Source organism: Veillonella sp. ICM51a, from assembly GCF_000524355.1.
In the GTDB taxonomy this organism is placed as follows: domain Bacteria; phylum Bacillota; class Negativicutes; order Veillonellales; family Veillonellaceae; genus Veillonella; species Veillonella atypica.
On sequence record NZ_JAPX01000015.1, the window covers coordinates 1 to 56317 of the forward strand.

A 56317-nucleotide genomic window follows, 5' to 3' on the forward strand; every position below is an offset into this window, starting at 1 on the left:
TTTACCTTGAATTTATAATCTAAGTGCAACTAAAAAAGATTCATGGCTTTCTGATAAAATAGTGTTTGCAAAGACATCTAAAAATCAGGAGGAGCCATGAATCATTATACTCATTTTACACTAAAAGAGCGCGAAATTCTAAAACATTTTATTGATATAGGAAAAAATCAAACAGAAATTTCAATTTTACTTGGGAAAAATAAATCGTCTATATCAAGAGAAATCAAAAGAAATAGTCAAAATGGCGAGTACATACCTTGTGAAGCCCATGACAGATATAAAAATAGACGCTTTAATTGTAAACCAAGAAAAAAGCTAGATAATCCAAGTCTATATGAATGTGTAAAGAATTTATTTTTGAGACATCAATGGTCTCCGGAACAGATCTCCTCTCGATTGAAATTTGAAAATTCAAGCTTCACTATTAGTTACAATACAATTTACAGGGAAATATATAATGGTCGTTTTGATGAAAAAGAATTATCACATGGAAATAGAGGAGTTGTTCGCAAACTACGACATCGTGGTAAAAGTCGTCATACAAAAAATTATGAAGAAAGACGTGGAAAAATTCAAATTAGTAATTTAATTACAGATAGACCAGCTCCTGCAAATAATCGAGAACGATTAGGTGATTGGGAGGCTGATACAGTTATGGGGCAGACTGGTAAGGCTTGCTTAGTAACATTAACTGATCGAAAAAGTAGGTATCTGCTATGTAAAAAAATTGCAAAAAAGAATGCATTTTTAGTCAAACAAGCGATGATTAAGCTTTTAAAAAATCAACCTCTAGAAACAATAACTCCAGATAGAGGGAAAGAGTTTTCTAAACATGCAGAAATTAGTCAGGAGTTGAATTTAGTAGAATTTTATTTTCCATTTCCACATCATCCTTGGCAAAGAGGAACAAACGAAAACACCAATGGATTGCTTAGAGAATATTTCCCGAAAACTGTGGATATTAATCAATCAGATAGCTATGTTGAAGCAAAAATGAAAGAAATAAATCTTAGGCCGCGCAAATGCTTAAATTGGAAAACTCCATACGAGGTTTATCATTCAGTAGAGTTGCATTTGACTTGACAATTCAAGACCATAAAAAAAGATACTGTAAAATGCTTGCAATATGATAAATTTGTGATATGATTTGAACTACATTAGAAAGAACTATTTCTAATCCTGAAATGGAAATAGTAGTATAGCTATACATAGTTGAGCTTAGCTGTAGAGGTTTAGCCTTGTTATAACGAGCTACTTAAGCTATATAGAGAAGGAGAATTACAATGGCAGAACAACTCGTAAATGTTCATGATTTAGTGGGCAGATGCCCCTTTGCAACGAGTCAAAAGTTATTAGCCGGCAAATGGTCTTTATTGATCATGCACGAATTAGCCGAAGGTCCTGTGCGCTTCCGTGAGTTAGAGCGCCGATTGCATCCAATTACGCAGGCTACACTCACTAGAGCATTGCGCCAAATGGAAGATGATGGTTTAGTCCATCGGGAAGTATACGGCACCATTCCACCAAAGGTAGAATATAGCCTTACCGAAGTAGGTGCAGGCTTTAAAACCGTTCTTGCATCTCTTGAAAAATGGGGCAACCAATATATCGACTACATGAAAGCCGCTGGCCGCATATAAGAAATGCCAGCGGCATTTCTTATCCCTGTTTTACCAAAATCGTTTTGTATTCTTTATTATACCTAAATTCGGATAGAGGTTTATGTAGACGAACCTACTCCCTAAAAATCGACTTTTGTCGCTAAACAAAATTCGTATTCTTTATTATACCTAAATGTCTCTAATGTACTGAGTGCAGGAAGGCCCTGTTTTCAAAAAACGACTTCTCTCCTAAAAATCAATTTGTATTCTTTATTATACCTAAATGTTTCTAATATACTGAGTTGAGGTAAAGAGTGCCCTGCCAAAACGACTTCGGGCTCCGCGAAGCGCAGTAGCGTGTCGGCTTTGGCAGAGCACTCTTTACTACATCCTCAACCACGTATATAGAAAAATATGGTATAATAAAGAATACGAATGATATAAATTCTCAGTAATATAGAGGTATTGATAACGATGTTAGATGTAACATTTCTCGCACACAGCGGCTTCCTCGTAGATGATGGCAAGCGCTGCTATGTGTTTGATTATTATAAGGATCCAAACAATATTGTTTGGCAATTGGCAAAGCGTGGCCGTGAATTGTGGTTTTTTATTAGTCACAGCCATGCAGATCATTTTAATCCGTCTATTACGGAATTTGATGGTCCTCAAACGCGTTATATTTGCCATCAAGATGTGCCATTAGAAGGTAAGGTAAGAAAATGTATTACCATGCGACCTGGCCAAGATGCAAATCTCGATGATGTAGGGATTCATATGTACGGTAGCACCGACGAAGGTGGTTCTTTCTATGTAAAAACGGATACTGCAAATATCGACTCTGACTCCATATTCCATGCAGGTGACCTTAATTGGTGGCATTGGATTGGCGATACGCCGGAGAATAATGCGGATGCAAAACGCATGGCTTGGCGTGAATTTAAGGAACTAGAAGGTCTATCCGTAGATGTGGCGATGTTCCCGGTAGATAATCGTTTAGAAGATGCCATGGAATGGGGTGCTATTGAATTCTTACGCCGCGTGCAGGTGAAAAAGGCGTTTATTCCTATGCATCTAAATGGTCCACTATGGACGCCATCCGTGTATTTTAAAGCTCTCTTTGGCGATGTTCCTGTATGGGAGCCTCAAAAAGATGGCGATGAATGCACATTCTAAATATACTTTCACAAGTTGTAGTTCGTGAAAGTTCGTGACTTATGTGGTCACTACGTTGTATGGGGAGAGTCTATATACGTAATTCAGTAAGTTAGGATCAAGTGATGATGAAAACTAAACCAGTGGCAACCACATTGTTGATTGTCATGGCTATCATATTTTTAATTTCATACCCTCATAGGCACGATGCACTTTGGGCGTTTATCATGCACGTTTCGGGGGCCGCGATGATTGGCGGTTTGGCGGATTGGTATGCAGTGACAGCGCTCTTTACAAAGCCTTTAGGTATTCCTTTCAAAACGGCTATCTTGCCGCGTAGTAAAGAACGGTTAATACAGATTGGCCGGACCATGCTCAGCGAAGAATTACTTCGGGTGCCACAAATGTACTATGCCATCAAACGAGAACGCGTTATGGTGCGTATCATCGAATATGGCATGAGTGATGTAGGGCAAAAACAGATGAGAGAACTCTTATACGGCGTTGGCAATCAGGTATTATCCCATATGGATATTGAGCCGATGCGTAAGGAGATTAATAAGGCTGTTTATAAAGGGGTATCCAATTGGAAGGCCACACCTCTCGTTATTCTATTCGGTCGTTGCATGCTGGAACGCCATACGGCTAGCGTGTTTTGGCTTTATTTTAATCGAACTTGTCAGCGTGTTATCGCGTCAAATCAGGTGTATCCATATTTGAATCGCGTCATGCTAGACATTATGAAAACCTATACTAAGGATTCATTCATGCGTGAACTAGCTATTGCCTTTGGTGGTGATGGGCTTTCACCTGAACGATTAGTTGATACGGTACAGAAAAAAGCAGTTCAGTTTTTACAAGACAACGAAGATATCGATTCGCCATTGGGACGCTATATATGGGGGCAGGCCATTAGATTTTTCAATAATTTGGAAACTAATGAGGAATGGCAGGCTTTCATTGAAGAACATAAGGACCAATGGGTTAAAATGGTCCTCGAAGAATGGGAAGGCAAGCTCATCGATGGGGATACGCTCGATTGGGTGCGCCTCATGGATATTGTGCTCGAACGATTTAACGTGCTCGGCAGTGAAATACTTCTAAATCCTGAGAAACAAGCGCCATTTGAACGATTCTTCTTGTTGCGTAGCATTCCATGGCTACAAAAATTGAACCCTCTTATCGATCGTGTGGTGGGCGAAGAACTATCTCGTTATTCACCGGACGAGATTACGCACATTATACGCGGTAAAATGTATTATGATTTACAAATGGTTCGTATCAATGGTTCACTTGTGGGGGCCGTCCTCGGCGGGCTGTTCTACGGCGTTACCCTCCTCATTAAGGGGGTGATCGGATGATACGATATATTAAATCGCTTACCTTGAAACAGCGAGCCAATGGGATCTTTGGCTTAATGGTCGTGCTCTACTGTTTTGTTTTTGTAGGCCAGTTTTTCTTTGATCATGAAAGCTGGTACCAGCCGCTCTATTGGGCGGTACAATCTGCTCTTATCGGTAGTGTGGCGGACTGGTTTGCCGTGACTGCATTATTCCGTAAACCTTTAGGATTTCCGTATCATACGGCTTTGATTCCTCGCAATAAGGAACGCTTGATCAATGGTGTAATTAAGCTGGTGGAAACGAAGATGCTAACGCGAGATCGCTGCCAAGTGCTATTAGGCAAGGTACAATTCGTACCTTTATTTGAAAAATTTCTACTGTCTCCAGAGGGACAGCGGGCCGCACGCCTTGTCATTCATCAGGGATTACATTTGTTATGGAAATCTCAAACAACTGAGGAATGGGCACAGTGGGGGGCTAAGCGCATTCGTGCATTGTTAGAAAAACATTCCCTCGTACCTGTGTTAAAGCATGTATTACTTGATTTATGTGAACACAATCGCTATGAAGGCATGGTTGTACAGGTCTTGAATGTGATTCAAGAGCGTATTAACCATCCTGCTATGGTCACCTGGCTTACGGCCGTAGTTGCAGAGGAAGCACATAAGAAAAAACGAAAGGGATTCCTTTCTGATTTCTTGATTTCCTTGTCCGAGGCCACTGATGTTGTTAATTATCGTGAAATGGCAGAAGCCATTGTAACAGAGGCGTATGCTATGTTGGAAAATTGGAAACGCCCTAATAGCCCTGAGCGGACAGCATGGCTTCGTCAGTGGGTAGATCCGATTCGCCACATAGAGGAAAATCATGTGGTCTGCGATGCTCTCGATGAGGCCTGGGAACGTTGGATACGAGAACAAGATTGGGAATCTATCATCGAGAACCATTTATGTCCATACGTTGAGGAGTTACTTGTTGAAGGCGATGAAAATGGCGAAACGCCAGCTCAAGTTCTTGTAAATATCGCCCTTGAACTTTGGAATGTATATGGTCAATCTGAAGATCTTCGTAATCGCATTGAAACTACCCTCCACGATATTGCACGGTATGTGCTAGAACAAGGGTATGATCTCATCGAAACCATCATACGCCAAGTATTAGGCGGACTTAGCACCGATAAATTTATCTACTTTATCGAGTCTAAGGTAGAGGATGACCTCAGCTGGATTCGTATTAATGGTGCCATTGTAGGTGCCGTAGCTGGCCTTGTGGTATGGAGTTTTCTTGAGTACGTCTATGTACCATTATTAGCTTTACTCGGTTAAATACCTTGTCTAGTTTACAAGTAAATTACAGTATTTACATATACGAAAATAAAACACCCTTCTATATGACGAGTGCTTCTCGTAGTTGAGACTTGTCATATAGAGGGGTGTTTTTATGTACAACGTATTACATTATTCTATTAATGCTTCCGATAGAGGAAGGGTAATGGAGAAGGTAGTAAATACACCTAGCTCACTCTTTGCCGTGATTGTACCGTGATGTAAATGAACAACCTTGTCTACGAAATAGAGGCCTAAGCCTATACCGTGATTAGACTTTTTATTTCGTGATTGCTCTGTTTGATACATACGGTTGAAGATTTGTGATAGATTATCTGCCTCGATGCCAATCCCGTTATCGGTAACCTCAATAATCAAATATAGATTATTGCGCTTGGCCGTGATATTGATGGTCGACTTTGTGAATTTAATAGCATTGTCGATAAGATTCGTTACGGCACGACGTAAGGATACTTCGTGGCCCGTAATGATTAAATCACTATCAATATCAGCATTGATGGTGATATGCTTTTCCGCACAAAGTCGAGTGTAATCATGTATCATGTTTCTTAACATGGTACTTACATCCACAGGGGCTACATTCATTTCATAGTTATTTTCTAACCGTGCTACATCCAATAATTGCGATACGAGGGATGACATGAATTTTGCTTGCTCTAAAATATGGGTCAAGCCTTCTTGCATTTCCTCTGGTGTTCGCGCATATTTGATGGCGTACTCACTTTCAGCTTGGATAACGGCAATAGGGGTGCGCAATTCATGAGATACGTCAGAACTGAATTGCTTTTCCCGATTGGATGAATCTTCGAGGCCGGATAACATGCGGTTGAATGTGGTCGTCAACTCATAGACTTCATCCTTCGCGATTTCCGGCAATTCAATACGACGACTCAAGTCGTTGTTTTTGCCGATAACCTTTGCTGTGTGAGTCAGTTTACGCAACGGTTTTAGGCCTTGTTTTATGAATAGATAACCACCGATAGAAGAGATGAGCAACGCCACCAAATTGACAAGCAATAAGGCGTATAGGATATCTCCGTTTTTATCCGTAATCTTTTGGCTCGTAATAGCCCGTAAGAAACCTCGGTAATTCGGTGCGTTGATAGGAACATCGTAATAGTAAAATGTCATACCATTGGCTTCGATCTCACCAACCTGTCCAAGCGATAAATTCGATTGATTTGGGAATCCATCCGGTAAATAGCCTTTCGTAATTAATCCATCTTGTGTGTAAACGAGATAGAATGTGCCATCTTCATAAGGCTTAAACTTGCGAATGTCCGTAGACATGATGAGCGTTTGTTGTTGTAATCGATCTCTGATTTCCGTGCTGCGTGCCGTGCCCATATAGTTATAGTAGAAAATGGACATGGAAATTAGAAGGGTAATCAGAAACAACGTATACCACAACATGATTTTAAAGGTTAGTGGTATGCGATTCCACAGGTGCTTAAATGCACCGGACATAGAATTAAGGTCGTGACCTTGTTCCTTAGTTTTCTGTTTTGAGGACATATCCTACTCCACGAACGGTTTGAATCAATTTCACATTTTCATCCGTGTCAATCTTTTTACGTAAATCCTTAATATATACATCAATTAGATTAGAGTAGCTTTCATAATCGTATTCCCAAACATGATCTAGAATTTGTTGACGGGACAAAACGATATTTTCGTTGCTTGCTAAATAATACAATAAATCAAATTCTTTAGCTGTCAATGTAATCGCTTCGCCATCACGCTTTACCGTACGTTGCGGAACGTTGATTGTCAAAGGACCAACCTTGATATCATTTTGTGCATGACGTGCGTTACGACGTGCTAACGCATAGATACGAGCTGTTAATTCTTCAAGATCAAAAGGTTTCACAAGGTAATCATCGGCCCCTGTATTGAGACCTGTAACCTTATCTTGTAAGGAATCCTTCGCCGTTAATAATAAAACAGGTGTTGTATTACCTTCGTTACGCATTTGAGCCAATGCGCTAATGCCATCCAATACAGGCATCATGATATCCATAACGATGACATCATAACTAGATGTATTTACATAATCGATAGCTTGTTGACCGTTGAAACATGTATCGACAGTCATATTTTCAGCACGCAAATATTTGGCCGTAATACCATTCAGCATTTCTTCGTCTTCTACAAGTAAAATCTTCATATGTTTGTTCTCCTTATGTATGATTAAATTATATAACTCTCTCTTAATACAACTTAATTACTAATCAGATCCCATTTTGTGAAAGCTGCAACACATTAGTAATTAAATTAATATTAACATATTTAAGTTATATTATATAACTAATTTATCTATTATCATACCTTATACAAACGGAATGAGTGAAAAATGAATGTAATAAATGGTAAAACCTTATATATTCATATATATAGTGTGTGTAAGCACTACTATATAAGTTTTATCTAGTATAATTAGATTTCATAAAATGAAGTATATCGAAGATTGCCGTATATGCATAGATAAGGGTGATTTTACCGATTTTGAAAGATGTAAGGAAAATCACAATAAAAACTTATGATAATGATTATCAAAAGTGAAAAGTATACTAAAATCGAGAGGTTTTAATATACATAAGCTATTTAAATTCCGTGTATTTTTAGTAGGAATTTAAAAATTTTGATAACAATAAATGACCTTATTGGGGTGGTATAGTCGGTAAAACATAGTATTTATTGGTCTCATATGGTTATCTATAAAGTAAAAAATTCGGAACCGAATCAATATAAATGATATACATAAAAATAAATAGAATTTCCATTTAATATAATCAGAATGTTCAAGATTCATCTACAAAAATATGAAATGATATAGAGTATCAATTAAAATCATCGAAATTAATTATGCATAATAAGGTTTAGACATACGGGGCAATGCTCTCTATAATTATAAGTAAAGCTATAAGAAAAATCGCACAAGTGTGAGGCTTTTCTTTAAGGAAAAATGATTAGGTTATCAAAAATTTTTATAAGGTTTTTGAATCTAGATAGTCTAAGAAATTTTCTTTTTATAGGTAGTTATGAGGAGGTCATTATGGAACAGTTTGATGTTCTAGTAGTAGGTAGCGGTGGCGCTGGTCAACGCGCGGCTCTTGAAGTAGGTCGTCGTAAAGGCTTAAATGTAGCACTTATTACTAAAATTTTCCCAACCCGTTCAGCAACAGCAATGGCGCAAGGCGGTGTCAATGCATGTTTGAACAACGTAGCAGCTGAAGATACAGTTGAAACACATACTTTCGATACAGTAAAAGGTTCTGACTATCTTGGTGACCAAGATGCGATCGAATTCTTCTGCTCTCGTTGTCCAGAAGGCGTACTTGAAATGGACCACATGGGTGCTCCTTTCTCTCGTACTCAAGAAAATAAAATTGCGCAACGTAACTTCGGCGGTCAATCTTATCCACGTACTTGCTACTCTGCGGATAAAACTGGTCACGTTATTTTGCACACAACTTACGAACAATGCTTGAAAGAAGGCGTACACTTCTTACAAGAATGGTACCTTTTAGATCTTGTTAAATCTGCAGACGGTCATGTTGGTGGCGCTGTAGTTTGGAACATGAAAGAAGGTCGCGTAGAACAAATTAAAGCGAAAGCTGTCATCTTGTCCACTGGTGGTGCAGGTCGTATTTTCTGGACTCGTACTACAAACCCATTCCTTTCCACAGGCGATGGCATGGCAGCAGCTTTCCGTGCTGGTAACGGCTTGAAAGATATGGAAATGATCCAATTCCATCCAACTGGTCTTGGTCGTACTGGTATCTTGATGTCCGAAGCGGTTCGTGGTGAAGGTGGTTACCTTCTTAACTCTGAAGGCGAACGTTTCATGAAAAAATATGCGCCAAATAAAATGGAATTGGCATCCCGTGACGTTGTAGCGAAAGCAATCGAAGATGAAATCGCTGCAGGTCGTGGTTTCGGTTCTGGTCTTAACGCATATGTAGTAGCTGACCTTCGTCACTTAGGACCTGAAGTTATTCTCGAAAAACTTCATGGTATCCGTGACTTGGCAATGTGCTTCGAACACTGCGATCCATTGACTCAACCAGTACCTATTCGTCCTACATGTCACTATACAATGGGCGGTATCGACGTAGTGGACTACAAAACTTGTGCATGTGAATTGCCTGGTTTGTTCGCTTCTGGCGAAGCTTCTTGTATCTCCATCCATGGTGCTAACCGCTTAGGTGGTAACTCCTTGGCAGACGGCGTAGTATTCGGTAAAGTATCCGGTGCTGGTGCAGCTGACTATGCTGAAACACATGAACAACCTAACGTAGATGCAGAATTAGCTGCAGCTGCAAAAGCTTGGGAAGCTAAATTCACTGAAGTAACAACTCGTGAAGGCGGTCGCCCAGTTGTAGAAATCCGCGATGCATTGGCTGATGCAATGTGGAATAAAGTAGGTATTTTCCGTAATGAAGATGGTATTACTGAAGCATTAAAAGAAATCGATCAATTGATCGAAGATTACAAAACTTGTTATGTAGGTGACCCTGAACGTACTTACAACATGGCATTCGTAAACTATTGTGAAATCGGTTCTATGTTAACAGTAGCAAAAGCTATTGCAATGGGCGCTTTACACCGTCGTGAATCCCGTGGCGCTCATATTCGTGAAGACCATCCAAAACGTAATGATGAAAGATACTTAAAACATTCTTTGATCAAATTAGGCGCAGATGGTCAATACGAATTAACTGAACGCGACGTAGTGTTCACTAAATACGAACCACAAGAAAGGAAGTACTAAGATGAGACAAATCACCTATCATATCCACCGTTACCAACAAGGTCGCGCGTTTGTACAAACTTTCAAATTCGACTATGAAGCTGACCGTACAATTCTTTGGGGCCTTCAAAAAATTAAAGATACTCAAGATCCAACATTAACATTCTTGGCAGCTTGTCGTTCCGCAGTTTGTGGCGCTTGCTCCATTCGCGTAAATGGCGAAGCAATGCTTGGTTGTGAATCTAAAATCGATGAATTGACAGAACGTTATGGTACAGATGAATTAACTATCGCTCCTATCGGCAACTTCCGTGTAATCCGCGACTTAGTTGTTGATTGGGAATCTAAAGTTGATCGTTTGAAAACAGTTGCTCCTTGGATTTTCCTTAAAGCAGAATTCAACGAAGGCGACAAAATCGTTCGTCAAACTCCAGCTGATTTCAAAAAATTCGTTGCTGGTACAGAATGTATCCTTTGCGGTTGCTGCGCATCCGAATGTAACAAATTGACTGCACGTCAAGACGATTTCTTGGAACCATATGTATTCACTAAAGCTAACCGTTTCGTATTGGATAGCCGTGATGATGCACCTATGGCTCACATTCAACCTGCTTATGACAATGGTCTTTGGAAATGCGTTCACTGCATGAACTGTATCTCCCGTTGTCCTAAACACTTAAAACCTGCTCAAGATATTTCCAACATGCGTAAAGAAGCTACAAAAGCTGGCCTTACAAACAACAAAGGCGTTCGCCATGCAGTTGCTTTCAAAGAAGACCTTTACAAAACTGGTCGCTTGAAAGAAGTTTCTATGAGCTTGAAATCTGACGGTGTTGTAGATTCCGCTAAACAAGCATTCTATGCATTACGTTTGTGGAAACACAGCAAAATTAATCCTTTCGAACTTGTAGTACCTCAAAAACCAGTTAATGGTATTGATGGTGTTCGCAGACTTATGAAAGCAGCTGAGGAGGTAAGCAAATAATGAAATACGCATTTTTCCCAGGTTGCGTTCTTGAAAGCGCTGCCAAAGAAGATTACATGGCAACTGTTGCAGTAGCTAAAAAACTCGGCATTGAACTAGAAGAACTTGACGGTTGGACTTGCTGCGGCGCATCCCACGTTCAAGATATCGCTCCAGAAATTACATTAGCTACAAATGCACGTAACATTGCATTGGCAGAAGAAAAAGGTTTGAACCTTTTAACTGTATGTAACACTTGTACTTTGATGCTTCGTGAAGCTAAAAACGAATTAGACAATAACGAAAAAGAAAAAGAAGAAGTGAACAAAAAATTAGCTCAAATCGGTAAACAATACCGCGGTACAACTGATATCACTCATTTCTTATGGGTATTGATCCGCGATTACGGTTTGGATAAATTGAAAGAAAAAGTTGTTAAACCTTTAACAGGTTTACGTGTAGCTGAATACTATGGTTGCCATATTCTTCGTCCTCAAACTGAAATGGGCTTCGAAGACTATCAAATGCCTACATCCTTAGCAGATTTGATCTCCGCTATCGGTGCTACACCAATCGACTTCTCCCGTAAACTTGATTGCTGCGGTTTCCATGCTGTATACCCTGCACACGATTCCGTAATGCAAATGACTGGCTCCATCAACAAAGATGCAGCTACAGAAGGCGCAGATTGCGTAGTAACTCCTTGCCCACTTTGCCAAATGCAACTTGATATGTTCCAAAAAGAAGCAAAAGAAGTTGTTGGCGGTGGCAAAGATATGCCAATCTTGCACATGTCCCAATTAGTAGGTCTTGCTCTTGGCATCACTCCTGAAGAAATGGGCATGCCTAAACGTCACTTAACTGATACTGCAGCAGTGACAAAATTTGTAGGTTAATTCGTTTTAATTTAGAGTGCCTCAGTTGGCTTATAAAATCTAAATTAAACCTATTATCATAATTACCGTAAAGACCCCCTGGCCTTGGCTAGGGGGTCTTTATTTGATACATATATGGTGTTTATTATATAATAAATAGGTAAGCATTGATGACATTAGGAGGTCTCATGAACGAAGCCTTATTAGAATATATAGACCATAAATTGAATAACGAAGATTTGGGGCGCGTATTCCCAGTCACCTTTCAAGGTGATGAGTATTTTGTAAAACGCGCTGTAGGTAATAACCGGTCATCATGGATTAAACCATCCCCTCGTGCATCCTTTGACCATGAGTTTTATATGATGAACTTTGTGCGTACACAATTGCCATTAGCTCCGGAAATTGTAGGCTTTCGAGAAAATTATTTCGTGACACCGAATTATGGTAAGAACTTGACCTACTATGGCCATTTACCGCAGGAGCATCCAGAAGATAGTTCCCTAGAAGATATGGCTGTTCATATTTTTTATGCTTTTGGTAAAGCTCTCGGCATGCTCCACGATTACGGTATCGCTCATGGTCGCCCTGCATTACGAGATATCGTATACAATCCAGATGCGGATAGCGTGATGCTCCTTGATTGGGAAAATGCACGCCGTTGGCCAGAATTCACGCCTGCTGGATGGGATTTACTGATTTTTATTCATAGCTTCATCCGCGAAGGAGATTTACCAAATACCTACCTATATGCAGCTATGAATGGTTATAGCTCTGCACGCTGTGCACGGGATACTGTTCTTCATGTGAAAGAAGTGTTACACAAGCGTGACTATCTATTTAAATTCTGTCGCCTGTTGGAACCGTTCCATTTTGTAGACACAGAAGCAGCCGTAAAATCATTTGATTTTATACAAGGACTAAAAACTGAATAACTGTGTATGACTAGTTGATTCTTGCAAAAACAGAATGCTAAGGATGCCCCGAATGGCCCTCCCATATGGTGAGGGTCATTTTATTATGGTAAAATAGATTGTATATATGGTGATATTTTTACCAGCATTAGTTAGCATTAAAAATCATAAATCCGGTATAGGGGAGTTATGACGAGGTATAACAAGTGGAATATATTATTTCGTTCATGGAAACGTATGGCTATGCAGCCATGTTTATTGCGATGGTTCTAGAGAATGCGAATATACCGATTCCTAGTGAAATTGTGCTTGGATTTGCAGGGTATTTAATTTCTCAAGGTATATTTGATTTGCATACGACAATGGTCGTAGGTACATTGGCTGGTATCGTTGGATCCATTTTGTCATATTGGATGGGGGAATATGGCGGTCGTCCGTTGTTATTGAAATACGGTAAATATGTATTCTTTAATGAGCATAAATTTGAACTCGCTGAAAAGATGTTTAATAAATATGGTGGAGTAGCTATATTCTTTGGCCGTCTTTTACCTGGTGTTCGTACATTTATCTCCTTCCCGGCTGGCATGGCACGCTATCCATTGTGGCACTTTATCGTTTGGACTGTACTCGGTACTATTCCTTGGACGATTTTACTCGTATATTTAGGAAAAGTACTTGGGGAAAACTGGAAAGATCTTATTCAGTATAATCATGAATTTTTGCTAGTTGTGATTGTCATCTTTGCTATTGTGGCTGCAGTGCTCGGATTTAAATACTATAAGAATCGCCGTAAATCATAAGGAGGTCACAATGAAATTGTCTCGTTTGACGCCTGTGTTGTTTGTTGTTTGGCTGGTATTCTTTATGGTAGCTAATAATATACTACCTGTAACCGATCCAGTAGAATCGAATTATGCGTTAACTGCTAAGGAAATGGTGTTGTCTGGCAATTGGTTATCGCCACAGATTTATGGGACATATTGGTATGACAAGCCGATTATGATTTATTGGCTGATTGCATTAGCTTTTAAAATCTTTGGTATCGCTGATTGGGTAGTTCGTTTGCCAAGTGCTATATTTGGTGCTTTGTCAGTGGCTGCCATGTTTCAAACTTTACGGACCTTTAGTCGACGTTGGCTCGTTGGCCTAGTAGGTTCCTCTATCCTTGGTACATCTCTTATGTTCTGGGCTGTTGCTCATGGTGTTATAACCGACATGGTACTGTTATATACGACCTTGATGGTTATGATGTATGCGTACAAAGGCTTGAATGAAAATTCTAGTACGGCAATGGTCGTAGCTTACGTATTTTCCGGATTAGGCGTTTTGACAAAGGGGCCCGTAGCACTTGTTTTACCTGGCCTTATTTTACTCGTTTATGTTGCGCTTTGCCGTTCAAAACAAATGTTATTACGCCTCTTTGACTGGAAGGGGATTTTGGCCTTTCTTGTCGTCGCTATGCCGTGGTATGTTTATATGTATAGCGCCCATGGACAAGCCTTTTTGGATGGATTCTTAGGCCTTAACAATGTAACACGTGCGACTCAGTCTGAACACCCGGAAGATAATGTGTGGTGGTACTATATCGCTATTTTCCTCGGCGCTTCTTTACCATGGACGGGCGCTGTTATTTATGGCATGATAACGGGCTTTAAACAGCACCATAAGTGGTACGTGTATTGCATGTGTTGGGGCGTGGGTACTGTTCTATTCTATTCCTTGATGGCTACTAAGTATCCTCTATATACATTTATTAGTCTTGTACCTTTCAGTATTCTTGGTACATTAGGGGCTATGAAAGCTCTGCGTCCGGGTCGGCCTCGTTATGTCCCATGGATTGTAGTCGGTCCCACACTATTGTTATGGATCGCTTATGTAGGGGCGTCTTTCTTTGCACCTTGGGGCTATTATGGATTGCTCTATGTTTTGGCAGGCGTATCCATATTAGGGCTGTTATGGTTCTGGTGGACTCGCCAACGGTATCGTTTGCTGAGCATTGTCGTGATCGGTACCATGCTCATTTCATCGATTGTAGTACTCGAGGGTTTGGTACCTCTTGTTAAACAACGTAGTTCTATCAATCTTATCCCTGTTGTAGATAAGTATAATGGTGATGTGTATTATTACAATGGATACAGCACATCTCTCGTATATTATACTGGACATGAGGTGGTTCGTATTAAGGGGGACAGCAGTCGTTGGGATGATAAGGATACATTAAAACATCGTAGTGCTGAATGGGATAAGAAATACCTTATGGAACAAGTGACGGAGGACGAGTTTATCAAGCGTTTGGCTGAAGGTAAGCAAATCATGGTCATCGTTCCAAAAGGCGAAATTAACCATTTTAAACAGTCTAGTATTGCACCATATGTTGGTGAGTACAGCGAGGCTGGTAGCTCTGAGATTTATATTTTGAATAAACGACAAGCTTATATTGAAGAATAATATATTGTTAATCGTGTTTGTGAAAGTAGCATCAACCGCTCAATGCGGTTGGTGCTTTTTTGCGTATATAATCAGAATATTTAATGTATATATTATGTCCTAATTACTATTTATATTTTTTTAGAAATAAAACCCATTATAGTTATATGTATTGTTGACATATTAAAAACATATTGGTATAGTGGGTTATATAATTTTTAGAACGAGGTGTTTTGAAACCTTATTTCATCTAGGTTTTAGAAAAGTGCGGAAATGGCATGTGTCAAAATCGCCCCCTTGTTGTGAGGTAGAAAGAGGGGAAGTTATGAAGAAGACATGGTATCTAATCATCGGAGTGATCCTCTTGGTTATTGGCTGCATAGCCTATGGTTATCATGAACACCATAAACCAAAGACGGCTCAAGAATTAAAGACTGTACGCGTAGCCTATTTACCAATTACCCATGCATTGCCAGTATTCGCTACAAAAGAATTAGAAACGGCAGATGGTCCTGTACATGTAGAGCTTGTTAAATATGGATCTTGGCCAGAGTTGATGGATGCATTAAATACAGGTAAGGTAGATGCTGCATCGGTACTCGTTGAACTTGGTGTAAAGGCTCGTGAACAAGGCATTGATGTCCGTGCTGCTGCACTTGGTCATACTGAGGGTAATATTATTATCGTTAATAAGGATATTAACTCCGTTCAAGACTTAAAAGGCAAATCCTTTGCTATCCCTCATAAACAATCAACTCAAAAAGTTCTCGTGGATTGCATGCTTGAAGAAGCGGGTCTTTCTGAAAAAGATGTACAAATCGTAGAAATGAGCCCTCCAGAAATGCCATCTGCTCTATCGGTAGGTCAAATTGCTGGGTATAGTGTAGCCGAACCATTTGGCTCTCTAGCCCTTGAAATGGGAACTGGGAAGGTCTTCGAAGATCCTGACCATCTCTGGCATGATAATATTTGCTGTGCCCTCGTATTTAATGGTCAATTCGTCGATGAACATCATGACTTGGCAAAAGCTTTCACCAAGGCCTATCTCGATGCAGGTAAATACCTAGATGAGCATCCAGAGTCCCAAAAAGAAATTGCCTTAAAATATTTAAAGTTTAAGGACCCTATTATTGAACGTTCCTTACAAGTGATTGGGTTTGGAGATTTAGCCCTTACAGAGGACCGTTATAATGCGCTTGTGCATCATATGACACATATTGATTTAATCAAAAAAGTGCCGACCTATTCAGAGTTTGTAGATACATCATTGTTACCATAGGAGGGGGACCATGAAGAAATATACATATGTGCCAGGTTCATTTATCGCAGCTTGGCTAATTTGGGAGTTGATCGTTCGCCTCGGCGGTTTTAATGAAGCGCTATTTCCAACGCCATATAAGGTATTACTCGGATTTGGAGAACTTATAGGCGACGGTGTTCTTTTTAAAGATATTGCAGATAGTTTAGTGCGTTTCTTTATCGGTTATATTATTTCCGTTGTAGCCGGCGTATTTTTCGGTCTTATCTTAGGTTGGTACAAGGGGATTTGGAACTACATCAATCCAATCGTTCAAGTCATTCGACCAATTTCTCCTGTGGCGTGGTTGCCGTTTATCGTTCTCTTCTTCGGTATCGGTCAAGCACCGGCTATCGTTATCATCTTTATCGCAGCATTCTTCCCGGTGCTATTGTCCACCGTGTCTGCTATTCAAAATATTGACCCTGTGTACATCAAGGTAGCGCGCAACTTTGGTATTAAACAGCCAGAACTGTTATTTAAAATCGTGTTGCCTGCCGTATTCCCTGGTATTGCATCGGGTCTTCACATCGCGCTTGGTACGGCGTGGATCTTCCTTGTAACAGGGGAAATGGTAGGCTCCCAAACAGGCCTTGGCTTCCTCATTATCGATATGAGAAATAACTTGCGTAACGATCTCTTGATGGTAGCCATTTTGACCATCGGTTTCGTTGGGCTTTTACTCGATTGGGGCGTGTCCCTCATCGAAAAATGGATTTACAAACGTTGGGGTATTGAGAAATAGGAGGTGGCCTCATGGGTTACATTTCGGTGCGCAATGCACACAAGGAATTTATGAAAGATGGGGAACCACTCACCATTCTTGAAGATATTAATCTAGATATTGAAAAGGGCGAGTTTATTTGCCTCTTAGGCCCTTCTGGTTCCGGTAAAAGTACGCTATTAAATGCTATGGCAGGCTTTGAGCTCGTTACATCTGGTTCCATTACTATCGACGGTGAAGAGGTGAAAGCGCCTCAACTCAGATATGTAACGGTATTTCAAAACTATGGCTTGTTGCCGTGGCGTACGGTGGAAAGCAATATTGAGCTTGGTCTCGAAAGTAAAAAGGTGCCTAAAGAAGAGCGTCCTGCTATCATCGACAAATACGTTAAAATGGTAGGCCTTGACCATGCCCGTAATCGCTACCCTGCAGAACTATCTGGGGGCATGCAACAACGTGTATCCATCGCTCGTGCATTAGCTGTTGATCCTGATATTATCTTCATGGACGAGCCGTTAGGTGCCCTCGATGCATTAACACGTATCAACTTACAAGACGAAATCTCTCGCATCTGCCGCGAAGAAGGCAAAACTGTTGTATTTGTTACCCACGATATTGAAGAAGCCGTAGTCCTAGCAGACCGCGTTGTGGTACTAGCGGCAAACCCGGGACGTGTACAAACTATCATCCCTGTAAATATCATCGATAGAACCGACCGCACATCGGCATCCTTTGTTAATATTCGAAACCATATTTTTGAACAATTCCAATTGGCAAAAGAAGACAAAATCGAGTTCTATATTTAGTTATATACACCTTAATGAAACACCCAAGGAGTTTTACACTCTTGGGTGTTTTATAATAGACAAAACTCTAAAATAATGTATACTATAAGTAGCTGAAGGATTGTAAGAATTCACTGTAAGCACAAAAAAACTCCCTCAAGAACGGCGAAATACTTGAGGGAGTTTTTATTGCTTTTAATCGTCTAAGCTAACGGGGTTAATCACCATGAAACTTCCTATCTAACTATATATTTCTTATGCAATTCGTGTAATTATCATGTATAGTAGATATATATCGGTAATAACATATAAATTTTAATTGGAGGCTGTATGTCTTTATTTGAGTTAGAGAAGACCTTGTCTTTTGATGAATATATAGCAACCTTTGATGCGGAGCGCGTGGCGAAGGTGCACGGTTTTGTAGACTGGCTCGCTCAGTATCAAGGTGGTCTCGTCCATAATCCTTGGGGTGAGGTAAATCCTGATTTAGAGATTGTTACAGATGGTTTTGATGCGGCCCAAGTGCGTCGAGATAATTTAGTAGCTTATTTATTACCGCGCTTAGGTCGAGCTAAGGTATTTGTAGTGGCTGAGGCAGTAGGATATCAAGGCGGACGTTTTAGTGGCATTGCTATTACTTGTGAAAGAATGCTATTAGATAAGCACAAAACCATTCGTGCGAAGGATGTAACGCCGATTCGGTTGGAACGCACTAGTTCGCCTACTAGCTCTTTATTAAAAGGAACACAGCAGAAGGACGGTTTTAACGAACCTACTGACACTGTGGTGTGGAGTGCTATCGTTGAAAAGGGGATAGATCCATATGATACGTTGTTGTGGAATATATTCCCCTTCCATCCTCATAAGGATGATAATCCATTGACTAACCGTACACCTACGGATAGAGAACAACAACTAGGTTGGGAGTATACAAAACGCTTGTTAGATTTACATATAGAATTAGGCGGCGTAGAACCTCTTGTGCTCGCCGTAGGCCAAAAATCTGCAGATACAATGGGAAAATTTGGATTGTCTGCTATTGGGTTGCGCCACCCTGCAAACGGCGGTGCTAATCTATATCGTCAGGGCTTTGCGGAGGCTATAGATACATACTTAAAATAGTAAACATTTGAGAGTTTTTGGAGAGATACTTATGAAACGTTATTGTGATGCTTGCCATCAATATTGTGATGAGGCGGCTATGTTTTGTCCTACATGTGGGCAGTATACGGTGGCTACAGAGGTGGAGCGCATTGCACCTGAAGGTGATGTAATTTATCCTTTATCCCATTATCAGCTTAGCTATAAGGATACATATCTCTATGTGATGAATAAGTTCATGGATACGGATGGTCGCGCTTCGCGGAGGGAATTCTTACAATTTCTATTGCTGTGGCATGTATGTATGGTTGGTTTGCTCGCTTTTTTCTATGCTATAACCGCTATATTTCAAACGGGACCGTATTTAATCGGTTTAGGTGGGTTCTTAACGGCTATACTATGTTTAGTATCCTTGCTTCCATTAGGGTCGTTATGTGTGCGCCGACTTCATGATACGGGACGAGGCAGTATGAGCTTGTTGCTGTTCCTCCTCCCCTTTGTAGGACCTTTGATTTTGTTCGCCTTGTTATGTCAAAAGGGGCAGCCACAGGACAATCAATATGGTAGTGCATTGCAGCATATCGTCATAGATAAACGGCTAGCTTCAATTATGAAAGTATCCCCTACGAGCAGTTCGTTAACAACGAGAGTTTTAATTGTTGTGCTTGTAAGTATAGTATGTATATTTGGATTTTCTTTACGAACTATGGGACCGGAAAATGAAGTATTCCCTTCAGGGTGGTTTACAAATGCCATTGTTGGTGAAGGCAGTGAAGAGGCCGCTCGTGCATCGGTACAAGGCTATTTTGATGCGGTAAATAATAAGAATTATGATAAGGCTTTCACGTATGTGATGAACCAAGTTAAGACAAATCCGGTAGAAAAACAAAAATGGCTCATAGCTATGCAGCAAGGTACAAAAGTGGATATGGTTACCTTGGATGTGGCACGGCTGAGTCGTTCAGGCAGTTTAAAGCGTATTGTATTTGAAGCAGATTTACAAACTACAAAGGCTGGCGAAGGCATGGTAGAGGCTAAACCGATGAAGCGATATATTTCTCTTATTGAAGAAAATGGTGCGTGGCATATTGAAGGCTTTTACAAACATTTGCCTGATGATGATAACTAAATATGATGTATAAACATGGTTAGATTTTGTGCGATTATCAGCTCAAATTCGTACAGGATTAATGGAATAGCGTTAACGTAAGGGTCCTCTTTTGTTAACGCTATTTTTATGTTACAATAATAGTAACGTATGAAAGTGAGGCTTTCATCAGAACGATCGGATTATAATGAACATTAAACGGTAACGAAGAGAACGTAACGTCGCGGCTGACGCGTTTAATGGTACACTATACTCATTTGCACGAGGCGAATGGACAAAAGGACTTGAACGGTAACAATTGAGTTGCGCTATTTTTGCGCCCATTTGAAAGACGCTGCTGGATAGCGCCTTTTTCGTTTGTCCGTTCCTCTGTAAAGATCAAATTTTAATGATAGGTGAAAATATATGTTAAACAAATTAATGAACAAAATTTTAGGAGGAACTGTGAATACAACAGATAATCAACATACTGCACAAGTGACTGCAGTAGAGACGGCTCCGTCTGCTCAAGGTGAGCAAAAAACAACGCGCCGTCGCACCAATACACGTCGACCTGCGGGAGAACACCGCAATACAGAAGGTCGTCGCACTGGTGAACGCCGTCATACAGGCGAAGCTAGTCAAAATGGCGAAGGCCGCCAACGACGTGCGACACATACAAGAACGAACACACGTCGTCAACGCTCAACGGCTGAGCAAGGCGAACAACAAGGTACAGAACGTAAACCTCGCCAACCTCGTCAAAGTCGTACAACTCGAAGCGGTGAAAATACACATCGTACTGAGCGAAATGGCGAGAATACTCGTAATACAAGAAATACACGTAATACGCGTACACGCAATGCGAATGATAATAATCGCAATGAAAATACTAACAACCGTCGTACGCGCACTAACAACCGTCCGATGGCTCGCAACCACGACCGCAACCAAGAGGTTCAATCCGATTTAATTGGTCGTCAACCAGAGGGCTCCAACAAGGGTAAATTCCAAATTATCCCTCTTGGTGGCCTTGGTGAAATCGGTAAAAATATGACCATCTTCCAATACGAGGATGAAATCATCGTTCTTGACGCAGGTCTTGCGTTCCCTAGTGAAGATATGCTTGGCGTAGATATCGTTATTCCTGATATGAGCTATATCATTGAGAATAAAGATCGCGTGAAAGCAGTCGTTATTACTCATGGTCACGAGGACCATATCGGTTCCTTAGCGTACCTTATGAAGGAAATTAACTGCCCTGTATACGCTACAAATCTTGTTTGTGGCTTAATTGAAGGCAAATTTAAAGAACATAAGGTATCCCCAAAATGCCTTCGCACGATTGCAGCAGGCGATGAAGTGCAAATCGGTCAAGTAAAGGTTGGTTTTATCCAAACTAATCATTCCATTCCTGACTCCGTTGCGGTGTACTTCGATACACCTATCGGTACTGTACTCCATACAGGGGACTTTAAAATCGACCAAACACCAGTTGATGGCAAATTGATGGATATTCATAAATTCGCAGAACTTGGCAACAAGGGCGTACTAGCATTGATGTCCGATTCTACAAATGTAGAAAAACCTGGTTTTACTGGTTCTGAAAGCTCCGTTGGACCTGCTATTAAACAAGCTGTAGGTGCTGCAAAAGGTCGCGTTGTATTGGCTACATTCGCATCTAACGTATCTCGTATCCAACAAGCAATCGATGCGGCGGTTATGTTCAACCGTAAGGTTGTCGTTATGGGTCGCAGCATGGTAAATGTTACAGAAATCGCACAAGAACGCGGTTATTTGAATATTCCACCAAATACGATTATCGACGTAGATGTAATGCACAACTATACAGATGATCAAATCATGATTTTAACAACTGGCTCTCAAGGTGAACCGATGGCGGGCTTATCCCGTATGGCTACAAGCAACCACCGCACTGTAGAATTGGCACCAAATGATACTGTTATTATCTCTGCTACACCAATTCCAGGCAATGAAGGTGCTGTTGGTAGAACTATCGATAACTTACTTCGTCTAGGTTGCCATGTTGTATATGGCAAAGATCGTGGCATCCACGTATCTGGTCATGCGAGCCAAGAAGAGCTTAAAACAATGCTCAACCTTGTGCGTCCAGAATACTTCATCCCGGTTCATGGTGAGTACCGTATGTTACGTCGTCATGGTGAACTTGGTGTGGCTATGGGCGTAGACCCTAAGAAGGTCCTCATCGGCGATAATGGTCAAATCTTTGAATTTGATAAAGACGGTGGCCGTAAAGGTGGCCGTGTACAAGCGGGTGCTATCTTCGTTGATGGCCTTGGTGTTGGCGATGTTGGTAATATCGTTATTCGCGATCGTCAACAATTGGCACAAGAAGGCATGGTTATCGTTGTTATGGCTATGGATACTGCTTCCGGTACCATTATTGCAGGCCCAGATCTCGTATCTCGTGGCTTCGTATATGTACGTGATGCAGAAGAACTTATGCTTGAAGCAGAACGTCGCGTTCATCAAGTATTAGATGATTGTGAAGCACAACGTATCAAGGACTGGGCTACAATTAAACAAAACGTTCGCGATGCATTGGGCAAATTCTTCTATGACAAAACACGTCGTAGACCTATGATTTTACCAATCATCCAAGACGTACACTAAATAAAATATCCCTCTCAAGCAGAATGCCGTGATTACATGGCGAACAGTCTTGAGAGGGATATCTTTATTATTTTGAGACACCATAAGTAGCGTAGTTGCTGTAATTGTCTACTATATAGGGTATTTGAAGTTACTTCTTTAAACTGCTATAATTAAAAGATAACTAGTATCCTTTTAGTGTTGAATGGAGTATTATGAAACAAACAAATACAAGAGCTATGGTGGAAACGGCGTTTTTAGCGGCCATCGTAGTTGTATTAACCGTTATAGGCGCTAGTCTTCCTGTTTTATCCCTGTTAGCTACTATCGTAGCTCCTGCGGCGATTGCTACAGTAGGGATCAGGTGGGGCGTTCGTTATAGCTGCTCTGCGGCTGTAGTAGCCTTTGTCATTGTTTCCATTTTATTGGGACCATTGACAGCTGTAGGAACAATCTTGATGTATGCAGTACCAAGCATTTTTATTGGACTCGGTTTTCGTAAACGTTGGTCCCCTTTAAAATTAATCTTGGTGCCTACGCTAGCATTAGCGGTGACTACTATTATTACGCTCTTAGCATCAATGTCTATTATGTCTGTTGATTTACAGACATCTATTCAAAATATTGGTGATGAAGTACAAAATGCATTTATAGACACCGTGAAACAACAATCGCTGCCACCAGAACAGACAGAGCTTTATATACAACAAATACAAGCGAGCTTAGTACAGATTAAAAGGATGCTTATCACTTATGCGTTTTGTGCGTTTGCTGTTACGTCTTATATCTTGGCACGGTTTACAGCATACATTGCAAAACGTACTAATAATCCTGTACAACCATTGCCTGCTATTTCAACCTGGCAAATACCTGTTTGGACGGCTGGTGTATTGGCTGTAGGTCTTATTATTATTTATGGCTCATCCTTTGTTGGTATCAATAATGAGCTGCTTACAACTGTTGGTATGAACATTGCTTTATTTGGCGCCTTTGCTTGTGGCCTTAACGGTATCGCTTCTTTGCTTGGCGTTTTAGAAGGTTATGGTGTATCAAGGGTATTAAAATTTGTTATTATAGCTCTTTTATATGTCATGATGCCAATATCTCTAGTAACGTTTGGTGTTATGGATATGTTTTTAGATTTACGATCTCGTTTCAATCAACGAGGTTATTAATAGAAAGGAGGTTACTATGAAATCCTTTCAACGAAGATGGGAAGCAATGGAATGGACCATTATTGGTGTCATCGTTCTATTAATCTTAATCATCGCTTATTTAAATTGGTTATTAGCCATATTATCAGTCATCGTGGTGGTTGCTGTATACTTGATTAATTACAATACCATCCACAATCGTCGTCGCTTAGCACGCGAACAATTTGGTGCTATGATGAAGAATGTGACGCAGGCGGCTAACTTTGCATTACAAAACTTACCGACCGCTATTGTACTTGTCAATAAGCAAGGTACATTGGTATGGAATAATAGTGTGTTTGCCGATTGGGTTCCGGTGGACTGGAATAAATTGCAAAAAATGTCCGCTTTGATTCCTGGATTTAGAATTGATAAGATTTGGGGCAAATCGGGGTTCTTGAAAGAGCAATACGGGGATCGCTATTTCCAAGTAGTGTACAAGTTCATCGACCCTCGCGATACAAGACCTGATGCAGATCCTAATGATGAATTAACGGAACATGCTGTTATGGCCTTATATTTCAAGGATATTACAGCCATTGAAAAGGAACGTATTAAGGCGCAAGAAGAACAGCCTGTATGGGGCATGATTCAAATCGATAATATCGAAGAATTGACGAAGGGCCTCAGCGATAGAGAATATACAAATCTATGGGCGGAAATCAACAATATCGTCGTTGATGAAATCGATAAACACGAAGGTTTCATTCGGAACTTCCAAGATGATATGTACACATTTGCCATTTCTCGGGGCGCTTTGCAAGACATGGAAAACAACGGTTTTAGTGTGCTTGAACGTATCCGTAAATTGCCTTCTCCTCGTCAAGTGCCTGCTACGATTAGTATCGGGATTGGCGAAAATGCAGGCTCTGTTAAGGATGTGTCCGAACGTGCTCGCGCAGCCCTCGATATTGCCTTAGGGCGCGGTGGTGATCAGGTTTGCATTATGGATGGTGAAAGCACCCGCTTCTTCGGAGGCAATACAGCAGGTGTTGAAAAAAATACGCGCGTTCGTGCTCGTGTGGTTAGTCAAGCCATTCATGAATTGATGAATGATTCTGACAAAATCCTTGTTATGGGTCATCAACGTGAGGACTATGATGCATTAGGCGGTGCTATTGGCGTCGTATCAATTGCACGTACTCTTGGTAAAGAGGTGCGATTAGTACTTTCAAAAGAAACAAATGCCATTGATAAAATGGTACATGTTCTTGAGGAAGACGAATTTTGGAAAACTCATATCATAACGCCTGCAGAAGCAAAATTGTGGGCTGATGCGAATACATTGGCCATCGTTTGTGACACGCATAGAACACCGATGGTAGCAGCGCCAGAGGCTCTAGAAGTATCTGAGCGACGCATTGTCATCGATCATCATCGTCGAGCAGCAGATTTTATTGAAAATCCATTGCTTACGTATTTGGAACCAGCTGCATCATCTACGAGTGAGCTCGTAACAGAACTTGTACAATATGCAGGCGTTCCTGTAAAGCTTTCAAAAGCGGAAGCCACAGGTATCTATGCGGGCATCGTATTAGATACGAAAAACTTTAATCAACAAACTGGGGCACGTACCTTCGAAGCGGCAGCGTTCTTACGTCGTGCAGGGGCGGATATTGAACGGGTAAAAGAATTATTTATTGAAACCTTCGATTCTATCCAATTGCGTGCTAAAATGGTATTTGAAGCCAATCGTACCGAAGGTATTGCTATTTCTGTGGCACCAGCAGGTATGAAGGATATGATGGCATTGGCCGCACAAAGTGCGGATATGCTCATCAGCAATGAAGATATTGAAGCAGCCTTTGTACTTTACTCACTTAATGATGGCGGTATCGGCGTCAGCGCTCGATCTAAGGGCAAGGTAAATGTACAAGTTGTAATGGAAGCCTTGGGTGGTGGCGGTCACAGAACAGTGGCTGGTGCCCAACTACAAGGTATGACGATAGAGGAAGCGAAGGCGGCTATTCTAGATAAAGCGCTAGAAGCCCTTCATTCCGCTGAAAAAGAGGAGGAATAACAATGAAAGTAGTATTGTTAGAAGATGTAAAAAAAGTTGGTAAAAAAGGCGAAATCGTTGAAGTAAGTGACGCATATGGTCGTAATGTATTGATTAAAAAAGGCCTTGGTCTTGAAGGTACAGCAACTAACGTAAATAATGCGAAACAAAAGCAAGAATCCATCGCTCACAATAAAGCTGTTGCCAATGATGAAGCTAAAATCTTAGCAGCTCAATTGACTAAGGTTGAAGTTACTGTTAAGGTTCGCATGGGTGAAGAAGGCCGCGTATTCGGTTCTGTGACTGCGAAAGATATTTCCGATGCAGCGAAAGCTCAATACAAGGTAGATATCGACAAAAAGAAAATCGAAATTAAAGAACCGTTGAAAACATTAGGTGTTCATGATGTAGTGGTTCGTGTACATCCAGAAATTACGAGCACTATCAAGGTTAACGTAGTCGCTGAATAATCTTCGAATCACCATGCTCACAGAGTGTGGTGATTCTTTTTGTGCATAGAAGAGGCGTGATGCACGCTTTCATAGGGAAGATACTCATATTCTAGTTAAGGGGAGAAGAACATGGACGTACGCATACCACCGCATAATGAGGACGCGGAAAAGGCCGTATTAGGGGCATTGTTAACAGATGGTTCATCATCTGGCGAAGCCGTTGATCTGGTAACAAGTATCGTAGATCGTGATGATTTTTATCGTGATACGCATCGGATCATTTATGATGCTATTTTAAATCTTGTAAAAAGCAACAAGACGGTAGATTTCATTACGTTAAGTGAAGAACTAGAACGACGTAAAAAATTGGATACCGTAGGTGGCATTGCTTATATTACATCTCTTGCGAATGAAGCGACAGGCTATAATATTGAAGAACATGCGCGCATTATTGTAGAAAAAGCACAGATGCGCCGCCTCATTGATGCAGGTAATAAGATTGTCGGTATGACCTATGCTGGTGAGGATGAACCAACCGTTATTATGAATAAGGCGGAACAACTCGTTCTTGATGTAGGTGGTCAAACACAATCTGAATCGACGTTTTCACCAATCAGGGATATAGTCCTTACGAATATTGATAGACTGAACAAACTGCAACAACATAAGGGGTCTATTACAGGTGTACCAACTGGATTTAGAGATTTGGATTTCAAGTTAAATGGGTTACAACGGTCGGACCTTATTCTCGTAGCGGCTCGTCCTGCTATGGGTAAGACTGCTTTCACCTTGAACATTGCTCAAAATGTAGCGATGGGGATTAAGCGGACTGTAGCATTCTTCTCTCTAGAAATGTCCAAGGAACAGTTGGTAGGACGTATTTTGTCCTCCGTGGCCGGTATTGAATCAGACAAGTTGCGCAAGGCTGACATGGACCCTAATGATTGGGGGAAGGTGATGGCTGCGGCGGATGAGATGAGTCAAGCCAGCCTGTTTATCGATGATACGCCAGGACTTACGGTGCAGGATATGCGCGCTAAGTTACGCCGCCTCAAGGTAGAACATGGTCTTGATCTTGTTATCGTCGATTATATTCAGCTTATGCAAGGCCGTAGCTCCGGTAAGGGCAGTGAAAATCGACAACAAGAGGTATCTGAAATCTCTCGTAACCTAAAACTGATTGCTCGTGAATTTAATGTGCCTGTTATTGCTTTGTCTCAGTTGTCTCGTAGTGTTGAAAGCCGCCCAGATAAGCGTCCAGTATTATCTGACCTTCGTGAATCTGGTTCTCTTGAACAAGATGCGGACATCGTTATTTTTTTGTATCGCGATAAATATTACGATGAAAACTCTGAAATGGGGGATGAGGCAGAGGTTCTTATTCGAAAACATCGTAATGGCGCTGTGGGGACGGTAAGTCTCTTATTTAAGGGCGAATTAACACGATTCCTCGATACGGTAGATGATGACAAAGTTGGACCAGAACAATAAATGAATGATCTTGGGGTTATATTTACGTAACACCAAAGAATATAAAGGTATCTATTATTAGAAACTATCTCTAATAGTAGATACCTTTTTTGTTTAAAATTATCTTCATAATGGCAAACATACGTTTGAAAATACTGTAAATTTTTGTTATACTAATGATAGAAATTACGGAGATAATAATTTTTGTGAAAGTTAGTGAATTAGCGTTTTAAGGAGGTGTTGGTATGGGTTCAGCTGATACAGATCGGATGTATATGTGTATTGATTTAAAGAGCTTTTACGCATCTGTAGAATGTGCCGATTTGGGTGTGGATCCCTTTACAACACCGTTAGTGGTGGCCGACAATTCGCGTGGCAAGGGGGCGATTACATTGGCCATCTCTCCAGCGCTTAAAAAGCTAGGCGTTAAAAATCGGTCTCGCTTATTTCAAATTCCTTCACATATTGAATACATCACGGTAAAGCCTCATATGAAACGGTATATGCAGGCGTCGGCGCAGATTTATGGGACGCTACTAAATTACATATCCCCTGAGGATATTCATGTGTATTCTATTGATGAATACTTTATAGACATCACGCCATATACGAATTTGTACAAGAAAACGCCTCGTCAGTTGGCTCAACTCCTGCTTGATGCGGTGCTCGACGCTACTCATATTTACGCTACTGTTGGCATTGGGACTAACTTATTTCTCGCTAAAATTGCCCTCGATATACTGGCTAAGCATGCGCTGGATTTTATCGGGTATCTTGATGAAAACCTTTTTAAGGAGCAAATTTGGTATCATCAGCCGATTACGGATATTTGGCAAATCGGCAGCGGTATTGCCAATCGTTTACGTAAATTTGGCGCCTTTGATTTGCATGGCATCACCCAAGTACCGGAACATAAACTGTATAAGGAATTCGGTGTGAACGCAGAGCTGTTAATCGATCATGCGTGGGGTCGTGAAAGCTGCACTATTGCCGATATTCACGCCTATAGACCGTCTAAACATTCCCTTTCACAAAGCCAAATTCTATTGCGCAATTATACGGCTGATGAGGCGCGATTGCCCATGCGTGAAATGGTAGAGTCCTTAGTCCTTGAACTGTTACAGATTAAGGCAGTTACAAAGTGTATTCATGTTCACATTGGCTATGCAGCAGAGGATGTAAAGTCCACTGGTGGATCTAGGACCTTAGCGCATTATACGGACTCATTTCAAGAGTTATGTCCAGCTGTACTAGCCTTGTTTGATAAATATAAACGGCCTCATGAGTTGATACGACGCATTGCCGTTAGCTTTGAAGATTTAGTTAATAAGGCCGCTGTACCGACTGAAATGGACCTGTTTAGTAATGCATTAACGGATATAGCAGAGCAAGAGGAACATATACAGAAAACCATGCTGAATATTAAAGGACGTTTTGGTAAAAATGCTATCCTTCGTGCATCTAGCTTGCAAGAAGAAGGGACCATGCAGTTTAGAAATACATTGGTAGGCGGTCATAATGGAGAGTAGATTTTACAATAGGAATTGATGTATTGCGTGAGGGAAGGTATACATTCATGAAACATCGGATGTCGCGCTTGCAACGGGCTAAACAATTTATGCCTTTTGCGGCGTTAAAGGGATTTGAAACATTGCTGGCAGCCGTAGCACGGCCTAAGGAGGTTCGTGTAGAGTTATCTGAGGACCAACTAGAGGAACTAAATCGTACAATCCAATCATTGACAGACGGGAATTTTGTGCGAGTCCTATATTACAACGGTCATTGTTATACGGAACTAGTGGGTGCTATAGAGCTGATAAACAAGACGGCTCATACTATGTCTATAGAGGGGATTGTCATTACCTTTAAAGATATAAAAGAAATCAATCTTTATGAATGAAAATAGTAAATACTATAATGTAAGAATATAGAATTAGCCCATGCGTATAGGTGATACGTATGGGCTGTTTTACATCTTATTAATTTTGATAATTTTTCTTGACATATAGTATAAATTCTATTAAAATAATATATGAACGAACATTCATATGTTGCTTTAATTCATATAGGATGAAAGCTTTCTGTGCTTTCAAATATAGATAAAGGAGATATCATGGAAGAAACATTACTTCTAAAGAATTTAAACTGTCCGAACTGTGGAGCGAAAATCGAAGATCGTATCCGTAAAATGGATGTGGTAGAAACAGCTAACTTTACACTTGCTACCCATCAATTAAAATTAACTGGCTCTTGGGAGGACCGTGAGGCTCTTAAGCGTGACATTCAAGATATCTGTGATGCTATCGAAGAGGGCGTAACAGTAGCTGATTACGAACGTAAATCTAAAGCGGCTGTGGATGATGGCCGTGAAAACAATCAGGACAATGACTCTGTAACAATTGCAGTTATCGTAGTAGGTCTATTATTTATGATCTATGATGCATTGACTTCCTTTGTTCCATCCATCGGATTGCCAGAATCTATTGAAACTCCGATTTACTACGTTGCTTATGTACTCCTTGCATTTCCTGTATTGCGTACAGCAGCGCGTAATATCTTAAAGGGTGAAATATTTGATGAAAACTTCTTGATGTCCATCGCTACATTAGGTGCCATCGCTATCGATGCATTGCCTGAAGCGGTTGGTGTTATTTTATTCTACCGTATCGGTGAATTCTTTGAAGAAAAAGCAACAGATCGTAGCCGTACAGAAATCATGAATGCTGTAGATATGCGTCCTCAAGAGGTGCGCGTCATAGATACATGCGGCGGTGGCGAAATTGTAGTTATGTCCCCTGAAAAGGTTGAGGTGGGCTGGACTATTGAAGTTCGTCCTGGCGATTTGATTCCTCTAGACGGTACGATTCTTGAAGGTGAAACTCGCGTCAATACGGCTCCTGTAACCGGCGAACCAGTACCTGTTCGCGCAGAACCAGGTACACAATTGATGTCTGGCTGCATCAATGAAACTGGACGTATTACGATGCGCGTCGATAAGGTTCTAGAAGAATCCATGGTTACTAAAATTCTTGATGCTGTTGAAAATGCAGCTGCATCGAAACCTAAAATCGATAAATTCATTACGCGCTTTGCTCGTGTATATACTCCAATCGTAGTAGCCCTTGCCCTTGCTGTTGCGATTATTCCATCCCTCATTACTGGCGAATGGCATAGATGGATTTATACAGCCTTAACATTCCTTGTTATTTCTTGTCCATGTGCATTGGTGCTAAGCGTGCCACTTGCATTCTTCTCCGGTATTGGTAACGCATCCAAACATGGCATCTTGCTTAAAGGTGGTCGTGTTATCGAAGCATTGGCTAATGTGAAAGCAGTAGCTCTTGATAAAACAGGTACTATTACATCTGGTGAGTTCAAAGTTCACAACGTAGAAACTGTAGGCTCCCATGTAAGTTCTGGTCAATTATTATCCATGGCGGCAGCTATCGAAGCTGTATCTACACATCCAATAGCAACAAGCATTGTTTCTGAAGCAAAAGATCAAGGCCTTACAGTGGAACCTTCCGATTTCGTTCAGGAATTAGCTGGCGAAGGCATGGTAGGTATGGCAGATGGTCAACAAGTACTTGTTGGTAACCGTCGCCTTATGGAACGCTATGATGTACAAGGCTATCCAACAGAACCTGCTGAATACGGTACAGAAGTTCTTGTAGCCGAAGGTAATACATACCTTGGCCGTATTATCATCGCCGATGAAGCTCGTCCAGATTCTGCTGAAGCGATTGCTGATCTTAATCGTCAAGATATTAAAACTGTTATGCTTACTGGTGATGCTGAAGCAAGCGCTAACTATATCGCCAAAGAAACGGGTGTAAGCGCAGTACGTGCTCAACTATTGCCTCAAGATAAATTATCCGTTGTTCAAGATATTCGCTCTGAATATGGTCCTACCATGTTCGTAGGCGATGGCATCAATGATGCGCCAGTTCTTGCTGGTGCTGACGTAGGTGGTGCGATGGGTAGCGGCGCTGATGCGGCTATCGAAGCGGCCGACGTTGTGTTCATGCGTCCATCTTTGACCGCTATTGCACATATTCTTGATTTGTCCAAATCAACATTGCGCGTGGCTTGGCAAAACGTTGTATTCGCCATTGCTGTTAAAATCCTTATCATGTTGCTTGGCATCTTAGGCTATGCATCCATGTGGTGGGCTGTATTTGGCGATACAGGCGTATCCATCCTTTGTATCTTAAACTCTGTCCGCATCTTAAGTAGAAAATAATACTGATAGATAATAAACTGCTCCTACATTGTATTAGGCAATGAGGAGCAGTTTTTCTATGTAAAACTTTCACAAGAGAATTGAATAGTACACCTAAATAGTATATAATTTTAAAGATGAGATACAGTATTTTCGCTCGGAAGGAGGGATAACATGATTACGGTGTACAAGCACATAGAAGAAGAATTAGTAGCCGATTACACGGTATCAGATGCCACAAAAGGTTCATGGGTAAATTTGGTGAACCCAGACCCCGATGAGTTATCCCTTATCAATATTCTGACGGAAATTCCTACAGACGTATTAAAGACCGCCCTCGATATGGAAGAACGTTCTCACGTGGAGTTAGAGGACAATTATATCTTTGTTGTTATCAACATTCCTGTTGTTCGCGGCAATGATATGTACGATACGGTGCCACTTGGTATCTTTTTGACGCCAGATTTCTTTATTACCATCTGTTTAGAAGAATCTGAAGTGCTTTATCCGTTTATTTCTAATCAGATTTCTACGTTCTATACGTATAAAAAGACCCGTTTCTTGTTCCAAATTTTGTATCGCACGGCGACCATGTTCTTGCGTTACTTGCAACAAATCAACCGTCGTACCGACGATATCGAAGTCCAATTGCGTCATACTACAAAGAACAAGGACTTCTTCCAATTGTTGGAATTACAGAAATCCATGACATACTTTACGTCCGCCTTGCGTACGAATGGTACCGTTATGGAACGTTTATTGCGTTTGCGTGGTCACAGTTCCTATAAACACCTTCTCAAGATGTATGAGGAAGATGAGGATCTATTAGAGGACGTTATCATCGAGAATAAACAGGCCATAGAAATGGTTGAAATGTATTCTAATATCTTGATGAACATGATGAACGCCTTTACATCCATCATTTCAAACAACCTTAATATGGTTATGAAAATGTTGGCAGCCTTGACGATTACCCTGGCCGTACCGACCATCATCTTTAGCTTGTGGGGGACCAACGTGCCATTGCCGTTTCAAAACGATGAAAATGGTTTCTTTGAGGTTGTGGGCATCTCCGTGGCCTGTTCCATCGTGGCCATTATTGGCATGTGGAAAAAAGATCTTTTCTAAGATAATAACTATAATAGATATGCTGAAAGCTGGCTTTAGGCCAGCTTTTTTGTCTCTAATATAAGTAGTTCTACATGGGAGATATCTGAGGTTACCTATATTCAATTGTTGCACACTTCAATACAAATCTGCTATAATATATCAATATGGAGAGGTGTCCGAGTGGTTTAAGGAGCTGGTCTTGAAAACCAGTGACTCCGCAAGGGGCCGTGGGTTCGAATCCCACCCTCTCCGCCATTCAATTTTATGAATCTTTAGAGACCGGTTGGGCCATTTGTTGCCTGTTGCTCGTTTCTTTTGATTTAGTACTATACTTGGTAAGGCAATTGGAGCCCGTGCCTTGTATAGTACTATAGAGAACCCTTTATCTAATCGGTAGAGGGTTCTTTTTTTAGTTTGAAAAACTCTTTCTATTTATAGTATGATATCTCTATATGTTATTTTTCTATAGAAAGGAGCTCGTATGAGTAGAATTGGTTTCTCGCGAACTCAGATTTTAATTCTCGTCAGCGTTTGGCTAACATTTTTGATTAGCTTTGTTATGCGTCTATCTTGGGCGTCATTGATGCCGATTGTCAATGAAGCATTGAATTTTACGCCACAAATGGGGACGACCTATTTATCCGCCTTTTACATGGGCTATGCCATCATGGTATTACCTGGTGGTATCTTAGCGGATAGAATCGGTTATCGTTATACTATATTGGTTAGTTTACTCGCCATGGCAGTCATTACCGCATTGATGAGTACCATTGATAATTATACCTATGGATGGGTGTTGCGTTTCTTATTGGGTATCGTATCCGGTCCTGTACAAGCCTCTTGCTTGAGTGCTATAGGGGATTACTTTGGTCCTAATCAACGTGGCGCAGCCGTTGGTATTTTCATGTCTTGTACATCGCTTGGGGTGGCGACTGTAAATTTATATGCCCCTTATGTAGCAACGAATTATGGTTGGCAAAATGCATTCCTCTTAACTGCTATGTTGCCAGTTCTTATCTTTATACTTAGCTACTTTACAGTTCGTAAGCCAAGTGCTGAAATCCTAGCTCAACGTGAAGCGGAGGCTCATATCGAAGCGGTTCCTGTAGGAGAAAAGCCATCCATAAAAGAAAACTTGCTTCACGTATTAAAAAATCGCAATATTCGTTGCCTTGCGTTTGCCGGCTTTTTCGCTACCGGTGCTACATGGGCGGTGGCTCAATGGTCAAACTTGTACATGGTAAAACAACTAGGTGTTAATGCCATCTATGCAGGTCATGTTATGTCCGCTTTTGGCTTGGCTGCACTTATTGCAAAGCCAACCATCGGTATTTTATCCGATATTTTGCCGATTAAGAAAAACCATTTAACAGCACTCGTTATGTTCTTATTTGGTCCGGCCTTAATACTCTTTGCGAGCACCACAAACCCAGATATGCTCTTTATTACAGGTCCAATTCTTGGTATTGGCGCATTCATGCACAGTGCGTTGACGAATGCTCTCGTTGTACAATCAGCAGAACCTCACTTGCGAGGTACTACGGCAGGCTTTGTAAACTTATTCAATCAAATCGGCGTTATGTTGGCGCCTATGATTTTAGGTAGTATGCTAACTGCAACTGGTAGCTATAAATCTGCATTGATGACCCTTGCTATTGCACCAGTTATCGGTGCCGTTGCCTTGTTCTTTGTAAAACTAAAAAAATAAATTTTCCTTGTGAAAGCCATAAAACAAACCCTCATCAATAACGATGAGGGTTTTCGTATTTCTAAATGTTTTTGTAAATAATAATTAATGAGGACCTTGACCACCGCCATGGCCACCATCTCCGCGACCATTGCCATTACGACCGCCGCTGTCACGATTACCATCGTTGCGGTGATTATCGCGATTCTTGTTATCTCTAAAACCTTGAGGGCCAGGAGGTCCTTGTCGATCCAGAAGAGCAATATTTGGATTAGATGGTTGGAATTTACCCGTTTGAAGTGCATTTAAATTTGGTGAGAAGCGCCCACGATCACCTAAGCTATCTGGGTTAGGTCCGCCTATATGACCTGGTTGCAAGCTTGGTTGCATATTAGTTGGAGGTGCTGGAGGTGCTGGTATAACACGATCCATTGGCGTAGAAATAACAGCATCTGTAGGAGGCATGAGACCAAATAATATGGTCCGTGTCTGTTGATCGACTACAGGAGGAAATACTTGAGGTGGAATATATGGATTATCATATGTATAAGTAATCTTTTCCATCTCTTTAGACGTATTATAGATAAATTCCCCAATGCGTTGTGATGGGCTATTTGGCGCCGCCACATGTTGACCGTAATCCTTTGCTAACCGTTGTTGCGGTAATGTATCGATAGGATACCCATTTTCCGCATAGAATGTTGGCTTCGATATTTTCCACGCAGTCATCGTTACCGGTGCATTAGGTTGTTGTCTATAAAATGTGAAGTTTGTATCATAGTCTGCAATTACGTTATTTTTAGTGTATAAGCTCAATAGTCGAGCTTGTACCGTTTTATAATTAGCAGCAGTCTGTTTTGTATGAATTGAGCTAAGGTCGACATACATATGCTCGGTATCACTAGAATACGCTAGCTGATATTGAGTGGGCTTTTGCTCTATTTCATATTGTGATATGGCAAATCCCGATTGCGTGGTACACAATAGGGTTCCCACGAGAGCTAAAAAATATTTCATTATAATTCTCCTCTCCATGTGAAAAAAGTGTACCATATTGTACTTAAAAATACATGAAAATGAGTAACATATTGTACTTTATACATATATATTTTACAATGTAGATGAATTAATGTACAGGGAGGATTTCATGAATATAATATGTTTTGGCGATAGTATCACCCGTGGATATGATGTGAGAGAAGGTCTCGGTTGGGTTGAACTGTGTAGTGCCGCACTACCCGCATATCATATGGAAAATCACGGTATTGATGGATTATCTGTGCAAGGTTTAATCAATTATTTAGAATCCTGGTGTATCGACAAGTCCTATGAAGATGACCGATATATATGCATTATGTGCGGTACGAACGATATTTTGCAAAATCGCGATAGCGACTACGTATATAACAAACTCATTAAAGCCGCTACTATAGCCGGTGAAAAGGGTCATGTTATCATGGGCCTTGAAACACAAATCGATAGTGAAATGGATGGACTTAATCATGTGGTAGTGGATGTAAACCGTCGTTTACAAGAATATGCAAGAGAACATGGTTTACGAACTATCGATTTTTACACCGTTCTTCATGAAGCCGATCAAATCGGTCAAATCGTATTTGCAGGAGAGGTTCATCCAAATGAGCGAGGCTATCGCTTGATGGCTTATAAGGCATTGGAAACATTTACACGATTATAGTAGAAAAGAGCACGTTCCCGTAGGATGTGCTCTTTTCATTATATGTAGTGCTCGACATAAGTCGTACACTGGAGGTCAATTATTTTTGTTTGGATGTTTTGTCAGCTGCAGCGTGTGCAGAAGCTGCAATAGCGTAAGCGGTACCTTTCACAAGCTCATAAGTTTCACCACTGTTACCAGAAACCGTTACAGCTGCTACAGTATCATCAGTGATGGCGAACATAGCTGTTGCATATGGATGTTGTGCACCATTTGGAACTGTTACTGCGCCGGATTTTACAACGATGAAACGACCATTATTGTTGTATACATCGTAGTTAGCAGCTTGTTTTACGCCATCATAGCTTTCATTATAAGCGAACAATGTGGAAACTTCGCCCAATGTTACTTGGCCAGTTTGTTGCATAGCGCGTAATTTGGATGCTGCTACGGATGTAGGTTGTGTCATGTTAACAGTAACGCGTAAGGATGTGTTGTTTACGATTGCTTCTGTAATAACATTTGTTGTAAATACATTAGCGATGCCATTACCAGCACGGTTGTAAGAACTTGCAGTTTTTACTTGGTAACCATTTGTATAAGCTGGTAAATCGAATGTATAAGAACGGCCGTTCAACAATACATCAAATGCGTTCAATTGGTTATTTCTGTATGTGGATACATAACCGCTACCGCTTTTGCTGAAAGTAAGTGTAGCTGGAGCATCTACAGATTGTTGTAGAGGTGCATTAGGGCTTGGAATTGGATCCATGATTTGCATGCCTACAGCTGTTGTTTGTGGAGCCACAAAGATTGGATCGCCTAAGTCTTTAGAAACAGGCATTTGTTGGCTCATATCACCTGCTGTATATGGTACAGCTGGCAATGGTGTATAGTTAGGACGTGGAGGCATTGCCACATAGCTTGCTTGTGCAACAGGGGCACTGTTTGCAGGTGTGTATTGATATTGAGCTTGTTCTGCTGCAGCGCGTTCATAAGCGCGTGCATTAGCATCCATGGATGCCGCGAAAGCAGAGAAAGATACTGTTGTTGCTGCCAATACGGCAAAAGCAGTTGCAATTCGTTTTGTATTCATAATAAAGACTCCTAATCTCACATTTTTACAAATAACACTTCATCTAGGTTTCATTATACATGATAAGTGTCAATATGTAAACAAAATATAAACAAATTTAACTTTTTTAATTTTTGTAAACAGAATAAGGTAAAAATGAGAATTTGTCAAATACAATTTTGATATTCCATGGTGTACAATAGTATATATATTTATATGTCGTATAAATTATCCGTGCTATATATTTTATTTTAGGGATGATGAAATATAAGCAGAATTACTAAATATAAGCATCGTTGTGGGAGGTAGTATGAGTATTACCATGTATTATGGTCGCGCTGGTTCCGGTAAGACCCGTGCCGTATATGAACGTATTCGGCAGGTTATCATCGAATGTCCAGGTGACCCTATTATTTTGCTCGTTCCAGAGCCAGCCACCTATCGCGTGGAACGGGAACTTGCGGAATTTATGCCTCACGGAGGTTTTACGACGGTCCGCGTCGTTGGCTTTGGCCGATTGGCTTATCAGGTATATCAATCGATAGGCAATGTAAAGGCTCAGCAGCAAAGTATATCTCAGTTGGGTAGAACCATGTTATTAAGCCTTGTGATGAAGCGCAAAGGGGCTGAACTAGGCTTATTATCGCAAGCCGCTAAACGGCCAGAGTTTTCATCGGTCTTGCAAGGATTATTTTCTGAGTTTCGATCATTTCGCATTGGACCTGATGAATTAGAATCTGGTGCACAGCGCGTATCGAATGGTGTATTACAGAAAAAATTACGGGAATTGGCACTATGCATGTCGGCCTATGAAGAGGAACTACAGCTTCATGGACAAATTGATGGGGACCCTATCATGGACCTTGTTCATGCATTGCCACAGTCTCCATTGATGGAAAATTGCCATGTCTTTGTTGATGGATTTCACTGGTTTACACCGGTTCATTTTGAACTGTTATATATGCTCTTTGACCTTGCTGTAGAGTCGGTAATCACCGTCGATTTACCGGCTGATCCTAAGCGTATATTAGCCAATAAGGGACATCATGGCATCTTTAATCGTTCCGTTGAAATCTTGGAAAATCTTCATAAGGAATATGGAACGAAATTGTCCTTTCAGTCCTTTACAGAGCATAGAGGGACACCTGTATTGCAATCCTTAGAAGAAAACTTCTTTCATGGTAAACGCAATACTACGGATGAACATATACCGCTTGTAAGCGCCTATAATCGAGAACGCGAGGCGGATTGGGTGGCCCGTGATATCCTTTCCTATATTGAAAGCAATCCTAATGCACGCTATCGCGATGTGTGTATTATGCTTCGCGAATCCGAAACCTATGGGGATACGTTGGAAAAGGTGTTTACCCGTTATGGCATACCCCACTTTGGAGACCGTCAACGACCTATGAACAATCATCCGCTCGGGGAATTGATGACGGATTTGCTCGGTATTGTTAAGCATAGCTATAGTCGTGACATCATGTTCCGTCTGTTGAAAACGGATTTGACACCTCTTACTCGTGAGGCGGTGGATGAATTAGAAAACTATGTACTCGAATTTGGTATCGATCATCTACAGTGGGAACGAGATACTTGGTCCTATATGCGCCGCGTAGCGGGGCTTTCAGATGAAGAACAACCAGACGCACCGAGACATGAGCGCGTGAATGCATCGAGACAGGCCATCATGAACATTTTGATACCTTGGTTCGATTTCGCCACGTCCAGTGACGCGCATACAGGGGCGGAATGGTGTAAGCACATCTACGCAGTCCTCGAAGAATTACAAGTACCGCAGCGCCTCTATGAATGGTCACTAGAGGCTGAGCGCGACGGCGATTTAGAATCTAAGGCCAGTCACGAGCAAATGTATAATGCGGTCATCGGATTCCTCGATGAAATGATGGTTCTCACCGATACGGAAACGTTGACGTTGGACGAAATGCTAGCCCTCTTAGAAGAGGCCCTCGACAATGTTCATTACTCCATGATTCCTCCGTCCCTCGATCACGTGGCGATTACCACTATAGAACGGGCATACAGTCAATCGTGGCCTCGGGTCTATGTGATGGGGCTTAATCAAGGTGTATTCCCACAAAATATGGGCGATGAAGGCTTAATCAAGGATAGGGAACGGGAAGCGTTGGCTGAGGCTGGCATCGTTCTTGCGGAAGGCGCTTTGCCAAAGGCGTTTAATGAAAATTTCCTTCTCTATTTAGCGATGACGCGGGCCGAGGAGCATTTAACCATATCCTACGCAGGTTCTAATGATGAAGGGGAAGGCCTTGAAAGTTCCCTCGTTATTAAACGGTTACAATCCCTTGGTTTCTGTACGTCCTCGATAGAGGTTCCTTTCACCATTCAAGATGGTACAGAGAACGAATATCTATGGCGTCCATACCAAAGTCTATCCCTCTTATCTGAACGTTGGGGGGCTTTGTTTAGCGGCGTACCGGTGTCACCATTGTGGTGGGGCCTCTATAACTGGGCTCGCCATGATGGGGTCTATAGACCACGCTTAGAGGACGTGAGCCGTGGCATTCGAGACAATAATGACGTTCCTGTTATTTTGCCGGACTTAGTAAATGGTCTATTCCTTAAACGGGGCTATATGTCTGGGTCTGTAACGCGCCTTGAAAAATATCGTCAATGTCCATTTAAATTCTATGCTCAATATGGTTTAAAACTAGAACCTCGTAAGGTTCGTTCCTTTGGGGCACCTGAAATTGGTACCTTTTTACATGCCAATTTGGAGCGCTTGGGAACACAATTATTATCCGAGCATAAGCAATGGCGTGATTTAGACGAAATGGCGCAACAAGAATTATGTGCTCGCGTAGCAGCGGATATATTAGAAGAAAACCGTTATGATGAGGATGAAAAAACAGCCTATGATAAGGCTATTGAAGAGCGCGTTGTGAGAACATTACAAAAAACAGTATCGCGCCTTGTTGATTGGTCTAAGCGATCCTCCTTCGATACTATGTATTTAGAACAGGATTTTGGACGTCCTAATGGATGGGACTCTATTAAGGTATCCCTTGGAGAGGACCGTTATTTACGCTTAGTTGGGCAAATTGACCGTATCGATGAATATAAATGCGATGGTCATACGTATGGCATGGTTATCGACTATAAATCGGGTAGTACATCGGTTAATGCACAAGAAATCTATTACGGTTTAAAATTACAATTGATGACCTATCTGTTGGCATTAGAATCGGCTTATAAGAAACACCATGATCAACCGATGACACCGGCTGCTGTGGTGTATACGTATGTAAAAAATCCACGAACGCCAGCGGGTGAGCCTGTGTCCTATGAAGAAGCCAAAGCATTGGCGGATACAAATGGGGCTCTTAATAATAAAGGGTATTTTACAGATGATATCGACATGCTGGAAAAAATGGATGAAAAATTGCGCACCTATAAGAGCAAAGGTCCTTATGTGCCCGTTCGCATTACAGGAAAGGGAGCCATCCATTCTGGGGATATGAAAATCGTTAAATCCTCCGGCGATTTTGATATCATGTGCCGCTATACAGAATCGATTATGGCGGATACCGGCTCTGCCATCGGTAAGGGTAAATTCCCCATTGCTCCGTATCAGTTGAATAAGGCCATTCCTTGTTCCTACTGCGATTACAAGACCGTGTGTCGCTTTGATAATGAGCGTAATCAATACAATTATTTGAGCGCTCTAAATGAGGCGAATGCCCTTGAAAAAATGCGAGATGCCCTCAATGGTTCATCAAATCAGGCAGAGTCTGACGCTAGTTTTGGTGAAAGTTTTAATAACGATAGTTCTATGACAGGAGGTGACGACAATGGGCGTTAAATGGACACCGGAGCAGGAATCTGCCATCATGTCCCCGAAGGACAGTAATTTAGGGGCCCAAACATTGCTTGTTGCCGCTGCCGCTGGTTCCGGTAAAACGGCGGTTCTTGTAGAGCGTATTATTACGCGTTTGAAAGATATGGAGAATCCATTATCCGTACAAGAATTGATGGTCGTTACCTTTACGAAGGCCGCTGCCGCTGAAATGAGCGCTCGTATTGGCGTCGCCTTAGCTAAGGCTATGGAGTCCACCGATGATAAAGCGTTACAAGCGCGTTTAGAGCGACAGCTTAATCTATTGCCATCGGCACATATTTCTACACTGCATTCCTTCTGTCAGTGGGTGATTCGTTCCTATTTCTATAAACTAGATATACCTCCAACAGCCCGCATCGGCAACGAAGCGGAAATGGCTCTTTTAAAACAAGAGGTGTTGGAGAACCTTTTGAAAGAGGCTTATGAAAACAATACGTATGGTATTTTTGATTTATCTGATTTCTTTAGCGATGATAAATCCGATGCAGGATTACAAGATAAGGTGCTCAGTCTCTATGAATTCGCCATGTCTCAATCGAATCCTGATGGATGGATGCGCCGTGCCGTAGAACCGTACGAGGCTGCTCAAGAGCAGGATTTACGAGATACCTTGTGGGGCCGTGCTATGTGGGATGACCAACAGGCCGAAATTGACCGCATTGCAGACCGCATCGAAGCGATGGAACCCTTGCTTGAAAGCCCTGTAGGGCCTAAGAAATGGGATAAGGTATACCAAGAGCAATTAGCCGCATTGGCACAATTAAAAGGGGCAGAGACTTGGTCCGATATGGTCGATGTATGCCGTAACTTAGATACCTTTACAAAAGCAAGTTTTACAAGCCTTGGCAAGGCCTTAGAAAAGGGCGAAGTCGATGGTGCGTTAGCAGATGAATTTAAATCGCTAGGCTCTCAAAACAAGGATAGTTTAAAGGGGATGAAAAATGGTCTATTCCATATTGATGAAGCTGTATTGCAACAACAATTTAAAGACCAATATCCGCTCATTCATAACCTTGTAGAATTGACTATCGCCTTTCATAAAGCCTATGACGAGGCTAAAATAGAGCAGGGTATCATGGACTTTAGCGACTTGGAACATCTCTGCTTGGCACTCCTTGTGGAACCGGGCACAGAAGATAATCCAAAACCATCCGAAGTGGCCCTTGAACTACAAGATACGTTCAAAGAAATCATGGTGGACGAATGCCAAGATACGAATGGTGTACAAGAAACCATTATCAATCTCATTTCACGGGTGGATAATCGTTTCTACGTAGGCGATGTGAAGCAAGCGATTTATAGTTTCCGTATGGCAGATAGTTCGCTATTTATGAACAAGTACAATACGTATGGGCTCATGAATGACGCCGTAGAGCGACGCATTGATTTGGCTAAGAATTTCCGGTCTCATGAAAATATTTTGACCACTACGAATTTTATTTTCTACCAAATTATGACCCAAGAGGCAGCGGAGCTTGATTATGGCGAAAAAGAATCGCTCATACCGGGCCGTATTGTAGAAGATGCGCCATCCGATTGGGTGGGCGGCGCTGTAGAATTACATCTCTTGGATACGAGCGATACGAATCGTTCTGAAGAGACCGATGGTGATTCCGAAATCGCAGGCGATGAACCGGAGAACAATGAACGAGAACTTGATTTTATCATCCAAAAAATCAAGGAATTGCACGCTTCGAAGAAACAGGTGCAAAATGCGGATGGCTCGTTCCGCCAAATTCAATGGCGCGACTTTGCCGTATTGCGCAGATCCCTCGCTGGTTGGGGTACGCGGGCCGTAGCAGCTATGCGCCAAGCCGGTATTCCCGCCGTTGTTAATGAACGAGATGGCTATTTTGAAGCGCAAGAAATTCAATTGCTCTTGTCATTGTTACAAATCATCGACAATCCAGAGCAAGATTTGCCGATGGCCGCCGTATTGCATTCTGGGCTCGTAGGCCTCGATGCGAATGAATTAGGGGCGTTGCGCCTTACCGGCGACGGTTCTTTATGGTCTGTTATGCCTCTCTACGCAGAACAGGCTCAAGATGAACGGTTGCTCCAATTTATCGCTCATATTGAGCGTTGGCGCACATTATCTCGCCGTCATGGTGTAGCTGATTTGTTGTGGGATGTTTACGAAACATTGGACTACGTGAACTACGTAGGCGCCATGCCGAATGGCCTCGTGCGTCGCGCCAATGTGATGGCCCTCTATGAACGGGCTAAGGGATTTGAATCCTCCGGATTCCGAGGGCTCTTTAGGTTCCTTCGCTTTGTTGAAAGCTTACGCGATAGCAATCAAGATATGGCCGTTGCCAATGTAGTTACCGAAGCAGATGACGTAGTGCGCCTTATGACCATCCACAAAAGTAAGGGCCTTGAATTCCCTGTTGTATTCCTGTCTGGCGTACAAAAGAAGTTCAATACCATGGACTTTAATTCTCCGTTATTAGTCGATAAAAATGGCGGTATCGGATTAAAGGGCTACTACCCAGACATTCGCGTATCCTATCCGTCCATGCCGTGGCTCTATTGTAAATCCATCAAATCGGATGCTATGAAAGCCGAAGAACAGCGTATCCTCTACGTTGCATTGACACGAGCACGGGATAAACTATTCTTGACCGGATATATTAACAAGGAAATCAAAAAGGAAAAGGGCGTTGGCGCTCATATAAAACATGCGGCCTTGACGCAGACCCAAGCATTAGGTGCCGATCTAATCAAAGCTGGTAATTCCTATTTGCATTGGCTACTCATCGCCTTCGCCCGTCATCTAGATGGGGGTGCACCACTTCGCAATATCATTGAACTCGAAGGAGAAACAAATTTTGACTTGCTCGACCGTCAATGTCAGGTAAAGGTAGAGATTCATGATGGTTCTCTTTATGGAGATTTAGATTACAAGGCGGATGTGGATGAAACGACCATCAATACGGTTCGCGTATTAGGTAAGGTAAATGATGTAGCATTGCCAGAGGAAATCGTACAGCGCTTTGCTTTCACCTATCCAAATCTTGTAGCCGCCAAGACGACGGCTAAGATTTCTGTTAGTGAATTGAAACGGAGATTTGCCGAACGTGATGCGGAGGCAGTATCGGCTACAGATGTATCGATGCAACAGAAACCAGTAATATCCTGTGATATAACTGAGGATACGACTGGTGAGAATGCCATATTAGATACAAGCATTCCTACTATTAGTGGAACGGAGCTAGCCGATTCCGTATTTGGTCGTAAACCACTGGCTATTGCAGTAGCTGATGAGGTCGTAACGGGTGCGCAATGGGGTACATTGATGCATGAAGCGATGCAATGGCTACCTGTTAAAAAGTATACACAAACATCCATGACAGATATGCTCGATTCATTGCAAGCAGAAGGTAAATTTAGTGATGAGGAACGCAGTCTATTAAGTGATCGTAGCTTATATGGATTCTTTAACTCTGATCTTGGCCAGCGTCTCATTGCATCAAAACGAGTGGAACGAGAATTGCCGTTTAGCATGCTTTTTGACGGTAATCGGGTATATCCTGATGTAGAGAATGGTGAGCGTCTATTCTTACAAGGGATTATCGATACGGTCTTTGTAGAAGATGATCAATGGGTCCTCGTGGACTATAAGACGGATCGCGTTAAGAGTGGAGATGAGCTCATTCGTCGCTATAAAATACAAATGGACCTCTACAAAGAGGCCCTAGAACGATTGACAAATATGCCTGTGAAAGCAAGTTATATTTATAGCTTCCGCTTACATGAAGCGGTTCTATTGTAAGCCTATATAAGACAATCGACTTAGCATAATACGAACCCCCTTTACTGGTGTGCCAGCAAAGGGGGTTCGTATCGCTTAGAGAAGCGGTTTTTTCTTTTGATGTTTTGTCGGTGCAAATACCTTGAGGACCCGTGGTAATACCTCAAGGTCTACAGGCATATAAGGACCTGCGTCACCATCCATGTTGGTTGGTAAATTATCTATATTGCTCAATAGTTCGATATGAGCTTTTTTGACCGTCAATGTAGTAGTATTGCTAGAGTTATAGATGGCGCCACTTAGGATAAGAGGTAGAACCTTGAAGATGTCGAGGATAAAGTATTCCTTAAAAATAACGAGGCGCATATACCCATCGTCTACGGAAGCCTCTGGCATAAAGCGTTCAAAACTAGACACTACGTTGGTGAGTAGGGCTAATACAAGTGGTGATTTGCAAATGAAATCATCATCTTCCGTTTGAATGCGGTATGTATAGTCCTTTGTGGTGAAGAGGGCTTGACCGGCGCGCAAGAAGTAGGCCAATGGACCTAAGATGCGCTTTTCCTTTGGCGTTACCTCTTCGATAACCTTTGGAATGACACCGGCTGCAATGTTATTGCAGAAGTATTTATCGTTGCAGCGACCAATATCGATGCAGCGAACTTGGTTGATATCGAGGCGGCGAATCGCCTCTAATGGTCGTTGTGGAATGCCGAGAGCACGAGACATATCGTTGACGGTTCCTACCGGAATAAAGCCAAAGGTTGCTTTGAAACCACCTTGAGCGATACCATTTACCGTTTCATTAACGGTACCATCGCCACCCATGCAGAAAATGGCATCAAAACCATCTTCACAAGCGGCCTTTGCAAAATGGGTTGCATCGTCGGCACCGGTGGTAAATTTAACTTCAATTGTGTCAAAAAGGGTGCTCAATTTCCACTGTAAATCAAGGGCGTATCGGCGTGCTGCACCGCCGCCAGATACAGGGTTAATGATAACCAAACAACGACTCATAGGGGTAACTTCCTCACTTTTTAACTGTGACTATCTTGAAATTGACAGTCATATGTACGGGACTTATAATTATAGGGTATACAATTATTATATATACATGTGTTCGTATATAAAAATGCTTACATTCTATTATACTCATTTTAGGCGTTCATTGAAAGTATGAAAGCGTGTAAACATTAGAGGGGACCTAAGGCTAGAAATATGACAAAAGACGTGAAGGGTACAAAAGAACCAAAAGATGTGTATCATTTTTCCGCTGTAGATTCAATTGAACGATTGCCTTTAAGTGAACAAGTTTATGTGACCTTGAAACAGGCTATTTTAACAGGGGAGCTATTACCGCAAGAAAAACTAAATGAAGTTAAGATCGCAGAACAGCTCAAAGTCAGTGCAACGCCAGTTCGCGAAGCTTTCAGAAAATTAGCAAAAGATAACCTTGTTGTTATCGTGCCATGGAAGGGTGTTACTGTTAAGGCGGATACACCAGAAGAAATCGTGGCGCTATATCAATGCCGAGAGGTTATGGAAGGTTTGGGGGCGCGTTTGTGTGCTCGTCACGCTACGCCAGAACAAGTGGCAGAGCTTAAGGAATTATGCAAGGAAATGCATGCCATTGAGGACGCTACGGCACGCGTAGAGGTTAATAGCCGATTCCACAGCATGATTGCTCAATTCTCCGGCAATGATCGCGTTGTTGATTACTTAGCCGATTTCCGTGAACGAGTAAATCGCGATATGTATTTGAGTTCCTTCAATGCAGTGCGCACACACGATTGTGACGATGAACATGATCACATCGTAGATGCCATTGAACGTCACGACGAAGTGGCCGCAGAAAATGCGATGCGCAAGCATATCAATAATGCGTTTATCTTTAAACGGGCTAATGCGGAATTACAAGACAAGAACTTGAACGAAGTATAAAAACTGCATAGACATAGTAAAAAGGACCCTAAATAGGGTCCTTTGTTTTGCAAAGTCATATATAAGATATTGTAAGGGGTGATATATCTTTTATATGTTGTACGTGTTAAGTAGGAATTACTTTATTTTGTTAATCTAATTTTTGGAAGGTTATATAATGTTGTTTTAATTGAATAGAAGAGAGTGTAATAAAGAATTAATTCTGTCTCTATTCATATGAGGTCTATAGATTAGAGACGTTTTTTTAGTTCCAAAAAGCGCTGGTGTGCTCGTCGGAAAAATTCGACTCTTTCATAATGTTTAGAAAGATGTCTATTACAGGATTTATAGTCTTGCATACGAAGATGTAGCAATTGACTGGTAGAAATATTGAGGCAATAAGCAATTTTAAATACTACCTCAATGGATACGCCTGATATTCCGTATCCACATTCTAATTTACTCAAATAGCTGCGACTAATGCCCACGACATCGGCCAATTGTCGTTGTGAAATGCCCATCGACGTTCGCAGGGTAGAGATTTTGTGACCCAAGCACATATACTGTTGCTGAAATTTTGGGTCCTGATAATGATTCCGTCGGTAGGCCGGCATTGTAAGTGTAGGATCCTTCATAAGACCTCCTTTCCGATCCCTACCTTGTGCTTTTAGTATACTTAGCAAATACATTGTTGACTAATACGTAATATGTGATAATTATTATGTATATATGATAATTACACGAATCGTTAAAATTATGGAGATCTATTATGGAAAAATATATAGCTATCGCCTGCGGCGGTGCCCTTGGTGCACTAGCGCGAACGGTGGTAGGTGAATGGGTGATGGCGCGCTTAGGCCCCTATCCATTTGGTACAATTACGGTTAATTTAATCGGGTGTTTAATCATTGGTATTATCTTAGGTGCCTATCTCTGTAGACCCGACTGGCCTCAATGGGTTCGGTTCTTCTTAGTCGTTGGTGGACTTGGTGCCTTTACGACGTTCTCTACATTTGCCTTTGAGCTCTTACAGCTCTTAACATCCGGTGATGTTACAGATGTTCTATTCTATGGAGCGGTGCAAATTCTCGGCGGTTTAGCCCTCTGTGCCATCGGTATGTGGATTGCTAAACTCGTATGTGCGTAAATGCATATTAGCTACTGTCATTCATATGATATAGTAAATATATTGCTATATATTACGTTTGATATACATGAAATAGAATAGATATTGAAAGGTTAGATTATGAAAGAAATAAAAGTACAAGATGCTGTAGGACATGCATTGGTACACGATATTGTGCGCATCGTCATCGGCGAGGTGAAAGACACACCATTCCGCCGCGGTCATGTGATTACAGAAGCAGATGTGCCAAAATTACTCGATCTTGGTAAAGAACATATTTATGTGATGGAACCGGAAGATGAAGGCTTCCTCCATGAAGAAGATGTGGCTCGTGCCTTATATGCCATTGCCAAGGGCGACCATATGCATGATGGTCCTATGGCACAAGGCAAAATAGAGGCCATTGCCGATGTTGATGGCCTACTCAAGGTAGATGTAGAAAAATTATATGCTATCAATAGAATCGGTGAATTGACCATCGTTACAAAATTGAATAATACACCTGTGAAAGCAGGCGATAAAATCGCTGGTATGCGTTGTATTCCTTTATTGCTAGAAGAACAACAAGTAACAGAGGCTCAAAAAATTGGTGGACCTATCTTAAACATCAAACCATTCGTGCGCAAAACAATGGGCATCGTTACGACAGGTTCTGAGGTATTTGAAGGGCGCATTAAAGATGCTTTCACCCCCATCATTGAAGAACGTTGCGCGCCATTTGGGGTGAAAAAAATCGCCCATGAAATCGTAACGGATAACACGGACGATATTGTGGCTGCTATCGACAAGGTGAAAGCGGCGGGCGCAGACATCATATTCTGCACCGGCGGTATGAGCGTAGACCCTGATGATTTAACACCAGGTGCCATTAAACGCTACGCAGACCGCGTTGTAACCTATGGACTTCCTGTATTGCCAGGCTCTATGGTTTGCATCGCATACTGTGCCGATGGTACACCAATACTAGGCGTACCAGGTGGTGTATTGTTTAGCAAACCAACAGCCTTTGATGAAATCGTACCACGCCTCATCGCAGACGATGAGATTACAAAAGAAGACTGTATTGCACTAGGACATGGTGGGTTCTTGGGTTAAAATGATTTTTTACCTAATGTAGGATGGCTACACCGTTTTAATGTTAGCGTATCAATCATATGAACCGCTTCGTCCAATGTGAGGTCCTCTCGTTTTGTAGGTGTTTCGAGGACTGCTAATGGATGATCTGTGCCTACCTCGCCGGATGGCAAGTAGATGTATTCTTGATTGATTGTATCGCCGAAGATATAGCCTGCTTGTAAATGCTCTTTATGAATGCGACTCATAATGCTCCTTATCTCGTATTGTACTTATAAATTTCAATGTTTCACATATGATGTAACATAAGAATCTTGATTATAATATCTTTTGTATTTTAAATTCTGCATAATCTGCAGAAACTAGTTCTAACTTAGTATTTCCATATGTAGATGGAATTCGTTTGAATGAATTCTGGTCATGTAAATGGCCGAATATGCATATATCGACTTGGTAGCGCTCCATGAGGTCTGTAAAGCCTGATGGGGCGTTATTTTCATTGAATGGTGGATAATGTAATAGTAAAATACGTGTTACAGGTAGTGGCTCATCTGTATTCTGTGTTTCAATATGGTCCTTTTGCAATGCTTGGATAGCGTGCTCCATTTCTTGTAATGCCGATTCGGTACGCAAGATTTCTCTATCATAGATAGATTGATCTGTATCTGGTTCAAAGCTAGCGTCATCAGGACAAATATATCCGCGGGTGCCACCAAAGGCCAAGATACATTGTTGTTTAGAAGTCTGGCTTTCACCAGTTAAGGCATTAACCTGAGTTGTTAAATTGATGATGCGGGCCGTACCGTGACCTTGTAAAAAGGTAATAGCATCGCCCATAGCATTTTTCATCTTGTTGGCAGAGGACCACCAATAATCGTGGTTGCCACGAATCATAAATTTTTGGCCTGGAAGGCTGGCGATTTCCTTGAGGTCGTAGAGTGCTTCATCGAGGCGCAAAGCCCAGCTCATATCGCCTACGAGAAAGATAATGTCCTCATCGGTGACGGTGGACAGCCAATGTTCTCTTATACGTTGCCAATGATTGTCCCAGTGGGGACCGAATATGTTCATCGGCTTCGTAGGTGGATTACCCGATAGATGAAGGTCTCCAATGGCATAAATGTTCATATATATCCTTACTAGAGTCCTCTAATCTACGGAACTCGTAGCAGAGGATTCTTATTTTAATTCAAAATAGGGTGTAATATTGTGTAAAATCTTCGCAGCTCGTTCGTCGTTGCATGTTTGTGGAATTTTATAGCCCACGTAGAGCGGCGTTGTAATGTAGCGAGGAATCACCTTGATATATTCGTAACCATCTTCTAGTTGATAGAAGAAATAGTTATAGGATTGAGAAAATTTTGCTAAGCTATCTAGCACATAACGTATGGTCTGTTGTAATCGCATGGCGATGGAACGGACAGGTGCATCAGGTTTATACCGCAAATTGTATTCAAAGAATCCAATAATAGGGTGTTTGGATAAGGTGATGCGGATGTCCTGATCTTCGTGTAATAGCCAGCCATTCATGTTCTTGACCGTAATGTCCTCGTGATAATCGTAGTTGCGTAGGCCTATAATTTGGCTGTGAGGATGGCGTATGGAACCGCCCGACATAGGACCGTGATTTTTAAAGAATAGAACGGATTTATATTCTTTTGTGGCTATTGTTTCATGCCATTTATCTAGACCGAATTGAATGATTCGTGTTGCATCATCAACGGAAAGGGTAGATAATTCGCCTTGGTCGCCTTCTGTTTCAATGATGACCGTAGGCCACGTGTCCTGCAAAACAGGATATTTATTCATGAGCCATATGATGTGACCATCTTGTGCCAGAATATCTGTTAATTTTGAACGGTCGCAGAATGGACAGCGCACGCTTGCATCACGCATATTTACAGGCTTTGTGCGCCCTAGTGCAATATCAAATATAAGTGGTTCGTTCATGGTGCGCCTCCTTTCATCTCATACCCTTAATCATACCATAAATGACAGTATTACACATGAAATAATGGTATAATATATTAATAATCTTTACCAAATTATAGGAGGTCTTATGAAACCGACAACCTTGGTATTTCCCATAGATGAACAACATAGAATTTTGCTGGGCCGTAAAAAACGCGGCTTTGGTGCCGATAAATATAATGGTTTTGGTGGTAAAATCAATGCTGGTGAAAGCTTTCGCCAATGCGCCGTTCGTGAACTATATGAGGAATCGGGCATACGCGTTGATGCGTCTGATCTAGAATGCGTAGCCCTTTTTGACTTTCAGTTTCCCTATGATGAAAGTCTAACTCATGTGGGTTATGTATATTTTGTGCGCGTTACCGATGTAAACCCCATTGAATCAGACGAGATGGAGCCGCATTGGTTTACATTGGTCGATGTCCCTTATGAGCATATGTGGGAAGGGGACCGTACGTGGCTTCCTATGCTATTAGAGGGCAAGTTGCTAAAGGGGCCTATCCGATTTGGTCCAGATAACAGTCATGTTGAGGACATGCGTTTAACAGAGGTCGACACAGTCATGGAAAGTGAATTGTTGGCTCGTATCGATGTATATATTAATGAATAGAGTGTAGTGAAAGTATAGGATGTGCTTTCACATATACCTATATTGAGGAACTATGAAAGAGATGAATAACCCCAAGTGGGTGCCACAGTTGTTGGCGTGGTATGATGTAAATAAACGGGATTTGCCGTGGCGTGACTGCGGGGACCCTTATAAGGTGTGGGTGTCTGAGGTAATGAGCCAACAGACCCGCATTGAGGCGATGAAGCCCTATTATGACAACTGGATGCGTTTGTTTCCTACATTAGAAGAGTTGGCAAAGGCATCCGAAGATGAAGTGGTCCACGCTTGGCAAGGCCTTGGTTATTATAGCCGTGCTCGGAATCTACGTCTAGGCGTACAAGATGTGGTGAATAATTATGGTGGTGTTGTGCCTCATAATCGCAAGGATATGGAATCTTTGAAGGGCGTCGGTTCCTATACGGCCGGCGCTGTGCTATCTATGGCATATGGCGAGCCAGAGGTGGCCGTTGATGGCAATGTGTTGCGTATCTATGCCCGTTTGTATGGCATATTCGATGATATTTTGAGCACAAAGGGCAAGAAGGCCATAACTGCTATTGTAGAGGACACATTGCCTCACGATAGACCGGGCGATTTTAACCAAGCCTTGATGGATTTTGGTTCAGCCGTATGTATCCCTAAGACGCCACGCTGCGGTGAGTGTCCCATTGTTAATACGTGTCATGCGTACCAACATAATGTAACCGATCAATTGCCTGTGCGTATCAAGAAAACAAAGGTTGTAGATGTGCCTGTTTTTGTAGGCATTCTTAGTTATGGCGACTATTATTTACTACATAAACGCCCTAATCGAGGCCTCTTGCGTTCCATGTGGGAATTTCCATCTGTAGAAAATGCGGATTCCTATGATGCGGCAGAATCTGGTTTAACTGAACTTGTAGGGGCATTGGGCTTTGGTCTATCCTTACAACCAGTTATTGTGAAAGAATTAACTCATGTATTTTCTCATCGTAAGTGGTTTATGAAGGCCTTTCGAGGTGATTTACATTACGAAGTTGGCTCGGCACCAATCGAAGCGATTAAGAAGCAATTGCCGAAGGATTGGATGCTCATCAAACGGAATGAATTCGCTGATTATGCTTGGGCAGGACCTCATGGTAAATTGACAGAATTATGTCCTATTGTAGAATAAATTTATTAGACGAATACTGATTTCGTTTTAATGTATTAGCAATTATTTGATATACAGTTAGGAGCGTATATGCAATTAATTATAAATATTGTGTTTCTCGTGGTGCTAGCCATAGCCTTTCTAGGCTTTTGGGGATTGTACCTCTATTTATGGAAACCGAAAAAACTGTGGCCTGCATGGATAGCCTATATTTTGGTTGTCGCTGGTTGGTTCTGTGCGGTGCGATACTATTTCCTATACCAAGTTGACCTATACGGAACACCATGGTACGAATGGCTCAACCTATTTAGAACGGAAAGCTATGGCGTAGTATTCGCCATATTCTTGTGCATACCGGTTTTCATCGTATTAGCTTTAATCTATGCACTGGTAAACCGTATCTCCTATAAGGTTCCTGTAGAAGAACGAACTGGGCGCCGTGCTTTCTTTAGAACCGTAGGTACCCTTGTACCTTTGGCTGCTATGGGTGGCGCTGGTTATGCTGCCTATGAAGGGCAACGAGAAATCGTTGTGACCCATGAAAGTTTTGGTTATACCAATTTACCGTCAGGACTTGTAGATTACAAGATTGTACAGCTTAGCGATATCCATATTGGGCCGAGCATCGACCTAGATGACTTTGACGAAATCTTGCGATTAGCACTATTAGAACACCCAAACCGCGTTGTCATCACCGGTGACCTTATCGACAAAATACAATGGTTACCTGAAGTCTGTGATCGCTTAAAGGTATTTGCAAAACAAATTCCAGATGGCGTAGATTATATCCTTGGCAATCATGAATTCCATCATGATGTAAATAAAATCGTAGATGATATAAAAACCAAAACGCCATTAAACGTATTGATTAATGACAACATCCAAATCATGGGTGGTAAACAACCGGTCTATATTGCTGGCGTATCCTATGATAATGAACGGCGCAAAGAAAACCGTGAAGCCATGATTGACAAGGCATTGTCCGGTATCCCTAATAATGCCTTTGTTATTCTGTTGGCACACCATCCAGAATTCTTTGATGAGGCCATTGAACGCAATGTACCATTAACATTGTCCGGCCATACCCATGGTGGACAAATCATCCTCTTTGGTATGCCTTGGGTACCGATTGGTACACCATATGTAAAAGGTCGCTATACAGAAAAAAATAGCGTATGCTACGTAAATAACGGATCTGGACACTGGTTCCCTATTCGTATTAATTGTCCGCGAGAAATTACGGTCATTACGTTTTTTGACGGAGTAGCTTAGATAGTGATTTTGCTATATTAATAGCTATAATATTTAAGCCGTTTTAGATGATTAAAGTTCATAATATAAACGAGGTATTGTATTTGGTATACGATACCTCGTTTTATTATATGAAGTTATATAAGAGTTGTGATATATTAGAAATGAACTTTTAATAATGTTGAGTGCAGAAGCGAGTGTGTTAACAGATGATTCCGTTGTCTATTTATAAAATTGGGGTTCCTGTAGGTTTATTTGCTTATTATATATTTAGGTTGTTCAGAATTTATATTTTAAAAAGTAATATGGAGTTGAAATTCCCAACTCTATATATTCTTTTTTTAGGCTTAGGGATTCCGGCAAGTCTTTTTCTTATAGTGCAAACATTTTTTATTCCTGATTTAGTTGATTACCTTAGTTTACTCTATGTAAATGTAGGTATTTTATTTATTGTTGAAATTATTTCAACATTCAAACTTAAATCCTCAAAAAGCTATTCTAATGCAAAGGTTTTTCGGTATTATTTATATTTCATGACAGCCATATTATTGTGGATGATATTTAATTGAATGATTGACTAGATTGAAGCGTTTGTTATTGTAGGGCTATTTTATAGGTGTAGATTAATGTATAGTAAATTTTTTATCTACAAGGTTATTATATGTACTATTCCGCTTATTCTTATGGATATAGCTCTTGTCAGCTCAATGATAACAGATGGATACGAAGGAAATCTAAAAGCAACAATATTAGCAGTAATAGTATTTCATATACTTTTATATATAATCGGTCGTAAACAAGTAAAGCTATTAATACAAGCATTTAAACGAAATGGATTTAAAGAGATTAATAATCTATTCAATATGAAATATGTTTTTCTAATCGTATTTTTTTACGGTATTAATAGCTATAAAACTTATGAGGTAATAGACTTTTTGTTGTGTTGTGAAAGTATAGTCTTATGTTAGGAGTACGTATATGTTTTTAAAACTCTATAATTATTTTGTGCGAGGTATATTCATCTTTCTTTTTATAGGTATGACAGTTAGTCTAATTATAAATCCTGAAATAATAGAAGATGAAAACGATATTTATTTCTTTATTGCTTCTTATATCATAATATTAGTATTTTATTTTGGTTGGGGTTATGTTTATAAATATTTAGGACGTAAAAGGGGTTAATATTTGTGCATATTCATTTACCGTTAGTTTTAGAAGCTATCTTTTTTTCATGGATTACTTTATATTGGATCATTTATAAAATCTTACTAAGAAAAAAACTTTCACCATTATTAGCATCTTTAATTGCTAATTCTAATTATGGCTTTATGAAAGTTCTTTCTTGGTCGGCAATTATTACCTATCCGCTTATGCTGTTTAGTATGTTTTATTTTTTAGATTACATTGCTGTTCCAATTGTTTTAGTGTGGTTCTTACAGCCTGTTTTTGTAGCAGCTGTATTATTAAAACAGCCCCCACGTAGTCGCTATTATGAGTGGGCTAGGAAAAAACAGATGTATGTAGTTCTTTTTATTTTTGGTTATTTAATGTCTGCTCTAATTTTGTTGAAAGTTAATAAGCTAATATAGAATTTATCGTGTGTAATTAGAGTATATTTTTAATTCAATAATAAAGGTGTAAATGTCAATATAAGAATGTACAATTTTGACGATGTACAATGTACAGTTATTCCTTCTGTTGCATATGGTTTCG

At 41.1% G+C, this 56317-nt stretch carries 46 protein-coding genes and 1 tRNA gene; 38 read left to right on the top strand and 9 right to left on the bottom strand.

Annotated elements, in window-relative coordinates; translation table 11 throughout:
* Nucleotides 1-96: 96 nt before the first annotated feature.
* The 5 genes from HMPREF1504_RS01830 (at nt 97) to HMPREF1504_RS01850 (ending at nt 5424) form a co-directional block, all read left to right on the top strand.
* Nucleotides 97-1083 (top strand): IS30 family transposase, encoded by a 987-nt coding sequence (locus HMPREF1504_RS01830; RefSeq protein ID WP_038122762.1) that lies wholly within the window; start codon nt 97-99, stop codon nt 1081-1083.
* 200 nt (nt 1084-1283) lie between these two features.
* Nucleotides 1284-1640, top strand: a complete 357-nt coding sequence (locus HMPREF1504_RS01835; RefSeq protein ID WP_038122956.1) for a helix-turn-helix domain-containing protein — start codon at nt 1284-1286, stop codon at nt 1638-1640.
* Between the two features lie 435 nt (nt 1641-2075).
* Nucleotides 2076-2777, top strand: a complete 702-nt coding sequence (locus HMPREF1504_RS01840; protein WP_038122959.1) for an MBL fold metallo-hydrolase — start codon at nt 2076-2078, stop codon at nt 2775-2777.
* A gap of 104 nt (nt 2778-2881) precedes the next feature.
* Complete coding sequence (locus HMPREF1504_RS01845) at nt 2882-4117, top strand: DUF445 domain-containing protein (RefSeq protein WP_038122961.1); 1236 nt, start codon at nt 2882-2884, stop codon at nt 4115-4117.
* Entirely contained in the window at nt 4114-5424 is a 1311-nt protein-coding gene (locus HMPREF1504_RS01850) for a DUF445 domain-containing protein (RefSeq protein ID WP_038122962.1), read from the top strand. The genes HMPREF1504_RS01845 and HMPREF1504_RS01850 overlap by 4 nt, the downstream gene beginning before the upstream one ends.
* A gap of 132 nt (nt 5425-5556) precedes the next feature.
* Here HMPREF1504_RS01850 and HMPREF1504_RS01855 read toward each other — a convergent pair whose 3' ends face one another.
* Both HMPREF1504_RS01855 and HMPREF1504_RS01860 read right to left on the bottom strand, forming a co-directional pair.
* The gene (locus tag HMPREF1504_RS01855; protein ID WP_038122963.1) at nt 5557-6960 is read right to left on the bottom strand and encodes a HAMP domain-containing sensor histidine kinase; all 1404 of its coding nucleotides are present in this window, start codon (nt 6958-6960) and stop codon (nt 5557-5559) included.
* Nucleotides 6938-7612 (bottom strand): response regulator transcription factor, encoded by a 675-nt coding sequence (locus HMPREF1504_RS01860; protein ID WP_005378137.1) that lies wholly within the window; start codon nt 7610-7612, stop codon nt 6938-6940. The genes HMPREF1504_RS01855 and HMPREF1504_RS01860 overlap by 23 nt, the downstream gene beginning before the upstream one ends.
* A gap of 888 nt (nt 7613-8500) precedes the next feature.
* On the opposite strand from HMPREF1504_RS01860, the gene HMPREF1504_RS01865 reads away from it, so the two are divergent.
* From HMPREF1504_RS01865 to HMPREF1504_RS01970, 22 genes are all read left to right on the top strand, one after another.
* Nucleotides 8501-10219, top strand: a complete 1719-nt coding sequence (locus tag HMPREF1504_RS01865; RefSeq protein WP_005378196.1) for an FAD-binding protein — start codon at nt 8501-8503, stop codon at nt 10217-10219.
* Nucleotide 10220: 1 nt separating this feature from the next.
* The gene (locus HMPREF1504_RS01870) at nt 10221-11183 is read left to right on the top strand and encodes a succinate dehydrogenase/fumarate reductase iron-sulfur subunit (protein WP_005384576.1); all 963 of its coding nucleotides are present in this window, start codon (nt 10221-10223) and stop codon (nt 11181-11183) included.
* Entirely contained in the window at nt 11183-12058 is an 876-nt protein-coding gene (locus tag HMPREF1504_RS01875; protein ID WP_005378080.1) for a CoB--CoM heterodisulfide reductase iron-sulfur subunit B family protein, read from the top strand. Before HMPREF1504_RS01870 ends, HMPREF1504_RS01875 begins: the two co-directional genes overlap by 1 nt.
* A 167-nt stretch (nt 12059-12225) precedes the next feature.
* Nucleotides 12226-12972: a hypothetical protein gene (locus HMPREF1504_RS01880; RefSeq protein WP_038122965.1), complete on the top strand. Its 747-nt coding sequence runs from the start codon at nt 12226-12228 to the stop codon at nt 12970-12972.
* Nucleotides 12973-13157: 185 nt separating this feature from the next.
* On the top strand, nt 13158-13751 hold the full coding sequence (locus HMPREF1504_RS01885) for a DedA family protein (RefSeq protein ID WP_005378047.1): 594 nt from the start codon (nt 13158-13160) through the stop codon (nt 13749-13751).
* Between the two features lie 10 nt (nt 13752-13761).
* Nucleotides 13762-15399 (top strand): glycosyltransferase family 39 protein, encoded by a 1638-nt coding sequence (locus HMPREF1504_RS01890; RefSeq protein WP_038122967.1) that lies wholly within the window; start codon nt 13762-13764, stop codon nt 15397-15399.
* Between the two features lie 304 nt (nt 15400-15703).
* A complete protein-coding gene (locus HMPREF1504_RS01895; RefSeq protein WP_038122969.1) occupies nt 15704-16657 on the top strand; it encodes an ABC transporter substrate-binding protein in 954 nt (317 codons plus the stop codon).
* Nucleotides 16658-16667: 10 nt separating this feature from the next.
* Nucleotides 16668-17420, top strand: a complete 753-nt coding sequence (locus HMPREF1504_RS01900; RefSeq protein ID WP_038122972.1) for an ABC transporter permease — start codon at nt 16668-16670, stop codon at nt 17418-17420.
* Between the two features lie 11 nt (nt 17421-17431).
* The gene (locus HMPREF1504_RS01905) at nt 17432-18205 is read left to right on the top strand and encodes an ABC transporter ATP-binding protein (protein ID WP_005378111.1); all 774 of its coding nucleotides are present in this window, start codon (nt 17432-17434) and stop codon (nt 18203-18205) included.
* Nucleotides 18206-18514: 309 nt separating this feature from the next.
* Nucleotides 18515-19306, top strand: a complete 792-nt coding sequence (locus HMPREF1504_RS01910) for a uracil-DNA glycosylase (protein WP_038122973.1) — start codon at nt 18515-18517, stop codon at nt 19304-19306.
* Between the two features lie 31 nt (nt 19307-19337).
* Nucleotides 19338-20414 carry a DUF805 domain-containing protein gene (locus tag HMPREF1504_RS01915; protein ID WP_038122975.1) on the top strand — a complete coding sequence of 359 codons (1077 nt, stop codon included), beginning with the start codon at nt 19338-19340 and terminating at the stop codon, nt 20412-20414.
* Nucleotides 20415-20837: 423 nt separating this feature from the next.
* The gene (locus tag HMPREF1504_RS01920; RefSeq protein ID WP_232203310.1) at nt 20838-23027 is read left to right on the top strand and encodes a ribonuclease J; all 2190 of its coding nucleotides are present in this window, start codon (nt 20838-20840) and stop codon (nt 23025-23027) included.
* Between the two features lie 194 nt (nt 23028-23221).
* Nucleotides 23222-24181, top strand: a complete 960-nt coding sequence (locus tag HMPREF1504_RS01925) for a DUF2232 domain-containing protein (RefSeq protein ID WP_038122980.1) — start codon at nt 23222-23224, stop codon at nt 24179-24181.
* A gap of 16 nt (nt 24182-24197) precedes the next feature.
* On the top strand, nt 24198-26219 hold the full coding sequence (locus HMPREF1504_RS01930; protein ID WP_038122982.1) for a DHH family phosphoesterase: 2022 nt from the start codon (nt 24198-24200) through the stop codon (nt 26217-26219).
* A 2-nt stretch (nt 26220-26221) separates the two neighbouring features.
* Nucleotides 26222-26668, top strand: coding sequence for a 50S ribosomal protein L9 (gene rplI, locus HMPREF1504_RS01935; protein ID WP_005384538.1), 447 nt, complete (start codon nt 26222-26224; stop codon nt 26666-26668).
* 111 nt (nt 26669-26779) lie between these two features.
* Nucleotides 26780-28141, top strand: a complete 1362-nt coding sequence (dnaB, locus tag HMPREF1504_RS01940; protein ID WP_038122984.1) for a replicative DNA helicase — start codon at nt 26780-26782, stop codon at nt 28139-28141.
* A 224-nt stretch (nt 28142-28365) separates the two neighbouring features.
* Entirely contained in the window at nt 28366-29649 is a 1284-nt protein-coding gene (locus tag HMPREF1504_RS01945) for a DNA repair protein (RefSeq protein WP_038122986.1), read from the top strand.
* A 47-nt stretch (nt 29650-29696) separates the two neighbouring features.
* Complete coding sequence (locus HMPREF1504_RS01950) at nt 29697-30020, top strand: YolD-like family protein (RefSeq protein WP_038122987.1); 324 nt, start codon at nt 29697-29699, stop codon at nt 30018-30020.
* Nucleotides 30021-30233: 213 nt separating this feature from the next.
* A complete protein-coding gene (locus tag HMPREF1504_RS01955; RefSeq protein WP_005378095.1) occupies nt 30234-32363 on the top strand; it encodes a cation-translocating P-type ATPase in 2130 nt (709 codons plus the stop codon).
* Between the two features lie 153 nt (nt 32364-32516).
* Complete coding sequence (locus HMPREF1504_RS01960; RefSeq protein ID WP_005378032.1) at nt 32517-33470, top strand: magnesium transporter CorA family protein; 954 nt, start codon at nt 32517-32519, stop codon at nt 33468-33470.
* A gap of 148 nt (nt 33471-33618) precedes the next feature.
* A tRNA-Ser gene (locus HMPREF1504_RS01965) sits at nt 33619-33707 on the top strand.
* Nucleotides 33708-33933: 226 nt separating this feature from the next.
* Nucleotides 33934-35160 carry an MFS transporter gene (locus tag HMPREF1504_RS01970; protein ID WP_038122992.1) on the top strand — a complete coding sequence of 409 codons (1227 nt, stop codon included), beginning with the start codon at nt 33934-33936 and terminating at the stop codon, nt 35158-35160.
* Nucleotides 35161-35244: 84 nt separating this feature from the next.
* On the opposite strand, the gene HMPREF1504_RS01975 is transcribed toward HMPREF1504_RS01970, so the two are convergent.
* On the bottom strand, nt 35245-36156 hold the full coding sequence (locus tag HMPREF1504_RS01975) for a hypothetical protein (protein ID WP_038122994.1): 912 nt from the start codon (nt 36154-36156) through the stop codon (nt 35245-35247).
* 130 nt (nt 36157-36286) lie between these two features.
* Between HMPREF1504_RS01975 and HMPREF1504_RS01980 the strand changes: the two genes are divergently transcribed.
* Nucleotides 36287-36835: a GDSL-type esterase/lipase family protein gene (locus HMPREF1504_RS01980; protein ID WP_038122997.1), complete on the top strand. Its 549-nt coding sequence runs from the start codon at nt 36287-36289 to the stop codon at nt 36833-36835.
* A 79-nt stretch (nt 36836-36914) separates the two neighbouring features.
* Here the strand turns inward: HMPREF1504_RS01980 and HMPREF1504_RS01985 are convergent, their stop codons facing one another.
* Nucleotides 36915-37910, bottom strand: a complete 996-nt coding sequence (locus HMPREF1504_RS01985) for a hypothetical protein (protein WP_038122998.1) — start codon at nt 37908-37910, stop codon at nt 36915-36917.
* 289 nt (nt 37911-38199) lie between these two features.
* On the opposite strand from HMPREF1504_RS01985, the gene HMPREF1504_RS01990 reads away from it, so the two are divergent.
* Both HMPREF1504_RS01990 and addA read left to right on the top strand, forming a co-directional pair.
* Complete coding sequence (locus tag HMPREF1504_RS01990) at nt 38200-41730, top strand: PD-(D/E)XK nuclease family protein (RefSeq protein WP_038122999.1); 3531 nt, start codon at nt 38200-38202, stop codon at nt 41728-41730.
* Nucleotides 41720-45541 carry a helicase-exonuclease AddAB subunit AddA gene (gene addA / locus HMPREF1504_RS01995; RefSeq protein WP_038123000.1) on the top strand — a complete coding sequence of 1274 codons (3822 nt, stop codon included), beginning with the start codon at nt 41720-41722 and terminating at the stop codon, nt 45539-45541. Before HMPREF1504_RS01990 ends, addA begins: the two co-directional genes overlap by 11 nt.
* A gap of 75 nt (nt 45542-45616) precedes the next feature.
* Here addA and HMPREF1504_RS02000 read toward each other — a convergent pair whose 3' ends face one another.
* A complete protein-coding gene (locus HMPREF1504_RS02000; protein WP_038123002.1) occupies nt 45617-46537 on the bottom strand; it encodes a diacylglycerol kinase family protein in 921 nt (306 codons plus the stop codon).
* Nucleotides 46538-46738: 201 nt separating this feature from the next.
* Here HMPREF1504_RS02000 and HMPREF1504_RS02005 point away from each other — a divergent pair, with 201 nt between their 5' ends.
* Entirely contained in the window at nt 46739-47461 is a 723-nt protein-coding gene (locus HMPREF1504_RS02005) for a GntR family transcriptional regulator (protein WP_038123004.1), read from the top strand.
* 230 nt (nt 47462-47691) lie between these two features.
* On the opposite strand, the gene HMPREF1504_RS02010 is transcribed toward HMPREF1504_RS02005, so the two are convergent.
* Nucleotides 47692-48129, bottom strand: a complete 438-nt coding sequence (locus tag HMPREF1504_RS02010) for a helix-turn-helix transcriptional regulator (RefSeq protein WP_316586121.1) — start codon at nt 48127-48129, stop codon at nt 47692-47694.
* Nucleotides 48130-48209: 80 nt separating this feature from the next.
* Between HMPREF1504_RS02010 and crcB the strand changes: the two genes are divergently transcribed.
* Entirely contained in the window at nt 48210-48587 is a 378-nt protein-coding gene (gene crcB / locus HMPREF1504_RS02015; RefSeq protein ID WP_016476374.1) for a fluoride efflux transporter CrcB, read from the top strand.
* A gap of 99 nt (nt 48588-48686) precedes the next feature.
* Nucleotides 48687-49661 (top strand): molybdopterin-binding protein, encoded by a 975-nt coding sequence (locus HMPREF1504_RS02020; protein ID WP_038123012.1) that lies wholly within the window; start codon nt 48687-48689, stop codon nt 49659-49661.
* On the opposite strand, the gene HMPREF1504_RS02025 is transcribed toward HMPREF1504_RS02020, so the two are convergent.
* From HMPREF1504_RS02025 to HMPREF1504_RS02035, 3 genes are all read right to left on the bottom strand, one after another.
* Nucleotides 49658-49888 carry a hypothetical protein gene (locus tag HMPREF1504_RS02025; protein WP_005378024.1) on the bottom strand — a complete coding sequence of 77 codons (231 nt, stop codon included), beginning with the start codon at nt 49886-49888 and terminating at the stop codon, nt 49658-49660. The genes HMPREF1504_RS02020 and HMPREF1504_RS02025 overlap by 4 nt on opposite strands.
* A gap of 70 nt (nt 49889-49958) precedes the next feature.
* Nucleotides 49959-50768 (bottom strand): metallophosphoesterase, encoded by an 810-nt coding sequence (locus HMPREF1504_RS02030; protein ID WP_038123013.1) that lies wholly within the window; start codon nt 50766-50768, stop codon nt 49959-49961.
* 51 nt (nt 50769-50819) lie between these two features.
* Entirely contained in the window at nt 50820-51590 is a 771-nt protein-coding gene (locus HMPREF1504_RS02035; protein ID WP_038123015.1) for a DUF4931 domain-containing protein, read from the bottom strand.
* A gap of 109 nt (nt 51591-51699) precedes the next feature.
* Here HMPREF1504_RS02035 and HMPREF1504_RS02040 point away from each other — a divergent pair, with 109 nt between their 5' ends.
* The 5 genes from HMPREF1504_RS02040 (at nt 51700) to HMPREF1504_RS02070 (ending at nt 56193) form a co-directional block, all read left to right on the top strand.
* The gene (locus tag HMPREF1504_RS02040; protein ID WP_038123017.1) at nt 51700-52221 is read left to right on the top strand and encodes an 8-oxo-dGTP diphosphatase; all 522 of its coding nucleotides are present in this window, start codon (nt 51700-51702) and stop codon (nt 52219-52221) included.
* Nucleotides 52222-52273: 52 nt separating this feature from the next.
* Nucleotides 52274-53374, top strand: coding sequence for an A/G-specific adenine glycosylase (mutY, locus tag HMPREF1504_RS02045; RefSeq protein ID WP_038123019.1), 1101 nt, complete (start codon nt 52274-52276; stop codon nt 53372-53374).
* A 69-nt stretch (nt 53375-53443) separates the two neighbouring features.
* On the top strand, nt 53444-54625 hold the full coding sequence (locus HMPREF1504_RS02050) for a metallophosphoesterase (RefSeq protein WP_038123020.1): 1182 nt from the start codon (nt 53444-53446) through the stop codon (nt 54623-54625).
* Between the two features lie 957 nt (nt 54626-55582).
* Complete coding sequence (locus tag HMPREF1504_RS02065) at nt 55583-55786, top strand: hypothetical protein (protein ID WP_038123026.1); 204 nt, start codon at nt 55583-55585, stop codon at nt 55784-55786.
* Nucleotides 55787-55791: 5 nt separating this feature from the next.
* Nucleotides 55792-56193 carry a hypothetical protein gene (locus HMPREF1504_RS02070; RefSeq protein ID WP_038123028.1) on the top strand — a complete coding sequence of 134 codons (402 nt, stop codon included), beginning with the start codon at nt 55792-55794 and terminating at the stop codon, nt 56191-56193.
* Nucleotides 56194-56317: the final 124 nt, after the last annotated feature.

Bases quoted from the DNA above. Each gene is read 5' to 3' on its own strand.
- HMPREF1504_RS01830 (WP_038122762.1), top strand. From the start codon at position 97: ATGAATCATTATACTCATTTTACACTAAAAGAGCGCGAAATTCTAAAA.
- HMPREF1504_RS01835 (WP_038122956.1), top strand. From the start codon at position 1,284: ATGGCAGAACAACTCGTAAATGTTCATGATTTAGTGGGCAGATGCCCC.
- HMPREF1504_RS01840 (WP_038122959.1), top strand. From the start codon at position 2,076: ATGTTAGATGTAACATTTCTCGCACACAGCGGCTTCCTCGTAGATGAT.
- HMPREF1504_RS01845 (WP_038122961.1), top strand. From the start codon at position 2,882: ATGATGAAAACTAAACCAGTGGCAACCACATTGTTGATTGTCATGGCT.
- HMPREF1504_RS01850 (WP_038122962.1), top strand. From the start codon at position 4,114: ATGATACGATATATTAAATCGCTTACCTTGAAACAGCGAGCCAATGGG.
- HMPREF1504_RS01855 (WP_038122963.1), bottom strand. From the start codon at position 6,960: ATGTCCTCAAAACAGAAAACTAAGGAACAAGGTCACGACCTTAATTCT.
- HMPREF1504_RS01860 (WP_005378137.1), bottom strand. From the start codon at position 7,612: ATGAAGATTTTACTTGTAGAAGACGAAGAAATGCTGAATGGTATTACG.
- HMPREF1504_RS01865 (WP_005378196.1), top strand. From the start codon at position 8,501: ATGGAACAGTTTGATGTTCTAGTAGTAGGTAGCGGTGGCGCTGGTCAA.
- HMPREF1504_RS01870 (WP_005384576.1), top strand. From the start codon at position 10,221: ATGAGACAAATCACCTATCATATCCACCGTTACCAACAAGGTCGCGCG.
- HMPREF1504_RS01875 (WP_005378080.1), top strand. From the start codon at position 11,183: ATGAAATACGCATTTTTCCCAGGTTGCGTTCTTGAAAGCGCTGCCAAA.
- HMPREF1504_RS01880 (WP_038122965.1), top strand. From the start codon at position 12,226: ATGAACGAAGCCTTATTAGAATATATAGACCATAAATTGAATAACGAA.
- HMPREF1504_RS01890 (WP_038122967.1), top strand. From the start codon at position 13,762: ATGAAATTGTCTCGTTTGACGCCTGTGTTGTTTGTTGTTTGGCTGGTA.
- HMPREF1504_RS01895 (WP_038122969.1), top strand. From the start codon at position 15,704: ATGAAGAAGACATGGTATCTAATCATCGGAGTGATCCTCTTGGTTATT.
- HMPREF1504_RS01900 (WP_038122972.1), top strand. From the start codon at position 16,668: ATGAAGAAATATACATATGTGCCAGGTTCATTTATCGCAGCTTGGCTA.
- HMPREF1504_RS01905 (WP_005378111.1), top strand. From the start codon at position 17,432: ATGGGTTACATTTCGGTGCGCAATGCACACAAGGAATTTATGAAAGAT.
- HMPREF1504_RS01910 (WP_038122973.1), top strand. From the start codon at position 18,515: ATGTCTTTATTTGAGTTAGAGAAGACCTTGTCTTTTGATGAATATATA.
- HMPREF1504_RS01915 (WP_038122975.1), top strand. From the start codon at position 19,338: ATGAAACGTTATTGTGATGCTTGCCATCAATATTGTGATGAGGCGGCT.
- HMPREF1504_RS01925 (WP_038122980.1), top strand. From the start codon at position 23,222: ATGAAACAAACAAATACAAGAGCTATGGTGGAAACGGCGTTTTTAGCG.
- HMPREF1504_RS01930 (WP_038122982.1), top strand. From the start codon at position 24,198: ATGAAATCCTTTCAACGAAGATGGGAAGCAATGGAATGGACCATTATT.
- rplI (WP_005384538.1), top strand. From the start codon at position 26,222: ATGAAAGTAGTATTGTTAGAAGATGTAAAAAAAGTTGGTAAAAAAGGC.
- dnaB (WP_038122984.1), top strand. From the start codon at position 26,780: ATGGACGTACGCATACCACCGCATAATGAGGACGCGGAAAAGGCCGTA.
- HMPREF1504_RS01945 (WP_038122986.1), top strand. From the start codon at position 28,366: ATGGGTTCAGCTGATACAGATCGGATGTATATGTGTATTGATTTAAAG.
- HMPREF1504_RS01950 (WP_038122987.1), top strand. From the start codon at position 29,697: ATGAAACATCGGATGTCGCGCTTGCAACGGGCTAAACAATTTATGCCT.
- HMPREF1504_RS01955 (WP_005378095.1), top strand. From the start codon at position 30,234: ATGGAAGAAACATTACTTCTAAAGAATTTAAACTGTCCGAACTGTGGA.
- HMPREF1504_RS01960 (WP_005378032.1), top strand. From the start codon at position 32,517: ATGATTACGGTGTACAAGCACATAGAAGAAGAATTAGTAGCCGATTAC.
- HMPREF1504_RS01970 (WP_038122992.1), top strand. From the start codon at position 33,934: ATGAGTAGAATTGGTTTCTCGCGAACTCAGATTTTAATTCTCGTCAGC.
- HMPREF1504_RS01975 (WP_038122994.1), bottom strand. From the start codon at position 36,156: ATGAAATATTTTTTAGCTCTCGTGGGAACCCTATTGTGTACCACGCAA.
- HMPREF1504_RS01980 (WP_038122997.1), top strand. From the start codon at position 36,287: ATGAATATAATATGTTTTGGCGATAGTATCACCCGTGGATATGATGTG.
- HMPREF1504_RS01985 (WP_038122998.1), bottom strand. From the start codon at position 37,910: ATGAATACAAAACGAATTGCAACTGCTTTTGCCGTATTGGCAGCAACA.
- HMPREF1504_RS01990 (WP_038122999.1), top strand. From the start codon at position 38,200: ATGAGTATTACCATGTATTATGGTCGCGCTGGTTCCGGTAAGACCCGT.
- addA (WP_038123000.1), top strand. From the start codon at position 41,720: ATGGGCGTTAAATGGACACCGGAGCAGGAATCTGCCATCATGTCCCCG.
- HMPREF1504_RS02000 (WP_038123002.1), bottom strand. From the start codon at position 46,537: ATGAGTCGTTGTTTGGTTATCATTAACCCTGTATCTGGCGGCGGTGCA.
- HMPREF1504_RS02005 (WP_038123004.1), top strand. From the start codon at position 46,739: ATGACAAAAGACGTGAAGGGTACAAAAGAACCAAAAGATGTGTATCAT.
- HMPREF1504_RS02010 (WP_316586121.1), bottom strand. From the start codon at position 48,129: ATGTATTTGCTAAGTATACTAAAAGCACAAGGTAGGGATCGGAAAGGA.
- crcB (WP_016476374.1), top strand. From the start codon at position 48,210: ATGGAAAAATATATAGCTATCGCCTGCGGCGGTGCCCTTGGTGCACTA.
- HMPREF1504_RS02020 (WP_038123012.1), top strand. From the start codon at position 48,687: ATGAAAGAAATAAAAGTACAAGATGCTGTAGGACATGCATTGGTACAC.
- HMPREF1504_RS02025 (WP_005378024.1), bottom strand. From the start codon at position 49,888: ATGAGTCGCATTCATAAAGAGCATTTACAAGCAGGCTATATCTTCGGC.
- HMPREF1504_RS02030 (WP_038123013.1), bottom strand. From the start codon at position 50,768: ATGAACATTTATGCCATTGGAGACCTTCATCTATCGGGTAATCCACCT.
- HMPREF1504_RS02035 (WP_038123015.1), bottom strand. From the start codon at position 51,590: ATGAACGAACCACTTATATTTGATATTGCACTAGGGCGCACAAAGCCT.
- HMPREF1504_RS02040 (WP_038123017.1), top strand. From the start codon at position 51,700: ATGAAACCGACAACCTTGGTATTTCCCATAGATGAACAACATAGAATT.
- mutY (WP_038123019.1), top strand. From the start codon at position 52,274: ATGAAAGAGATGAATAACCCCAAGTGGGTGCCACAGTTGTTGGCGTGG.
- HMPREF1504_RS02050 (WP_038123020.1), top strand. From the start codon at position 53,444: ATGCAATTAATTATAAATATTGTGTTTCTCGTGGTGCTAGCCATAGCC.
- HMPREF1504_RS02065 (WP_038123026.1), top strand. From the start codon at position 55,583: ATGTTTTTAAAACTCTATAATTATTTTGTGCGAGGTATATTCATCTTT.